Consider the following 57,671-nt stretch of genomic DNA (forward strand, 5'->3'; position numbering starts at 1 on the left):
TTTGTTTATTTATGTGCTGTGATTGATTGGCATAGCCGCAAGGTACTTGCGCATAGGGTATCGATTAGTATGGAGGTGGATTTTTGTATTTCGGCTTTAAATGAAGCGATTGAAAAATATGGTCGACCTGAAATATTTAATACAGACCAAGGCAGCCAGTTTACCAGTGATGCATTTATTGATGTATTGAAATCAAATGGCATTCAAATCAGTATGGATGGTAAAGGTCGATGGGTAGATAATGTGATGGTTGAACGATTATGGCGGAGCGTTAAATATGAAGAGGTGTATCTCAAAGCTTATAGCAGTGTCACAGATGCGAAAAAGCAATTGAGTGCATATTTTGAATTTTATAATTTGAAACGGCCTCATTCGAGTCTGGACAAAATGACCCCAGATGAGTTTTACTATGACCAGCTACCACAACAAAATAAGGTAGCTTAACTAGAGCAGAATATCACTTATAAATAAGCTTTTAGTTGTTCAAACATGTGGGACCACCTCTTAACTACATTCTTTTCACTTATAATATTATCTTCATCATTTTTGTTTTTCTCATTAAAGTCCTTTATATCAATTGCTGTTCTCGTAATTTTTTGAATTATTCCTATTAAATGTTGACCAGCTTTACTACTTTGAAGTACTGCAAGTCTATTTACTTGTAACTTTCTAAGTCTGTCTACATCATCTACTTCTACAACAACTGTCATAGTATCAACTGTTCTAACACGACCTAATGCCTCACTATCGTCGTACTCTAATATTGCCATTTTGTTATTCCCTCTTATTGAATTAATTTTAAAAAATTTTCAAGTTGCCAATAAGCCAATACATTTTTAATTTCGTTACCATTCGGATATTTATTTGAATAAATTTTTATACCTTGAGTAGCTTCTTCAATGGCAATGTATTTTCTACATTTACCACTTTTAAAGAATGCATGAGCTGTTGAACTGATTTCTTTCGTTATTAATATCAGGGGTACATCATCACGTTGACATCTTTCGATAAGGCGAGATTGCAAATGTCTATCATTAAATCCATAGCCGATACATAAAAACGCTGAAGCATTTTGAGTCGCAGCATCAGCATTATGCATTGCACTTCTGAAAGGCTCATCATGAGTAATTCTATATTTTTCAATACCTGGAGTTACTATTACTGGTAATAAGCCACTGGGAGGCTCAAGCATAGGAGGAAGTGATACCACCACTCCAGCGGGGTCACGAAACCATCCAAATGAACCATGCACTTTCCAAACATTAACTGTCCGATGTGGCCTACCATTTAATGTTATTTTTGGAGGGATAGTGACTGTTCTTTCTCCTAAATATCCAAAACTAAATCCGGTATAGGTTGCATAACCAGCTGCTTCAGCTGCATATTCTGCTAATCTGTCATAGTTTGGTGTAACAACATGAATTTCTCTGTTAACACTACCAAACATATATCTAAATAAACGACTTAAAGGTAAAAAACGCCTATCCCTAATTACTTGATGATAGATATTTAAATCTTCAGAATTCAAAAAAGCCCAAGTAGTTGAAACTATATGATCAGTAACTTCATCAGTTGCTGATATATTTGTTAATGCCGACTCAAGATCTTCAATTTTCAATCGTTCTAAAAATTCTTGCCAACATTCCTTATGTTTATCATCTTCACAACTTAGTGGAAGAATAGAATTTTGTAAATGTTCCCCTAACAACCCCATGCCAGGAATTCCATGTGGGACAGAAGCTCCACTTCCCAAAACAATAACAGGGTTTTTACTCATATACTCCTGCACTAGCCTACATAACTCGTCTTCCACGTTTACCCCAAATATTATTAAAAAAAATTTAATGGTTTGTTTGCTAATTAATTTGAACAATAATTTTCAAGTTAAAATACAATATCTATATGATTAATTTATATAAAACTAAAATTTATACAATACATAAAATTATAAAAATTGAACTTAAAGCAATATTACAGTTTTGTATTTGAGAAAAAATAGTAGTTACAATCATTGTTCTTATTTGACAACCATTTTATTAATTAGGAAAACAAGCCATATTGGAAAGGAACTGGAAGACCAAAAACGTGACCGTATGCTGAAAGAGGCAGGCTATCGGGTACAACGTTATACGCAAATTCCATCCATTAAACAGTTACAGATGGATATTCGCTGATTTAATGATGCGTAACATTACTGCTCTGTTTTTGCAGCTTGCTCGGCCTTTTTCTGCTCTTCGAATTTCTTGGCAATTTCAGCATGTTGCTGGTCATATTTTTTCTTTGTTTCCGCATCACTCTTTGCAGCAAGAAATGCCATACCTACAATAAAAATTGGAATTGCCAAACCCAAACCCATCAACAACCAAGGTATCGACTTTTTTTCAACAGTTTTTTGACTCATGGATTATTCCAACTTAAGTTGCAAGCTTCAAGGAGTGCAACAATATAACAAAAAAGAGCCTCTATAAAGAGACTCTTTTTTTATAGTTGATTGGCTTATTGAGCTGGCATATAAAGTTTAACAAAGTCCCTTAACTGCCCAGTTTGTGTTGCATAAAGAATTGCACCTGTATGAGAACCATTCACCACAGGAGCACTTGCACTTGGTGCAATTGGCACTGGAATCATACTGACATTTGTACCTGCTTTTGACATTTTATCGTACAGATCATACGTCACAGTATAAGGTACATTGGTATCATAAACCCCTTGAACGATCAGAATTGGTTTATTCAGTTTTTTCGTTGTTGGCTGGCTATAGTCGTTGAGGAACTTCTTCACAACCTCATCTGTTTCAAACTCTTCCCGATTAATTCCTGGATAGTCTATAACTTTCTTGTCTGGATTCGCTGCTATAAAGGCTTGAATATCTTTGCTGTATTCATCCTGGATTTCATCCAGACATTCAGTTTTTGCCAAATCGGCAATGGTCTTGGCTTTGGCACTACCAAACATATTCTGGTAATTGAATGTTGGCTCATAAGCTGTAATTCCAACCCCAGCCAATGCGGCATAAGACAACAATGTCGCATAGGTTTCAATCGCAACAGGCTGTGACAAGCCATTGATTGCAGCAGGTGCAACATTCAGGATAATTTCGCCTAAGCTTGATGCTGGTGCACCAGCAACCGCACCTTTATAGCTTACATCTGCATTGGCATATTCAGCAACACCCAATGAAGCCTGTCCGCCTTGTGACTGGCCTACAGACATCCACGCGCCATTCAGTTTGGTGCCATAATGCTCTTTGGCTGCTTTCACTGCATAGATTGCAGATTTAGCCTCGCTCGGCAGGTTCAGGTAAGGATGTTCACCTTCTCCTCCTAAGCCCTCATAGTCAGGCGCCACGATTACATAACCCTGACCCAATAGCTCCTTGGCAATATAGTCATTGAATCGATCACCCAATCCTGCATTGCTTGGTGCACATTTATCAGCTCCACCCAATGTGCCATGCGTCCATACGATCACCCGATAACCATCTTTAGGTGGAGCAATCGTTGGAAAATAGACAAGCGCTGAGGTTTCAACAGTCTTACCCAAAACGTTTGGCATTTTATATTTAATGACTTTAACCGAACTCGCTTCAGCCACATCTTTCAAAGTGTCTGCTTCATTTACATACGCTGTTTCTGAAACATAAGATGATGGTGTAGAGGGTTGTGAATTATTATCACTACCGCCGCCGCCATTATTACATGCAGTTAAAAATAATGAAGCTGTTAACGTAGAAATTGCTAAAGTAATATTAGACCGTTTCATAAAATATCCTTTTAGTCCTTGTCTTTTTTATACATGACGCTACACGCCATTCTATTAATACATAAAAAAAGTGCCCTGCATAGGACACTTTTCTATTCATTCATTATTTCAGCTTATGAATTCTAAAAAAATTCCGATAAAAATAATCATTCCAACCCAACGATTGTGACGGAATGCCCAAAAACAGATTTGAGGGTTCCGATCTTTTGTTTTGAACGCCTGATAAATAAAATCTGCCGCAACCACAAGCAATGCAATCAGCCCAAAAGGAATTAGAATATTTTCCAGATAAAATGCCGTCCCAATCAATCCAAGACTAATTGCCTGTAACAAAGCAATAATCTGGATATCGTAACGGCCAAACAGAATGGCCGTCGATTTCACCCCAATTTTCAGGTCATATTCACGATCAGTAATCGCATATTGAGTATCATAGGCCACTGTCCACGCCAAATTGCCAAAATATAAAAACCAGCAGGTTAAATCAGGTGTTTGCCCTACTGCGGTATAGGCCATGGGAATTGACCATGAGAATGCAGCACCCAAAAATACCTGAGGTAAATGGGTATAGCGCTTCATAAAAGGATACATAAACGCCAAAAACAATGCACCAAATGACCAATAAAAAGTCTCTAAAGGCAAGAACAACAACAGACAGGCACTAGCCACAACCAATCCCAAAAATACAAAAACTGCCTCACGGGCACGAATAATCCCTGTGGCTAAAGGACGGGTTTTGGTGCGTTCTACATGAGCATCGACTTTACGGTCGGCAAAGTCATTAATGGCACAGCCTGCTGCACGCATAAAAATCACGCCCAGCGTCATTACCAGCAGGATTTTTAAATCAGGAATACCTTTAGATGCAATCCATAACGCCCACATGGTGGGCCAAAATACCAGTTCCGTACCAATCGGCTTATCAAAACGGCAGAGATAATAATAGGCTTGCAGACGTTGTCGCCATGTGGTGTGTTGCACTGTTTCCATGCTGATTCCTTAGAGTCAATGCTGACGAATAAACTGTTCAAACGCTGGCAGAAATGTTTCCTGCACAATAAATTTGCAGCCATGCCAAGTATAGCAACTTTGTCGTGTCCAGCCCTCTTCCAGATGAATCACACGTCTTTCGCAAGCTGGATTGGTTCTTTGAAATAAAAACCAGCCAATCGGCTTATTACCAATATGTTGAAACAAACGGGCTTTTTTTTGCAGACTTAGAATTGGAAATATACTTTTAGCTTTTACCCATGCCTGTTCTTCACAACCATATAAATTGGTTTCTCGTACCCATGCAAGGTGATGGTATGGCATCTTCATCCATCGACTATCCGCAAGCGTTAAACGTTGGTACTGTTCTTTGATGCGTTCAACATGAAACTCACCACCTGCCAAATCTGTCAGTTGTTGAGTGAGTGAACCTGAGGCATACAACCATTTTTTTAATTCAGCAGGAAGCTGTTGTTCCCTTGTTCTGTTTGGTCGTAAATTTCGCATGCTTGGCTCACTAAAAACATCGGGATTAGTTTACCTGAATTTTTTATTAAAAATGTATGAAATTCAAATTGAAACAGAAACATAAAAAAAGTCCGCCGAAGCGGACTTTTCTGATTTTGGATGTATTACAGGCTGTAGTACATATCAAATTCAACTGGGTGAGTCGTCGTATTAAGACGACGTACATCTTCAGTTTTAAGTTCGATGTAAGCATCTAACATTTCTTTAGTGAACACACCGCCTTTTAATAAGAACTCATGATCCGCTTTAAGAGCATCAATCGCCATTTCAAGGTTGTGAGCAACTGTTGGGATTTTTGCTTCTTCTTCAGGAGGAAGATCATACAAGTTCTTGTCAGCAGCTTCACCTGGATGGATCTTGTTTTGGATACCATCAAGACCAGCCATCAACAATGCCGCAAAACCTAAGTATGGGTTCATTAATGGATCTGGGAAACGTGCTTCGATACGCTTGCCTTTAGGGCTAGAAACGTAAGGAATACGGATAGAAGCAGAACGGTTACGTGCTGAGTAAGCAAGCATAATCGGAGCTTCGTAATGTGGAACTAAACGCTTGTACGAGTTTGTACCAGGGTTGGTAATTGCATTCAATGCACGCGCGTGTTTGATGATACCACCAATGAAGAACAATGCCATTTCAGATAAACCAGCATATTCATCACCAGCAAACAGGTTCTTGCCATCTTTAGAGATAGACATATGAACGTGCATACCAGAACCGTTATCACCTACCATTGGCTTAGGCATGAATGTAGCAGTTTTACCATATTGATGAGCAACGTTCCAAACTGCATATTTGAACTGCTGAACTTCGTCCGCTTTACGAACCATGGTGTTGAAGCTCACACCAATTTCTAATTGGCAAGAAGCAACTTCGTGGTGATGTACTTCTACACGACCAGGGCCCATGATGTCTTCGATACGTGCACACATTTCAGCACGCATATCTTGATGAGAATCAACTGGAGGAACTGGGAAGTAACCGCCTTTCACACGTGGACGGTGACCAGAGTTACCAGCTTCATAATCTTTACCAGTCGACCATGCAGCTTCTTCAGCGATCAATGTGTGGCGAGCGCCAGACATGTCGATATCCCACTTCACTTCGTCAAAAACGAAGAATTCTGGTTCTGGACCAAAGAATGCAGTATCACCGATACCAGTAGATTTTAAATATTCTTCAGCACGACGAGCAATCGAACGTGGATCACGCTCGTAACCTTGGCCAGTAGATGGCTCGATTACGTCACAAGTCACAACAACAGTTGGCTCAGCAAAGAACGGGTCAAGGAAACCTGTTTCAGCATCTGGACGTAAGATCATGTCAGACGCTTCAATGCCTTTCCAACCAGCGATTGAAGAACCATCAAACATTTTACCGTCTTCAAAGGTATCTTCATCAATGGTGTCAGCTGGGTAAGTTACATGCTGCTCTTTACCCTTAGTATCAGTAAAGCGAAAATCGACCCATTTTGCGCCACTTTCTTTGATGAGTTGAAGGACCTTGTTCGCCATGCTCATTTGCTCCAATGAAATTTTTGTGCACCTGTTAAGTGCGTGTTAGTTGTTGATGTATAATTAGCAATTACCATACCAACAATTTTAAAGCATACCTAAAACATTGAAATTCTTTGCAGAAAAAATGCTTTAAGCTCCATGTCCCATGTCTACTATAATGTTTGCTTTCACAAATGCACCATATTTATACATTTCCACCTCAGCTCGTCTCCAAAACAGACACAATGAACCAAAACAGTGCAAAACATATAACAAAGAACCAATCTAGTGCCAATTACGCCATCTTTGGATGGTATAAATTGGCTTTTTATATCATTCTTTTCAGTTTGATTCCAATCAATTCAATTCGACTTTCAATTCAGGTGTGCCATTTTTTACTAAACCCTTAAATTAAAAAAGTTTATTCTGCATTTTTCTGTCTTTTATTTACACGTTTTTATCCTCATCCAAATCATCATTACTCGAAATATTCAGCATTGCCCATTTGTTTTTTGCTATGATTATTTTCCTCTATCATGAGTGAATATTTTTATTCGTTATAGCGATTAAAAATAAGACAAGCTGATAGATTTATTTAAGATCACAACACAATAAAGTGTACATTTTTCAAAAGGTTAAAGTCATGCTTCTGATGATCGACAACTACGATTCTTTTACCTACAACATCGTTCAGTACTTTGGCGAGTTGAATCAGGAAGTAAAAGTTGTTCGTAATGATCAAGTCACATTAGAGGATATCGAACGATGGCAGCCTAAATATCTGGTGATTGGTCCTGGCCCATGTTCCCCAACTGAAGCAGGAATTTCCATTCCAGCCATCAATCATTTTGCAGGAAAAATTCCCTTGCTGGGCGTTTGTCTAGGGCATCAGGCGATTGGTCAGGCTTTTGGTGGCAATATTATCCGTGCCAAAACCGTGATGCATGGTCGTTTATCAGATATGCACCATAGCAATAAGGGTATTTTTAGCAATTTACCCTCGCCTTTTGCTGCGACACGTTACCATTCATTAGTGATTGAACAGGAAACACTGCCAGATTGTCTTGAAGTGACCTGCTGGACCAATCAGCCAGATGGCACGATTGAAGAAATTATGGGTGTAAAGCATAAAACACTTCCTGTTGAGGGGGTTCAGTTTCATCCAGAGTCCATCCTGAGCCAGCATGGACACCAGATTTTTAAGAATTTTTTAGAGATTTATGCATAAATGAACATTCAACAAGCATTGAATCATATTACCAAAAACATTCATTTGACCCAGCCGCAAATGGAAGATGTCATGCGTAGCATTATGCAGGGTGAAGCCACCGACGCCCAGATTGGCGCATTGATGATGGGCCTACGCATGAAAGGCGAAAGTATTGATGAAATCACGGCTGCGGCACGGATTATGCGTGAGTTTGCCATCAAGATCGATGTCAGCGATATTCCCCATTTGGTCGATATTGTAGGAACAGGTGGTGATGGCCAAAACCTGTTTAATGTCTCCACTGCCTCAAGTTTCGTGATTGCTGCTGCGGGTGCGACTATCGCAAAGCATGGCAATCGAGGTGTGTCCAGTAAATCTGGTTCATCAGATGTATTGGAACAGATGGGTATTCAGCTTGATCTGGATATGCAACAGACTGAACGTTGCATTCGTGAAATGGGTGTGGGTTTCCTGTTTGCACCGAATCATCACAAGGCCATGCGTTATGCTGTGGCACCACGTCGTGAACTGGGTATTCGTAGTATCTTTAATTTATTGGGTCCTTTAACCAATCCTGCTGGTGTCAATCGTTTTGTCATTGGCGTGTTTTCTGATGAACTGTGTCTTCCAATTGCTGAGGTTTTAAAACAGCTGGGAGCAGTACATGTCATGGTGGTGCATTCCAGAGACGGTCTGGATGAAATCAGTCTAGCGGCACCCACCACAGTGGCCGAACTCAAGGATGGTGAAATCACTGAATGGACGATTACTCCAGATGAAGTTGGAATTCCATCACAGACACTGACGGGTTTGGTTGTGAACAGTTCACAAGAAAGCTTGCAGTTGATTAAGGATGCTTTGGGCCGTAACAAATCAGAAATCGGTGAAAAAGCAGCCAACATGATTGCACTGAATGCAGGTGCAGGTATTTATGTGGCAGGCATGACCAAGACCTATAAACAAGCCGTTGCGCTGGCGCAGGATATTCTCTATGGCGGACAGGCCCTGGAAAAAATGAGTATTCTGGGTGAATTTACCAAAACATTGAAACAATATCAGGCAGACTAAGGATTTCTCATGATCAATATTCAAAATACCATTCTCGGTAAAATTGTTGACCGTAAACATGAGGAACTTGCCGCACGTTTAAAACAGCGTAGCCTGCATGATGTTGAACAATGGGCGAAAGAGGCAACACCCGTGCGTGGTTTTGCCCATGCCCTGCAACATAAACGTCCAGCCGTGATTGCTGAGATTAAAAAAGCATCACCATCTAAAGGCGTCATTCGTGCAGACTTTAATCCTGCGGAAATTGCACAGCAGTATGAACAAGCTGGAGCAGCATGTTTATCTGTTTTAACTGATGTGGATTTCTTTCAGGGTGCAGATGAAAATATTGCAATTGCACGTAACCATTGTGCCCTGCCCGCTTTACGCAAGGATTTTTTGATTGATCCTTATAATGTGGTTGAGGCACGAGCCTTACATGCAGACTGTATTTTATTGATTGTGGCATGCTTGTCTGATCAGCAGCTAGAAGAAATGTCGAAAACAGCATTTGAACATCAACTGGATGTATTAGTTGAGGTGCATGACGAAGACGAACTGGAACGTGCCTTACAGTTACCTGAGCAATGTATTCTCGGTGTCAATAACCGTAATTTAAAAACCTTTGATGTGGATTTAAATACTTCATTGCGTTTAAAGAAATTGCTACCAGCCTCTCGTGTGTTGGTCACTGAAAGCGGCATTGCCACACCTGCTGATGTGGAAATGATGCAGGCCAATGATATTCACACTTTCCTTGTTGGTGAAAGTTTTATGAAACAGCCTCGTCCTGATTTAGCGTTTGGTGAATTGTTTGGGAAACCAGAACTGGTTTAAATTTATTATGAGCAAACATGATTCATCGCTTTCTAAAGATCAGTTTAACCTGCTAAAAGCCTTTAAAAAGCAAATTTCCAACCCTCAATCCAGCGCGGTTGCCAAACAGGCTGAGTCAAAAAAAACTCAGGTTGCTGTTGAAGAGCTGGAAGATACCGAGCTTTTTAAAAAAGCACTGGTCGGTGTAAAACCTATCGCCAATGATAATATTGCCAATACCAAAACCACCCGCAGCAAAAAGGTGGATGCGCAGACATTGGCAAAACGGGCCGCGGCTGAGGGTTCTGCCGAACAGGAACATACTGAGATTTCAGATACCCAGGCCATCCTGAATCCTGTTGCAAGCCAAGCTGCTTTAAGCTATCGCATCGCAACCTTGCAGCATAAAGTTTTTGAGGATTTAAAAGCAGGCAAAATGCGCTGGTTTGAGGCAGTGGATTTACATGGCTGTACCGTTGAGCAGGCACGGTCAGCCGTTTTGCAAATTATCCAGATTGCAAAAGATGAAAATCAGAATGTCATTAAAATTGTGCATGGCAAAGGTCCAGAAGCGATTTTAAAAACCTATGTCAATGGTTGGCTCAGACAACACCGTGATGTATTGGCTTTTGTCAGTGCACCTGAAAATCAGGGCGGTACAGGTGCAGTTTTGGTGCTGCTTAAACGTGCTGAAAAAAATCCAAAGTACAATCAGTAATCGGCAATTGGATCAAAACTCAATTTTTTAATCGTTTTCTGATACAATTGCCGTTTTGTTCAATCCACCTGAGTGAACATTGTTATGTCTATGCAGCAATCGTACGCAAATATCTTAACTGCCGTTGGTGAGGATTTAAATCGCCCAGGCCTAAAAGATACGCCAATGCGTGCGGCTAAAGCTTTTTCTTTTTTAACTTCTGGCTATAGCAAAACGCTTGAGGAAGTGACCAATAGTGCGGTTTTCCCATCCGATAACCATGAAATGGTATTGGTCAAAAATATCGAGTTCTATTCACTGTGTGAACACCATCTGCTGCCTTTCTATGGTCGTGTGCACATTGCTTATTTACCTGAAGGTCAGGTGCTCGGTTTATCCAAGTTTGCCCGTATTACGGAAATGTTTGCCCGTCGTTTACAGATTCAGGAAAACTTGACCCAGCAAATCGCAGAAGCTGTTGCTGAAGTGACTCAGGCACGTGGTGTTGCTGTAGTGATTGATTCAGCGCATATGTGCATGATGATGCGTGGTGTTGGCAAGCAGGAATCCACCACCCGTACTGTTTCGTTTATTGGTGATTTTAAGACGGACAAGGAAACTCGCCGTGAGTTTTTAAGTGCGGTTCCTGAAAGTTATTGATCTGAGTATTTACCATGTCATCCATTTATCTCGCTGGTCAGGGACAGCTTATTCAACATGAAGCTAGTGTTGATTACCCTCGCCCTGATCGATTGGTGAAAGGCAACCCACAACGCCTAACTTATAGCTTATATGAACATCCTCATATGAGTTGTGGAATTTGGCAATGTGAAGTGGGTGCATGGAATATTCAGTTTGCCGACAATAAACAGGAATTTTTTCAGGTGATTGAGGGCGCTGTGCGTATCCATGATGCACAAACCAATACGTTTATTGAAGTGGCTGCTGGAAATGCGGGTATTATTCCACCTGCATTTATTGGCACATTTGAAGTACTTGAAGCAGTTAAAAAGTATTATGTGATTGTAGATGTTTGATCTCATCATATTTAATACAATCGCCAAGTCCCATTTTGATCACGCTCACCCAGTATTTTTAAGACCAGAACCAAGCTTAACAATAACAGTAAATACCAGGAACCCAGTTTCCCCCAGCCAACCATATGCCATGCATCAACCTGACTGGGATAAAGCCAGATTTTATAGAAAGTACTGATATTTTCAGCAATCCAGATCAGGAATGCGAGTATCAGCAAAATCGGCAGCATCGGAACCTTGAAACGATGTTGGGCGAGTTGAAAATACAGTTTTGTTTTCCAGAAAATCACCACACTCCAGATAAATAATCCCATACGAATATCAGGAATAAAGAATTTGGTCATGAAATTTAAATAAGACAAAACTGCCAGGCACAACATATTGCCAAACTGGGGGAGATTTTCAAAAGACACCTGATACAGGCGGAGTGACCTTGCAAAAAAGCTGCCGACCGCAGAATACATAAAACCCGCAAATAATGGCACCGTAAGCAACTTAAAGATGGCAGGCTGAGGATATTGCCATGATGCAATTGCAGGATGCGTCAGAAAAATCTCCATCCCCATCGCCATAATATGGAATAAGGCAATGACCTTGGCTTCATCCCAGGATTCAAGTTTTAAATACAGCAGGCAAATCTGGATCATCAGCGCATAAAACAACAAATAGTCATAACGGTAAAAACCGTAATATTCCTGACTTCCCATCGGTGCAGTTACTGCAAAAGCAATTAAAAGCAGCAATCCAAATAAGGCAGCCGAAGCTGCCCTACTGATAAAATTTATTGGTAATACAATCAACTGCACAAAACTGATCCTAGCTGGTTTAGCCTTGAAATGCCTTATAAATATCAGCCTAGATATTTCGCGCTATATTCATGTACGGTATCCACAAAAATCTTGGGTTGGGCTGGATCGACCCATTGGGTAATACCATGCCCTAAATTAGCAATATAACCTGTTTTTTCACCATTGCTGTAGGCATCATCCAGCATGGCTTTGACCGATTTTTCAATGGATGCCGTCGAACCATAAAGCGTAGCTGGGTCAAGATTCCCCTGCAAGGCGGCTCGTTCTGCAACCACGTCTCTTGCAGTATAAAGTGGCGTTGTCCAGTCCAGTCCAAATGCATCTGCACCTGTTGTCAGCATGGCTTCCAGCCATTGTCCACCACCTTTGGTAAAGACAATAATCGGAATACGGTGGCCATCTTTTTCACGCTGAAGTCCAGCAATGATCTTGGTCATATAGTTCAATGAAAATTCAATATATTCCCGATGTGCCAGCGCGCCCCCCCAACTATCAAAAATCTGAATGGCCTGTGCGCCTGCATCAATCTGTGCATTGAGGTAATCAATCACTGAATCGGCTAAATGATCAAGTAAGGCATGTAACACTTCTGGCTGTGCATACATCATATTCTTGATAAAGCGGAATTCCTTGCTGGAACCGCCTTCCACCATATAAGTGGCTAAAGTCCATGGGCTTCCAGAAAAACCGATTAAAGGGACGTGTCCGCCTAAAGCAGATCGAATGGCTGAAACGGCATTCATAACATAGGCCAGGTCAGACTTGGCATTGATTTTCGGCAGGTTGGCGACATCCTGTTCCGTACGTACTGTTTTATGAAACTTTGGCCCTTCCCCCGCCTCAAAATACAATCCCAATCCCAGCGCATCAGGCACGGTTAAAATATCAGAAAATAGAATTGCGGCATCCAGTTCATAACGGCGTAAAGGCTGCAAAGTAACTTCACAGGCAAATTCTGTATTTTTACATAGAGATAGGAAATCCCCTGCCTGTGCGCGAGTTTCTCGATATTCTGGTAAATAACGCCCTGCCTGACGCATCATCCATACAGGTGTGGTGTCTACAGGTTCACGTAATAAAGCTCGTAAAAAACGATCATTTTTCAACGTTGTCATGACCAATCTCTAAATTCTTTCATGTGGAACGCATCATAACAAAGTTAGCCTGGAATTTATAATTTCAATTCCATACAAACATTACACCTTTAAACAAAAATTTCGCTTTGACACAAAACTGCTACTGCAAGCGTAATTATTTTCTGTAATACTTGTAATATGTTAGGGTCTGTCAACATTTCAGCCATGCCTTGCGTTATAGGCTAAAACGACATAAACAAGGCATGAAACGCAGGCAATGGTGACTCCCTTGTCAAGTTTCATAACGCAGTTTAGGGAATTTTTAGCCATAACCCTGCGGGACAGGGACATTTTTTGCCGCTACTGCGTTATGCCTTATTCATTTAGAATAGCTAAATTTCATAAGTCATGCCTTGTACCGTCTAAAAAATGTCTTCTGTCGCAAGTATGTGTGAAACGTTGACAGACCCTCAATCTCAATATGAATAATTCTTAAGGTTAAATTGCATGTTTGTTCGCTCATTACTCGCTGTGAGTTTAAGTTCTATTCTGATTAATGTTGCTTTAGCTGCACCAACAACTGAGCAACCTTTAAATCCCAAAAAAATTTCGACCTCAGTTGAAGATCCAATTGATCCTTTAGCAATTAATGTTGCGTCATCTTCAAGTGCGGTTGCGCAGGCAGCCTCAGAACCACAGGCGGCTTCTGAACCACAACCCAATAATGCCGCCTCAACCGTTTCCCAGAATCTGGAAAAAGCCCCAGATTCAGCAGCAACATCCAAGTCAGTGTCTACAAGCTGGAACCTAGACTCGCTTAATAATGCCGAGTGGTCTGAGAATATGCCAAAAGGCCAATCTCCTGCTTATGCACGTGCCCATGTCATGCTGAACAATGCACATGCGTCACCAGGTGCGATTGATGGTGCCAATGGTAAAAACACGCTGAAAGCGATTGCGTCATTCCAGCAAATGAATGGCATCACCCCAACAGGTGAACTCACCAAGGAAACATGGGATGCACTGGTTTCCAAGCAAACCAAACCAGCCTATGTTGAATACACCACAACCGATGCTGATTTTAAAGGTCCGTATGCAGACTCAATCCCATCAGATTATGCGCTGCAAGCTAAAATGAAAGGCCTTTACTACACACGCGTGACAGAAATGCTCGGTGAAAAGTTTCACATGGATGAAAAATTCCTGAGACAGTTAAACCCAAACGCAACATTCAAAAAACCAGGTGAAAAAATCGTTGTTGCCAATGTGCGTAACGACTTGCCTGAAGACATCCATTTAATCGTGGCACATAAAGGCGCAAAACAGCTTTATCTGTTTAATAGCCGTAACCAAATGATTGCTTCATTTCCTGCGACAATTGGCAGTGCTGACACGCCTTCTCCAACAGGTACCTATAAAGTGGTCGGTGTTGCGAAAAACCCATACTATAGCTACTCACCATCCAACTTTGTTCAGGGGAAAAACCTTAAGCCACTGACCTTGCCACCTGGTCCCAACGCACCTGTGGGCAATATCTGGATTGGTTTAAGTAAAAAATCATTTGGTATTCATGGTACGCCAAACCCATCATTAATTTCCAAGACCGCCTCACATGGTTGTATCCGTTTAACCAACTGGGATGCCAATGACTTGGGGAATAAAGTCCGTTCAGGTGTAACCGTAAAATTCCTTGAATAATTTCAGGGTTATTCCAAGTAAATTAAAACCGAATATTGTTTACTAATATTCGGTTTTTTTAATTGCCAAGTTTTATTCAACAATAGGCAATGGTTGATAGTAAATTTGATTTCGCCCTAATTTCTTTGCTCGATATAATGCTTTATCCGCAGTTTGAATCAGAACATCCTGACTGATTTTAGGATTACCATTAAAAACGGTAATGCCCAAACTAATGGTGACATAATTAGAGACCAGTGATTTCTCATGTACAATCATTAATCGGTCAATGGCGCGGTAAATATTGGTTGCAACCGCATACGCACCTTGAGCAGAAGTTTCAGGCAACAGCACCACAAATTCCTCTCCCCCATAACGTGCAATAAAATCCATATGGCGAATCGAACTTTTTATGGTTTTTGCGACTTCAGAAATCACCTGATCCCCCATCTGATGACCATAAAAATCGTTGTAGTTTTTAAAATAATCAATATCGATAAACAGCACAGATAACGACGTGCTTTCCTTACATGCCAGGTTATAGTAATGGGTAAACATTTCCTCAAAAGTACGACGATTCGACACATTGGTCAGTTCATCATGCTGACTTAGATGGAGCAGTTCGGAGGCCTGTAAGCGTAGAATTTTCTCATCAATCTCAGATATTTTTGATTTTATAAAAATCCGTTGCTCTTTAGAATTCAGCATTACACTGATGGAAAAACCCAGGAGCAGGCTTCCAATAAAGTTCCGACCTATCATCAAAAGGTCATAGGGAATATTTAAAAAATAAAGAAAAAACAGGGTAACAATTGCCGCAAAAGAACCGATCCACAACATATGCAAGGGTTTGATACCACTCAGGATAAAGCCCAGCATGTATAAGAAAGCAACCAGCACCATTGCCTGGTTCTGCAACACCACATTGGAGACCCCGATCATCAGCGATGAAGTCAGTACAATGGTAAAAAAAACAATCGTACAAGCGGCTGGATAAAAGAAAGCTCTTAGGTTTCTAAAACGGGAAAAAGCCCAGAATAAAAACAGTGCGGCCCCCACAACAATTAAACTTAAAATGCTGTAAATAAAATCGAGAACAAAATGTGGACTTTCACGAAGAACAAAATAATTGGAGGGCAAGATCAACAGTACAAAAATGGTATAGGTAATCACACCCTGACCAAAAAACTGAATGGCATTGACACGTGTTCGGTCAATATTGAATGCCCAAAACTCATCTTCCAACTTTTTAGGGAGCAAGGTCTGCCGGTTATTTGATTTAAAATGCTGAGCAACAAGCTGCTCTAGATCCTCTTTTGACCTCCGTAATTGATCAAGATCATACTGGTTATCCATCCTCAATACTCTTTTTATAATGCACTATTCTTATGCCGCATAAAAATAACACAAAATCGCATTTTGTCATGTGCTTTGGTTAACCACTTATCCATAATTGTAGTTACCATTTTCACACTATATGCATTATTATTTGTATTATTTTTAAGTTTGAAGTACGCCTTGAATACTCTTACACTTTTACAACCAGACGATTGGCACGCACATTTGCGTGATGGTTTAGCCCTAAAACGCACTGTACCTGATTTGGCAAAACAATTTGCACGCGCGATTTGTATGCCGAACCTTGTTCCACCAGTCAAAACTGTAGAAGAAGCTTTGGCATACCGCGATCGTATTCTTGCCCATGTGCCAGAGGGACTCCATTTCGATCCACGTATGGTGCTGTATTTTACTGATCATACCCCTCCAGACGAAGTTCGTAAAATTAAAGACTCTGAATTTGTGAATGCCATCAAGCTTTATCCTGCTGGTGCCACCACAAATTCGGATAATGGGGTTAGCGATATCCGCAAGGTATATGCGGTAATTGAACAGCTTGAAGAACATCAGGTGCCTTTATTGTTACATGGTGAAGTAACACACAACCATGTTGATATTTTTGACCGTGAAAAACGTTTCCTTGATGAAATACTCTCACCACTACTCAAACAGTTTCCAAAATTAAAGGTGGTATTGGAACACATCACCACCAGCGATGCAGCCAATTTTGTGCTTGAGCAGGATCGCAATGTTGCCGCGACCATCACTCCACAACATTTATTGTTTAACCGTAATGATATGTTGGTTGGTGGGGTCAAGCCACATTTTTACTGCCTGCCGATTTTAAAGCGTCAAACTCATCAAACCACATTACTGGAAGTTGCAACCAGCGGTAATCCAAAATTCTTCCTAGGGACAGACAGTGCACCTCATGCACAACATGCCAAGGAAAATGCCTGTGGTTGTGCAGGTTGCTATAGTGCACCGAATGCGATTGAATTGTATGCTCAGGCATTTGACCAAGTGGGTAAATTAGAGCGGCTAGAGGGTTTTGCTAGCATATTCGGTGCTGACTTCTATGGTTTGCCACGCAATACCTCTACCATCACGCTGGTCAAGGAAGAAAATACCGTAGCTGAATCATTTGACTATCTTGATGGTCAGAAAATTATTCCACTTCATGCAGGAAAAACACTGCAATGGAGAAAAGTGTGACACAAGCAGAAAGTAAAGCTCCTGTAATTGCCCAGCGTTTTCGTGGATTCCTACCTGTTGTTGTTGATGTGGAGACAGCAGGTTTTAATGCACAAACCGATGCACTTCTGGAAATCGCATGTATTCCAATTATCTATGATGAACAAGGGCAATTTATTCCTGGACCATCATTTCATGCCCATATCAATCCTTTTGAGGGAGCGAACCTTGACCGCCGTTCTTTAGATTTTATTGGGATTGATCCATTTAATCCAATGCGTGTGGCGATGGCGGAAGACGAACGTGGCGCATTGAAACGTATTTTCAAATCATTGAACGAGGTTCGTAAGGCACAGCATTGTACCCATGCGGTTTTGGTCGGACACAATGCCCATTTTGATTTAGGTTTCTTGCAGGCGGCAATTGCCCGTACTGGAACAAAGAACCAGAATCCTTTTCATAGCTTCTCTGTGTTTGATACCGTAACACTCAGTGCGGTCATGTTTGGCCAAACTGTGTTGGCGCGGGCGTGTATTCAGGCGGGAATTGAGTTTGATGGCAAGGAGGCACATTCCGCCCTATACGATACCCAGAAGACGGCTGAACTGTTTTGCTATATTTTGAACAAACTGTCTCCCCATCTTCTTGACACTTTGGTGACAGAACCCTAATATACCCCCACCTCAAGAAGTCCCTATCGTCTAGAGGCCTAGGACATCGCCCTTTCACGGCGGTAACCGGGGTTCGAATCCCCGTAGGGACGCCATATTCGAGATGGTTAATTTAATTAACTTCTCATAAAAAAGCCCAAGCATGATGACTTGGGCTTTTTTATTGCATGTTCCTTCATTCCTGTTTTTTAATGTTTGATCAAATTGTCTCGATTGCAATTGTATTTGTTTATAAATAATTCATTCAAAAATCTTATTCTTTTACATTTCTCTTCAACTCGTTATCCATTCAATTTCATTTACAACAATCGCACTATAAATCCGAACAAAAAATCAACACCGGTGGTATAAGCATGCCATTAAGGTAGAAAGCATAATATATCTGCAAGGATCAGATTATGTTCGTCAGTACAAAGTTAAGTTCGCCTGAATCATCTATTAAAAATCATAATCATCAATTCAATAACTTTAAAGATTGGGTCAACTTCTTTCAAGATCAACAGATTTCGACGACAGTAAAGACCGAACAGGCTGAGAACTATTTAAGAGATTTAATCCATCAAGTTGATGTGGCTGGATTGGAATGGCTGGATCAACCCAGACATGTAGAGCAACATTTTCTGGAACAGCACCACCAAACCTGCGCAATTTTCCAATCGTATGTAGAACGGCGTAAACAGCAGCAAGGACGTGAATACTTCCCGACTGTGTCACATGCATTTGAGTTCTTGGCCAAAGTCGCACCTGTAAAACTGGTAGACGGCTCATGGTTGTATTCAACTGTGCAAAACTGGAATCGTCCGGAAAACAAAGACCTGATTTATATCTATCTGGAAGAACTGGGCTTGGGTCATACCCGCGCCAATCATGTCACCATGTATCAGGACTTGCTGAATCATTATGAGTTGAACAGCTATGCTGAACAGTTAGATGCCAGTTATTATGAACAGGCAGCCGTTCAACTGGCACTAGCTTATGCACCGCCAGAATATTTACCGTTAGTCATTGGTTTTAATCTGGGTTATGAGCAGCTGCCCTTACACCTGTTAGTTACCAATTATGAGCTGTCTGAACTGGGTATTGATCCACATTACTTCAATGTACACATTACCATTGATAATGCTCACAATGGTCATGCACAAAAATCGCTGCAAGCGTATTTAGATCAATATGCACTCGCTGAAGATCCTGCTCAGTATCTTGATCTGATTAAAAAAGGTTATGTGCTGAATGACATTGGTAAAAGTTCTACCCAGATCATCAAGCAACTGGATACTGAAAAACTGGCTTTGAAAGTGTTCCAGAACAAAGCGCTGATTGGACAATATATCCATAACCAGAAATGCCAGTTTAGAGGCAAGACCATTAATGAATGGTTATCCGATCCGGCACAGATTGCGGACTTCCTGATAGTCATGATTGAAAAAGGCTGGATTGTAAGAGATGCACCTGTTGAACAAAGTCGTTTCTGGAAAATGATTGATGATCCAGATGGCAAAATGTTTGGTGTATTTAATGCCAGTGAAAAACAGATTATTAAAGACTGGATTCAAGGTGAGACTTTTGCTGCTCGTCTGTCATCACGCAGCAGATCTCAAGTACATAACCAGATGGAACTGGTGTTGAACCGTATCGACCAGCAACAGATCCATCAACTGAAAAGCCGTCTGAATCGCTGTGCTGCTGCCGAACAAAAAATTGATTTATTGATTCCTTATGTGGCACCGCATATGCATCATCAGGAAGTGGGCTTGTGGGCAACACGTCAGCTTTCCCAGCTACTCTTCCCTTTTCAGACTCAAGCCATGACTTATTCTTAAAAAGATAGTTCATTAAAAACAGGGCCTTTTATATGCCCTGTTTTTTGCTTCAATGCATTATGCAAATCAAGCCGATTTACGTGAATTGATCTGACCTTTAATCACAGCTTTCACATTGCCTTTTACATAATTTAAAAATACCTTTAAAGGTGACAGCTTTGGATTTGGTCGATTACCTTTAGCAATTTCTTTAAATTGCGCGGCATACCAAATAATTTCCATAATCGCCATTTTATCGATCATTGGAATACCGGTTTTAATTTTCTCCACTGCATAACGTACATCCTGTCCTGCAACCAGACGGTTACCCAGATCAGGCTCGACCGCAAATGGACGTGCAATACCGATGAAATCACATGCGCCACTATCCAGAGCTGCGTTCATACCTGCTGCGGTACGGAAGCCCCCCGTCACCATTAAATGACAATTAACTTCCTGACGGATCTTTTCGGCAAAGTCGAGGAAATAGGCTTCACGGGCAACCGTTGACGCTTTACGTTTCTCTGCTTTTACCCCCGCCATGGCTGGTGCCTCATAGGTTCCACCAGAAACTTCAATAATATCAATCCCGACTGCATCCATCGCCTTAAAGACATAAATCACGTCTTCTTCACTAATGCCACCGCGCTGAAAGTCTGCCGAGTTTAATTTCACTGAAATGATAAAATTCTCAGAAGTCGCAGCACGTACCGCCTTATAAATTTCTAATAAGAAGCGGCTGCGATTCTCAATTGAACCACCCCATTGATCAGTACGTTTATTGGTCAGTGGCGATAAAAACTGGCTGATCAGATAACCATGCGCACCGTGTAGTTGCACGCCCTCAAAACCTGCTTTTTCACAAATGGCTGCTGCTGTGGCAAAACGCTGGATAATATCCAGAATTTCTTCATGTTTTAGTTCACGAGGCGTACCAAACATGGTGGCCAGCATTGGGCTAAATGGCACAGCCGAGGGTGCAACCGTTTCCTTATTCAAACCTTTTGGACATTGACGACCTGGATGTGACAATTGAATCAATTGTACCATCCCGTATTTTTTACCCACTGCCGCCCACTGCTGTAATTTTGCCAAATCACGTTCAGTTTCAATTACAACCACACCAGGTTCATTCTTGGCAGCGATACTCACCATCACATTGCCTGTAATGGCACAACCTAAACCACCCTTTGCCCAAGCCTCATATAAACCGATATGCAAATCATTCGGTTGTCCATCATGGTTGGCAAGTGCTTCACTCATGGCACCTTTGATAATACGGTTTTTAAATGTGGTATTACGAATCTGGATACTGTCTGCAATCTGACTCATGGTCATCCTCTGCTACAATTAGAGTATTTACTCCAATTTAATCTGATTATTGTTGATGTCAAGCTATCTTCCGATAAATTGACAATATCATATGTCAGTTTAATTACAAGATGCTCCGTACTGGCTGGCTGTGATCAACTGTTGTGTATATTCTGTTTGAGGCTGGTTAAACAGAAGTGCTGTTGCTTGATATTCCACAACTTTGGCTTGGCGCATGACCATGATCTTTTGGCAGAGCGCTTGAATGACTTGTAAGTCATGACTGATAAAGATGTAACTGATCTGGTCTTGCTGCTGTAATCGGCGTAACAATTGAATCATGGCACGCTGTGTACTGCGATCCAGTGCTGAGGTGGGTTCATCCAATATAATAAGTTTGGGTTGTAACACCAAAGCCCTTGCCAATGCCACTCTTTGCCGTTGCCCACCAGACAGTTGATGTGGATATGAATGCTTAGACTCTATTGATAATTCAACTTTACTCAGTACTTCTTCAATTTTATTTGTAATCAATATTTTGGAAATTGATCTAAGCTTTAAGCCCTCCCCAATGATCTGTTCAACTGTCATACGTGGATTTAAGCTGCTCAAAGGGTCTTGAAATACGATCTGAAAATCACTTCGTAAAGGTCTAAGTTGTTTTTGATTCAATTGGTTTAAATTTTTGCCCTGAAAAATAATGTCTCCCTCACTGGCAATCAGACGTGCAATTGCCAAAGCTAAAGAAGATTTTCCCGAACCACTCTCCCCGACGATGCCTAATGCCTCACCCTGCATTAATTCCAGATTAATCGCTTCGGCTGCTACTTTATCGTACTTAATCTGGTTGAATAAGCCGTGTTTAATTGGATATTTTACCGTGACATATTCAAGCCTTAATAACGTTTCTGCTGATTCCAATACCAAAGCCTGTCCAAAATCGTGATTGAGTAAATTTCGGGTACATTCCGTTTTTGGCTGGTCAAAAATTTCAGCAATTGTACCTTGCTCTTCGACTTTGCCTTTATTCAAAACCAGCACATGATCAGCATAACGTTTGACCAGATTGAGGTCATGGCTAATCAAAATCATCGCCATGTTGCGTTGCTGTTGCAGCTTTTTAAGTAATTCCAAAATCTGTGCCTGCAACATCACATCTAAAGCGGTGGTGGGTTCATCGGCAATTAAAATATCAGGTTCTAAAGCCAGCGCCATTGCAATCATGATACGCTGTCGTTGCCCACCCGAAAGCTGATGTGGATAGGATTTTAGAATCTGCTGTGCATCCTCAATGCCCACATCATGTAGTAAATTGATCACTTTTTGCTGAGCTTCTGCTTTGGACAGACCTTGCAAAATCAGATTTTCACCAACGATCTTTTCCACCTTATGTAATGGATTGAGTGCGGTCATGGGTTCCTGAAAAATCATGGCAATACCTTTGCCACGAAGCTGCTGTAATTGTTGCTGGCTAAGCTTTAATAGATCATCATTTTTAAATTGCACCACACCTTGCACAATTAAAGTTTCAGGCAATAAACCCAATAATCCCAAAGCACTGATGGATTTACCTGAACCACTTTCGCCCACCATTGCCAACGTCTGAGCTGGATAGAGCTCGAAATTTAAATCATCCAGCAAGGCCTGCCCTGTTTCATTGACAATGCAAAGCTGCTGCACTTTTAACAACGGCTTAACGTCTTGGGTCAAATGCATCACGTGCCGCCTCCCCAATATAAATCAACAAGGACAACACAATCGCCAAAGTAAAAAAGCCAGATAACACCAGCCACGGTGCCTCCAGATTATTTTTGCCTTGTAACAAGAGTTCACCTAACGACGCGGCATCAGGCGGTAGACCATAACCCAAGAAGTCTAGCGCAGTTAAGGCAGTGATATTGGCGGTCAACATAAAAGGAATCTGCGACAGACTGGAACTCATGGCATTGGGTAAAATATGCTTGAAAATAATCTGACTATCACTCACGCCCAACGCTTGCGCAGCCCTCACATAATCAAAATTTCGGGCACGTAAAAATTCAGCACGCACCAATCCCACCAGTTCTGTCCAGCCAAACAGTAGCATAATCAGAAAAAGCCAATACACGCTAGGGCTAAACATACTCACCAGAATCATCACGATAAACAGCATGGGCAAACCACCCCACACTTCCAAAATGCGTTGTCCAATCAGATCAATCCAGCCTCCATAATAGCCTTGTATTGCGCCAACCATAATGCCAATCACAGCCGAACATACAGTCAAAGCCAATCCAAACAATAAGGAAAGGCGTAAACCATATAAGATTCGGGCAAATACATCTCGCCCCTGATCATCAGTTCCGAGCCAGTTTTGTAAGCTTGGTTTTGAGGGTACCGGCACGGCAAGGGATAAATTGGGTGATTGATAGGAAAATGCCACAGGTGGAGAAAGCATCCAGCCCTGTTGCTGAATTAACTGTTTGACCGCAGGGTCTTGATAATCGGTTGCGGTTTCAAATTGTCCACCAAACGTGGTTTCTGGATAATCTTTTAATATAGGAAAATAAAGTGACTGCTGATAACGAACCAATAAAGGACGATCATTGGCAATAAATTCCGCACATAAAGACAGGATAAAAATAATCAGAAATACGATTAAACAGCGAAAACCCAATTTATTTTGTCGAAAACGATGGAAACGCTGCTGCATTAAAGGCGACATTATTTACCACCTCTTGCTTCAAAATCAATCCGAGGATCAATCACTTGATAAAGCAAATCGCCAATTAAACGCAGGATCATGCCAAACAAGCTGAATAAAAATAAGGTGCCGAAAATCACTGGATAATCACGTTGAGTAATCGCCTCAAACCCTAATAAACCAATGCCATCAAGATTAAAAATAATCTCGATAAATAAATTACCGACAAAGAAAATCCCGACCAATGCTTCAGGTAAAGCTGCCACAATCACCAAGCTTGCATTACGAAAGACATGACCATAGAGCACCTGACGATCACTTAAACCTTTAGACCGTGCGGTCAGCACATAAGGTTTTTGCAATTCTTCCACAAATGAATATTTAGTCAGATAGGTCAAGGCTGCAAAACTGCCTAACACCATACTCAAAATCGGCAAGCACATATGCCAGAGATAATCTTTAATTTTTTCCAATAGACTGAGTTGGGCAAAATTTTCTGAAACCAGACCTTGTAATGGAAACCATTGCAAATAACTGCCACCTGCAAAAAATACAATCAACACAATGGCAAACACAAACGATGGAATGGCATAACTGACAGCCAATAACAAGGAAGTCGATTGATCAAACACCAGACCATTTTTTTTGGCTTTCTTCATCCCCAATGGAATCGCAATCAGGTAAATCAGGAAAGTGCTCCACAAGCCTAGAGACAAAGTGACAGGCAGTTTTTCATAAAGCAGTTGCGTAACAGGTTTATCCTTAAAAAAGCTTGTACCAAAATCGAATGTTAAATATCCCTTGATCATCAACCAGAAACGTTCATACGCAGGACGATCAAAACCATATTGTGCTTTAATTTTATCAACCATTTCAGGACTGAGACCACGCGCGCCCTGATATTGCGCCAAGTTACTTAGGCTAGATGAAGCGCTTGTTCCTGTACCTAAACCCTGTGCATTTTGTATTTGTTGAATGGCTTGTTCGACAGGTCCACCTGGCGCAATCTGCACAATCATAAAGTTAATCAACACAATGAAAAATAATGTGGGAATCATCAATAACATTCTTTTCAGAATATAGTGAGACATTTAAATATCCTTGATTATTTTCATTGATGTTTTTGGATAGCTTGGTCTAGCTTGCTGGCTTTATCTGCATCCACCCACCAATACTCCCAACCCACTGAAAGTTTTGGTTTAATTTTAGGCTGCTGATAGATATCCCAATAGGCAAACCAGCGTTCAGGCTTGCCATAAGTCAGGATTTGATAATAGCCTGCCCGCAACAAACGATCCAGCACACGGGTATACAGCACTACTTCATCACGGTGTTTGGCAGCCACAATCTTGTCAATCATCTGGTCAATCGCAGGATTCTTAATTCCTGAATAATTATAGTTATTCGACTCATCTGCGGCAGCACTGCTCCAAAACTGCGCCTGTTCCTTACCTGGGGTTAAAGTTTGTGGCATTTTCATCACCATCATATCAAAGTCCTGACGGCGAATCCGTTCCATATACTGCGGCACATCCACTTGCCTCAGCTTGACCTGAATCCCTAAACGATTCAAATTACGTACAAAGGGCATCAACTCACGTTGTGGATTTTCCAGTTGCATGAGCAGTTCAATTTGAATCAGTTTGCCCTGCCGATCATATAACTTGCCATTGCGAATCATATAGCCCGCATCTTTTAGAATTTTTTGGGCAATCAATAAATTCTGACGGTTAAAACCGCTGCCATCCGATACAGGATAATGCCAATCGGCCAACACACCTTGTCGCATGACAGGATCAAGCCGTTTCAGAAAAGGCTGAATGATGTTTAATTCTGCTGTACTAGGCTTGCCTGTTGCAGCCAAATCCGTATTATCAAAATAGCTTTGTAAACGTCGGTTTTGATTAAAAAATAATGCTTTATTTTGCCATTCAAAATCGTAGGCATAGGTTAAAGCTTTACGCAGATGAATATCATTTAAAGGTGAACGGCGAATATTAAATACCAGACTTTGAATATCTAAGGGCGTACCTAGACGGGCTTTATACTTTTTGATCCAGCCCGATTGCATCGCTGGAAAATGGTAAGCGGTTATCCAGTTACGGATATTTTTTTCTTCGTATAAATAAAATTGTCGGGATTTAAAACCCTCAAAACTGACCTCTAAATTACGGTAATAGACATATTTCAGCCGATCAAAATTATAACGCCCTTTATTGACAGGCAAGTCTCTGGCCCAATAATTTGGACTACGTTTATAGCTTATACTCCGCCCTGCATCAATACGCTCCAGCATATAAGGTCCAGATCCTACAATTGGCTGCAAAGTAATACGGGTAAAATCCTTATTGCTCCAGTCCTGCTTGGAATAGATGGGTAGGCTTGCCACAATCAGCGGCATTTCCACATTATTCCTGGATTTAAAAATAAATTTAACCTGATACCTGGAAATGACTTCTGTTTTTGCCAAATCGGACAAATACATTTGAAAACCCAGATTGGCTTTGGTCTGGTAGGTATCAAAAGTAAATTTAACATCGTCTGCGGTGACAGGCTGACCATTATTGAAACGGGCTTTAGGATTGAGGTGGAAAATTACAAATCGCAGGTCATCAGGATCATAACTGACTTTTTCGGCCAATAGGGGATACATCACCCGTGGCTCATCCAAAGAACGGTCCATCAGACTATCAAATAGATAATTCACGCCCTCTGTGGCACTGCCTTTACCATTCATGCTATTTAAATTGTCAAACGTTCCCAGACTGGATTGGCTAAGCACTCCACCTTTCGGTGCATTCGGATTGGCATAAGGCATGGCGTGTAATTGTGCGTATTTTGGGGTCACATGCATTGCCAAATAAGGCGTGGTATGTACGGCTGCAAATGAGAACTGAGCAAAAAGGCTTAGTCCATACAATAGACTAAGCCTCTTGCTAGCAAGCAACGCAATCATGCGCAATTACAGGTTCGGGACTTTAATCACATCACCAATACGCAATTGAGTTTTTGGGGTAAGATCATTCATCTCAGCCAGTGCATTAATTTCCATGCCATACTTACTCGCCAGACCAATCAAGGTATCACCACGTTTTACCTTATACTCTGTTACCGTTTTTGGAATGGAGATACTCTGACCACGTTGCAGGCTGGTAGTGGCTTTTAGATCATTCAACTCTGCCAGTTCACGTCCAGACATGCCTAAACGGCTGGCAATGCTGTTCAGTGACTCACCTGCTTTCACTGTATATTTTTCGGTGTTCTTGCTTGATACCGCCTTGGTGTTGGCACTATTTTTACTATTATCCGCTTTGGCAGATTCAGTTTTCGGTAAATCACCTGTCAGTTTAAGTTTTTGTCCAATACGAACATTACTGTCACGAGACAAGTTGTTTAAGGCAGCAACATCTTCAAGCTGTAAGGCATAGCGGTTCGCAATACTGGTTAAAGTATCTCCAGACTTCACTGTGTAAGTATCTGGCACACTGTCTTCTTTGGCTTTGGCACTGCTATTATTTGCCTTAGTTGGCGCATCACCCGTGAGTTTTAAACGCTGACCAACACGCACACCAGCCGTTCTCTCCAGTCCATTCAAGTCCGCAATATAGTTGACGGTCAGGTCATATTTGCTGGCAATTGCATTGAGGCTGTCGCCAGACTGAACCACATATTGCTCAGGAACAGTTGAACCTGCTGGAATCCTGATGGTCTGCCCTAGACGAACACTACTATTGGACTTCAGCTTATTTAACTCGGCCAATTCATTCAGGGTGATTTTTGATTTTGTCGCAATACTGGATAAGGTATCACCGCGTTGAACCGTGTAGTTCTCAGTCTTGTAGCTGGTTGATGCACTTACATTTTCATACTTAACCGTATTTTTAGGCTCGACATTATCCTCAGTTTGTGACACCTCGTGCAGGGGTACATTAATTTTTTGCCCCACCAACAAGTTACTACCCGATGTCAGTCCTGGCGTTAAATCAGCCAGCTCCTGATTCGACAAGGCATAGCGGTCCGCAATCAGTTTGAGATATTCACCACGTTTCACCGTATAGGACTTGGTCGCCACTTTTTGGGCTGTGGATGTCTTTGTCTCTGGCACACGTACTGTTTGTTGATTGTTACGCGTATTGGTTTTAGGCTCAACCAATGTGAGCTTTTGCCCTACAAACAAGCCGTCCGTTATAGAGAGATTATTATAGTCGGCCAATTGTTTAAGACTTAGATCAAAACGCGCCGCCAAATTGGTCAGGCTATCACCTGACTGCACCACATAACTTTCTGGCTTGCTTTCCACTGCTTTGGAGGTATCAGCTTGTGGTTTTGCATCATAGAGATACAGGCTTGCCCCGACAAACAGTGTTCCTGTTGGATCAATCTGGTTCCATTTGGCAATGTCACGCCAGTTCACCCCATTCTTTTGGGCAATTGAGGCCAGTGTATCACCTGGTTGAACGGTATAGGTACTGCGCTTGCCTTTTGGTGCGACCACCACAACATCGGTATCGGTCTTGATGTAAGGCTTACCCTGATTACGCTTGGCATCTTCACTATTGGCAATTTCTGGGCTTTCAGCCAAGGTTTTTGGATAAGCAAAGCCCTTGCTGACTTCCTGACCTTTCTGATCGGCAACCGATTGGCTGGTCTGAATCGCGGTCAGCTTAATCTTGCCATCAAATGGATCAACAATTTCTGTTCCCTGTGGGGCAATGGCCTTAATTTCAGCAACCACCTGATCTTTTTCAGCCTGTGTTGCCTGCGGCTCTAGCACTTGTGTTACGGTTTTTTTCACACCTTCCTGCTTCACAGCAGCAACAATCTGCTCGCGCTCCTGCATTGAAATTGGTGGTTCAATTCTGACAGGCTTAACATTTGGTGCTGGTGTAATCGCCACAGGAATACGCGGTGCACTCGGCACGTCCGCCGCCGCGGCAAAAGAGGCCAAGGCATTTGAACCCATAGGAGTAGCAATCTTGGTCGGCGTTTTTGTTGTTGTGGTAACGGGTACAGTATTGGTCTTCGTGGTTAATGGTGGCGGTGGTGTGGTGGATGGCTTAACGATTTGCCCCACATTGCCTATAGTTGAGGTGGTTGTGCGTACTGTGGTTGAGCTGGTTAATGGGTTCATTGCAGGTGGCGACGCACTACTTGCCCAGAATCCACCAGAACCTGCCTTGCCAGAACGTAATTTTCCATCAATCGATGGACTTAAGTCCGCAGGAATCAGGATGCGCATTGGACTCATCGGGTCAACCATCTCACCACGGTAGGCTGGGTTCAATGTATACAGTTCAGCACGGCTTAATCCCGTGATCGAGGCAATCTGGTTTAACTCAAGCGGCGCGGACAAGGCAACTTCACGAAAGTGAGGTCGGTTGGCAATTGGTGGTAATGCCACACCATAAGCGCCTGGGTTTTTAATAATTTGTGCAACCGCCAGAAAACGGGGAACATAGTTCATGGTTTCCTGTGGCAGTTTCAGGGACCAGTAGTCAGTTGGCAACCCAGCCGCCTTATTACGGTTAATTGCCTGCTGGATTCGACCTGGCCCTGCATTATAGGCAGCCAGTGCCAGTTCCCAAGAACCAAATTGATTATATAAGCTGCCTAAAAACTCATAAGCGGCACGTGTGGACTCAACCACATCACGGCGGCCATCATATAAACTGGTTTGCTGCAAACCGTAGATACGTCCCGTACTTGGAATAAACTGCCACAAACCCGCGGCTGCCGCACTACTGGTTGCCGCTGGGTCATAAGAGCTTTCAATTACGGGCAAAAGTGCCAATTCAGTCGGCATACCACGGCGTTCAGCCTCTTTTACAGTGTGGTATAAATAACGGCTGGCACGCGCACTTAAACGGTCCAGATAAGGTTGACGGGAAATAAACCAGCTACGCTGCGCCTCGATACGCGAGTCCCAACGGTTTAAGTCCATCTTGAAACCCACAGTCATCCGTTTCCAGACATCACCATGTTTCAAGACTAAAAGACGGTCGCCTTCCACCGCACGCATATCGGTTGCGGAAAGCAGGTCTTCCAGAGAATCCAGACTGTTTGCATCCAAAAGGCCTGAACCCACTTGTTTTGAAGATGAAACCTTGCTTGTCTGAGGGGTTGATGAACAACCTGTGGTCATTCCCAACGCGGCTAGAGCGGAAGTGAGTACAGTAATTTTGAATAATGATGTTGCAGATGTTTGCCACACCAATGTGCTCGATTTATACATAAAAACTTCCAGTCAACTCACGCTAGTTCTTTTTCAATTAGCCATTGTAGTAAAGCATGCCGCTTAGACAAGGCAATAATTTAGCGTGATTTGCATGGAAATGTTACAAGAAATTAAAAAATATGTGTTTTGTAACGTCTAGAGGAAGAATTTCACCTTACAATACAAGAAATAGGATGGAAATGCTAAAATCTTCCATCCATACGGGAAAACTACAGTGTTATTCCAATTGCTCAAGGTCACAGCAGAATATTTGTCTAACCGATTTAGATGGCAATGCTGGAAACTTTTTATTCCATTTATGATTTAGGTTCAGATATGTCACAAACAATCACACTCTATGTTGATGGCGCATGCAAGGGCAACCCAGGTTTAGGGGGTTGGGGTGCATACATCATTACCGAACAGGGTGAACACAAGCTGTGTGGTGGCGAACCAGAAACAACCAACAACCGCATGGAACTGACTGCTGCAATTGAGGGAATTGCATTTTGCCCAACTGATGCACACCTCATCATCTGGACAGACTCCAATTATGTCAAGCAAGGTATCACTGAATGGATTCATGGCTGGAAAAAGAAGAACTGGAAAGATGTCAAAAACCCAGACCTCTGGAAAAAACTTGATGCAACCTGTGCCAACCGTGAGATTGAGTGGAACTGGATAAAAGGTCATGCAGGTCATGCGGGCAATGAAATGGCAGATCAACTGGCCAATTTGGGTGCGGAACAGACTGCCAAACAACTAAAATCCACAACACAGGCTAACGCTGATACAAAAAAGCCTGAACCAGATTGGCTTCTGGACGACCCTTTTGGTTTAGATATGATGGCGGATCAGGACGAAATTGAGGAAGAGCTTGAAATAGAAATAAATGTTCAGGACAATATGGCTGAAACAGAGATATTGCCCGACACCTCAGCAACACCAGCAAGCAGCCTACATCCACAAATTGTTGTGACTGAAGCCAAGTTAAATCTTCAGGGCCCGCGCCAGCTGATTCTGGATACCGAAACCACAGGTTTTTATTATCAGGATGGCGACCGCATTATTGAGGTGGGCGCGATTGAAATGATCAACCGCAAACTGACGGGTAGCTCGATTCATATTTATATCAATCCTGAAAAACCTGTTGGTGACTCAGAGGCCATCCACGGCATCACCGACGATTTTCTACAAGACAAGCCCACGTATGCAGAAATTGCCGATACGCTATTTGCCTACTTAAAAGGTGCCGAGATCATTGCACACAATGCAACCTTCGATATGAACTTCCTCGACATGGAGTTCAAGCGTGCTGGCCTGCCCTTACTTTCCGAAGTGTGTGAAGTGACCGACACATTGGCACTGGCAAAAAATAAGCATCCTGGCCAAAAGAATTCTTTGGATGCTTTGGTGAGGCGTTACGAAATTCCTGCGCGGGACCGTACTTTCCACGGTGCGTTACTGGATGCCGAGATTCTGGCAGATGTCTACCTTGCCATGACGGGTGGACAGGTTTCCTTTGATATAGATGCCCTGTCACAAACGGAACAAGGTCAAAATAAAAACACCCGTCAACGTGTGCAGATTGAGCTTCCTGTCATTTATGCATCAGGTGATGAATTGGCCCAACATGAGACATGGGTCAAACAATTTGAACAGAAACATGGAAAGCCTTGCTTTTTTGCAAAATAAATTTACTGATCAATGTTATTTTTTGTATTTCAAGCTTTGAAAGTTACGCTATATTAGCCTATAGAACATTTAAACCTCCTGTTGCGGGAGGTTCATGGATATAACAACTCAGGAAAGGTGTAGGTCATATGTCTTACCAAACCTCGATTCATTTCGACCCAACGGCATTACTAATAATAAAAAATGAAATCGACAATTCGATTAAATTGGTGGAGACAGCAGTTAATACGCTTGCTGAAGAACAAGCCTTACCTTTTGGTATTGATGACGCACTCAATCAGTTTGAGCAATGCACACAGGTGCTTGCCCTGATTGATATGCCGCATTTGTCACAGATCACCGAGTATTCGGCTGAGTTGATGCGTAAAATCATGGCTCAACCGCAGCAAATCAAGACCAGTGATGTGGTTACCCTCAGTGAAGGCACCACCATGCTGAAGCGCTATATCGAGTTTATCAGCCTGCGTGAAGTCAAGGTTCCCCAGTTCCTGCTGGATACCCTGAACCGTTTGGAAAAAGCGCTGGGCAAACCAATCACCAAAGAAGGCCAGACCATTCAGCCTTTGCTGGACTGCATCACACCAAACTTTAATCTGCCACAGGCGCCAAGTCTGGAAAAATCCCAATATATTCACCAGCTTTACAAGCTATGCCTGAACAAGCTGATCAAGCAGGCAGAAACACCTCTGGACTTGCAGGGCATCAAACTTGTTGGTGTCTACCTTGCGGGCATGGCTTCAAATCTTCCCAGTCAGCAATACTGGCAACTGGTTAATGTGGGTTTAAGCCATATTGATGAACTACTGATTACCGAAGCACGTTTACGCACCCTGATTCAGGTTGAAACCAATATTGGCAAATTCCTGGCACAGCCGTCTGCCTACCAAAGCAACCTGAGCGATCTTGCAGATATTCTCAGCATCTGCATTAGTCAGGAAGATGATGTTTCCCAGCATATCCGTGAACAGCTCAACATTGGCGATGAACTGTTAAGCGATACCCAGTTGCAGGTGCTCAGCCGTCATTTATATGGCCCTGACTATGAAACCATTCATACCATCAGCCAGTTGATGACCAATGAAATGGCGCAGATTCGTAATGAAATTGAATATAATCATCAGAATATGTCAACTGAGAAAACTCAGGAGCTACAACTAAAGCTGAACCAGCTTGCAAATGTGTTCAAGGTGCTTAACCTGAATGAGGCGGCAAAAGAGCTGATCCAGCAGGCTGAAAAACTCAGTCAATCCAATACACTAACGGATGTAGCTTCAGTACAGCAGTTGATGAACAGTATTCTAGCATCGATGAACTCAATCGGCATTCTGGAGCGTAACTACACCTCTAGCCGTTTGCAGCTGCGTGTCAATAACATGCATATCTCACTAGACCGTTTAGATGAAGCACATAAGGCGTTGTTGACTGAGACAAAAACACTGATTGAGACACTGACCCAAACCCTAAGCCTATATGTTCAGGATCCAGCCTCACATAGTCTGCAGGCATTGCCAGAGTATCTTAAGGAGCTATCTGGTGCTGCCCTGTTCCTTGGCAGTTCTGCTCAACAGACAGCATTGTTGACTGCGGCGAACTTTGCCCAGAATCGCTTAAACCAGAATCTGGCTTTAGATGCAGAGCAGGTGAACTGCATTTTAAATGTGGTTGCAGGTCTGGATTTACTGGTGGATAACCTTAAGAATAAACAACCTGTATTGCAATCTATGTTTGATGTGGCATTATCAAGCAGTCAGCAATTACAAAACATCGCCGCATAATGACTCAGCTCTCACTTGCTTATATTTTTCAACACCAGAAACTGTTAGTTGATGAAAACCTGCAACTGCCAAAGGTTGAAAAGTTAGCAAGTGACCTCCCCATCCATCACAATGATCATGTCATTGCACGTGATCTGCTTGAACATGAATCTGTTCCCGATGGCTATCAACTGATTCCCATTCGGGAACTAATCCAGTTATGGTCCACAACAGAATTTCTACAGGCTAGCCGTGCGGTGCAACTGCTTGAGTGGCGGCGTAACCATAAATTCTGTAGCCACTGTGGACATGCCACGGAAATCCATTCCAAAGAATATGCTATGGTTTGCCCTGCCTGTGGCTATCATCAATACCCACGTGTACAGCCTTGTGTCATTACAATCATTACCAAAGGTGATGATGAACTCTTACTTGCGAAATCAGCGCATAATAAAAGTAATATGTACGGTCTAATCGCTGGATTTGTTGAGGTTGGTGAAACACTGGAAGAGGCAGTACAACGGGAAGCCTTTGAGGAAGTCGGTGTCAAGCTTAAAAATATCCGCTATATGTCAAGTCAGCCGTGGCCATTTCCAAGCAACCTGATGATTGCCTTTCATGCTGAATATGATTCAGGTGACATTCAGCTCCAGCTTGAAGAAATTGCTGATGCCAGATTTTTTAAGTTTGACCAACTGCCTGAAATTCCGTTTAAGGGCAGTATTGCCCACAGTATGATCATGCAGGTCATAGAAAGTAAAAAAGCATCTTAAACGATGCTTTTTTATTTAATCTTCTAAAGCTTCATCTAAGAAATGCAAAATCGTTCGCTTGGTTTTGAAGTAATGACTTACAAAACTGGCCAAAGTCGCCACAATGGTAATGTGTCCAGTCTTAGGAATAATCATCACATGGCTATGATTACCCTTTTCTCTTAATGCCTTATCAAGATCGAAACTATTATGATTACCAACCAACTGATCATTCTCAGCCATCAATAGATAATGTTTAATCTTATTCGGATTAATAAAATAATACGGCATCACTTGTTGGTACGATGTTTTTGGATCAAATGCATGTTCAGATAAAGGATCATCTTTATAGTCAAAATGATACGGGCCAGCCAAACCCACAATTGCCTTAATATTATCTGTATATTTAAATTGCTGAGGCTGAGCAGAATACACCATAGACATCACATTAAAGGCACCCGCAGAATGTCCCATCAGAATGATGTTTTTAGTTGAGATATTCAGCTTGTCTTGATTTTGGACCAAATAATGAATGGCCTGAGCAAGGTCATCAATAAAGGCTGGAAAGATATGTTCAGGCGCAAGATGATAGTTGATCACTGCAACATCATAGCCCTCACGTGCGAATGTCTCACCAATAAACAAATAATCACGTTTATTGCCATGCTGCCATGATCCACCATGTACAAAAACAATCAAAGGTTTTTGTTTCTTTGGATTCTTGGTTCGATAAAGATCCAGTCGATTTCTGGCTTTTAACCCATAAGCAAGATGTTCTTCTTTTTCAAAAGTATCCTTTGGCGTCAAATAATTGATTGAATAGCTGGCAAAATCATACAGGCGAAATTCCTGATATAAGTTTTTCGCCCGTATCACGTTTTCTTGTACTTGCTGAATAAGTTGCTTCATAAATTAAGGTGCGGTTGGTGTCGTCGTCACGGGTTCATCTTGATCAGGATCAATTGCAACTGGTGTTTCAACTAAAGGCTGTGTTGTCGCTGCACCGACCATCGGCGTGGCAGCAGATGAGTTCATCGTCCCTGAAGATTGATCAATGTTGTCAATCAGCGTGACAATTTTACTCACATTGCCCACTTTTTGTAAGACATCATCCAAATCTTTCACTTCAGCGGTATTAAGGCGCCCCATCACATACAGCACACCGTTTTCAGTATGTACCAGTACTTTGCTGTCAGAAACCACAGGAGCTTTCATCAGTAGACCACGGGTGTTCGCCGTTACCGTTGCATCCTGCATGATGGTGCTATAGCTTACTTTATCGCCTACAGTGATGTAGTTGTGAACCGCCTTAACATCGCTCATGGCGCGCAGGTTATCTTCCGCCAACTGTTTTAAGTAAGGATCTGGAACCTGGCCAGTCAACAAAACATTACTGTGGAAACTTTCAATATTGATACGTGACTGCTTAAAGCGATGGTCTAATTTGTATAGGTTGATATTTGCAGTACGCTTGATTGAAGAATCAATAAAAACCTGCCCTAAACTACGTTCACCACTGTTTGTACCAACAGGCGCCGATCCTGTTCCACCAGAAATAAAACTCGCACATCCCGATAAACTTGCAACGCAAACCAACGTCATCGTTAAACGTTTCAACACTTGGCAAGACTCCCTATCCACTAACTTGTTCAATCTACTGCACTTGCCTTGAAATGACTCAACCGTATCTCAATCCAAAGTAAACGCATGTTTAATCCATTGCTGATCATACTGCAATTTTGAAAAATCTGGTTGTACTGTTTTTGCAAGTTTCTGTGGAAAATCAAAACAGATCACATCAAAACGACAGTCAAAATTGTAATAATTGGGGTATCTTTGTAAAAAGAACTGCGCCGTCTTAATAATCTTACGTTGCTGTGAATACGAAATCACTTCACAGGCCTCTGCATAACTGCCTGCGGAACGGGCTTTCACCTCCACAAAAACCAGCTCATTGTCACGTTTGACAATCAGGTCAATTTCCCCAAAACGTGAATGGTAGTTTTTATTGACATATTGATACTGCTGGGACTGTAAAAATAGCAATGCCGTTTGTTCTGCCCACTGTCCCAAGAGATGTTTCTGCTGTTCGATTGTGCCCATATCTTATTTTAAAATTTCAATGCTATTTTTTTGCTGTCTATAACAATAAGGCTGCCTAGAGATTTTATGGTCTTTTAGCTCAATTGCACCTGTGCGTCCAACAAAAGAGAACTGCACCTGTCCAGCTTGCTCAAGTAAGTGTTGGCCCATGCTCCATGCATCACCCCCAAAAGCCAGCAAACGTTGAAATGCCATATTTTCAGGCTGTTCCTTGTAGGCTTCAATTAAGTCTGCCCATTGACCATTATATAACGCGGGTACATCACAGAAACTCAATCCCAAAGGTATGAACTGCCCCTGTTCAATACTCAGGGGAGTCGCATAAATATTCTTCTCAGGTAATGCTCCTAGTTGTTCCATCCATTGATGGTCACCCAATAGCAACACACCCTCTTTTCTGGAGAGTTTTTTCGGTAACTGATTGACCATTGCAATATCTGAACCAAACTCAGCCATCAATGCCACTAAAAAAAGTTCAGTGGCTGACTCAGTTCCTGTCTGGCGTAAAACAAATAGTTTTTTCACCCCATCTTTTTTCAGCAGTTGGTTGAGGGCAACCGCATCATCCTGCTTGGCCAGACTATATTGCCAGACATTGGCTGATTGTGTGTTGACATCATTAAGGGCCAGTACAGGAATTTTGGGACTAAGCTGTATAAGGTTTTCAACTTCAGGTCTTGCCAATGGCCCAACAATCAGTCTGGTCTTATTGGTGACTTCTTTCTTGAAAATTGAGTCGATGCTATTTTTTGCGGAATCTACAAAAATAATTTTTTCTTTGCTGCCAGATGCTGTATAAGCACTCAGGAAACCACGTTTGATGCTCTGACCTGCTCGCGCCATCGTGCCAGATTCAGGTAAAATCACCAGTACGTCCGCATAGGCTGGACTCATACATGCTGCCAAACACAGTAGTAGCCAATATTTTTTGTAAGACATGAGGGAGTTACCTTTTATGAGTGCTCAATTATTTGTTGTAGCAACCCCGATTGGGCACTTGGATGACATGACCTTTCGTGCAATTGATATTTTAAAGTCTGTATCGGTGGTTGCAGCAGAAGACACTCGTCAATCTGCTCAATTATTCAAGCACTATAATATCTCAACTCCGTTAACAGCGTGTCATGATCACAACGAAAGTAACAAAATTGATCAACTTATTCAAAGAATGTTAAATGGTGAACGTATTGCGCTTATTAGTGATGCGGGAACACCGTTAATTAGTGACCCTGGATTTAAGTTAGTACGCGCAGCACAAGAACGTGGCATTCGTGTAATCCCCGTCCCAGGTGCCTGTGCTGCAATTGCGGCATTAAGTGCAGTGGGCTTACCGAGTGACCGCTTTAGCTTTGAAGGCTTTCTACCATCCAAAGCATCGCAACGCATTAGCCAGCTTGAAAAATTAAAAGATGAAACCCAAACCCTGATTTTCTATGAAGCGCCACATCGTATTTTAGACAGTATTAAAAATATGGCTGAGGTATTTGGTGAAGATCGTCCTGTTGGTTTTGCCCGTGAAATTACCAAGACATTTGAAACAATTAAAAAAATGACTTTAAAAGATTTAGTTACTTTTATTGAAAATGATCACAACCAAGAGAAAGGTGAAATTGTGGTTGTGGTGGGTGGTGCATCTGCGGAAAAAGATGTGGAGCAGGATAAACTGGATGAGTTGTTAAAACGCTTATTGCAGGATTTATCGGTAAAAGCAGCGTCACAATTGGCCGCTGATTTAACGGGTATAAAAAAGAAAGTTGCTTATCAACGGGCTCTGGAACTCACCCAACAAGATCAATAAAACCTAAGGGGGGATTAAAAAATCTCCCCTTATCATCTCAGCCAATGAAATTGCATAGTTAGCAGCATCACCTGCAAAATCCAGCGCATCGACCCATAAAGATACAGAACGGGCATGTGAGCCACCAATAAAACCGTGATGCTTTTTTATGTCAATTCAGACTTAATCTTGATGCTCACCTGGCGGAACCTCAGTAATGCGTCCACCGCGTGCAAGAAATGCAGCTAATTCGTCTTCCAAAGCCTGACGCTGCTTCTGTTTCGCAGTCACAGTTAGCGTTTCAGCTTCAGCTAGATCAGCATCATCAATCGTTGCTTCTTCGGTATCTGCACCGCTTTCTGCGGCTTTCGCTTCTTCATCGTCTACCGCAGAATCTTCAGTATTTTCGTCGTAATCATTCATTTCCGTCATATTACTCTCCCCACAATGACTCAACTCTCATCATCGCTATTTGGCCATCAGAACTTGATGAAATTTAACAAGCTCTTCTTATTTATCAAAGCAAAATATTCATCAAATTGTGCTTTTTATAACCAAATTCACTCTGATTTATAAATGATTGTTTAAAAAATATCTACTATTTTTTAGCAAGCATAACGCGTGTGCTGTAAAGCCCCTAAGCCATTCGCTTGTCTCATAAAGCGATCTTTAAACCAATCCAATTGTTCAACTTGTTTTAGACCAAAGTTACGTGCCCAAACAAACGGAAATAATTCTGAACTTTCTAACCAACCAATCGCAGACATACTGTGCATCATGGCATCATTCTGGCCTTTACGTTGGTGTTCATAGCGCAATAAAGTTTGCTCATTGGCCCACACACCGCGTTTTAAATCATGCAATAAAACATCACATAAAACTGCTGCATCCAAGCAACCGATATTTACGCCCTGACCTGCCAAAGGATGGATGACATGTGCTGCATCGCCAATCAAGGCTAAACCAGATTTGATATAACGCTGAGCTGCTCTTGCTTTAAGTGGGAATTGTGCTCTGGAACGGACCTCAACCACTTCACCCAACATATGTAGGCTTTCTTGCGTCAATAGTTGCATAAAGTCCTGATCGCTGAGTGCTGAATATTCATCGGCGTAATCATCTGGTAAAGTCCAGACAATCGACTGCCAATAGCCGTTCTCTTGTGGATCAAGACTCGCCATCGGCAAATAAGCCAATGGGCCTGTCGGTAGGAAAATTTGTCGTGCCACATAATGATTCGGCTGGGTGGTTTTAATCGCGCAACTGATGGCAGCCTGTTTGTAATCCAAAACATCTAAATCTATATAAGCTTGTTCGCGGACAAAAGAATTTGCACCATCTGCACCAATAAGTAACTTGGTTTTTAGTGTTGTGCCATCCGCCAATTGAATTGACCAACCTTGTGGAATCTGCTCAATCCGAATCACTTTGACTTGAGTACGATAATCATTGAGCTGCTGCAACATTTTTTGTTGAATCGCAACATTCAAGACACTTGGTTCAACCATTGAACCTAAAGCTTGATCTGCACGAGGTTGCTGTTCGGAAGCATGTCCAAAATTTATTTCACCATAACCATTTTTATTCCGGACCTGCATACCTGAATAAGGCATTTGGCGTGCTAAATCATTCCAAACGTCAACTGTCTTTAGTAGATGAATCGTTGCTTGACTTAAAGCCAACACCCGTGGATTCATCACGGCTAAAGTTTTGTCTTGATCAAGCACTGGTGCAGCATCCAATACTGTTGCTTGCACCCCACCTTGAGCCAACAATAAAGCGGTTAATCCACCGACTAAACCACCGCCAACAATCACAACATCTAAGATTTCACTCATGCTTTTAGTCCCATCGCATAATTGGCAACCAAAGGCTTAACGCCTGGAATCACATCAAATGCAATCAGACCTGTATTGCGTAATAATTTGAGGATTGGATTTTGATTACTGAAACCACGCACCACTGAATCACAGAACTTAATCACACGCTGCTGATCTGTTAAGCGTGCTTGCTCATAAGCCAATAAATTATCAGGATGACCAATATCATCAGACTTCGCTAACTGCTCTAGTAAATAACGAACCAATACATCGGCATCTCGCAAACACAAGTTAAAGCCTTGCCCTGCAACAGGATGAATTGTGTGTGCTGCATTACCCATCAGAACTACACGACCAACTGCCTGCTTGTGAGCCAGAACTTGTGACAATGGATAACTAAAACGTTTACCCGTTTTTTCAAATTTACCCGCACGATCGCCATAAGTTTCTTGTAGGGCATCCAAGAAGTGTTGATCATTTTCTTCACCCAACCATTCAGCTTCAGTACCTTTTTTAACTGGCCAAACGACAGAACGACGATATTCACCAGGTAAAGGCAATAATGCCAATGGTCCTAATGCGCTAAACCGCTCAAAACCAACCTGTTGATGAGGTTTAGAGGTTTGAACCGTTGTAACAATCGCAACTTGGTCATAATCATGTTCATCCACGCCCACACCAATTGCTTGACGGCAGAAAGAATCACGACCATCTGCTGCGATCACCAACTTCGATTTCAAGGAATGGATATATTCACCATTACGCATGGCTTCAATGTGAACCTCATCTGCATCTTGTGTCAGTGATGTCACTTGTACCCCATCAATTAATTCAATCAGAGGCTGCTGACGAACCTGGGTGAGTAATACTCGACCTAACCACGCATTTTCAATGACTTGCCCAAAGCTTTCTACTTTTTCTTGTTCTGCGACTAATCGTGCTTTACCAAAGCTACCCTGCTCAGTGATATGTACTTGCAGAATTGGGGTGGCATGTTGCTGTAAGGCTTCCCACAAACCTAATTTTTGGTAAATCTGCACGCTACGGCGTGACAAAGCGGTGTTACGCGCATCAAAACTTGAGTGATAAGGAGCAACATTTTCATCATCATAATTTGGATATTTCACAGCTTCTAATAGCTTTACGGCAATATTAGATTTTGCCAACATTAAAGCAAGGCTGAGTCCAACCATACCTCCACCGACAATGATGACTTGTTGCTGCATAATATTATTCCTTATCAGTTTTTCATGACTTGATGTTAAGGGTCTGTTGATATTTCATCTATGGTTGCGTTATAGGCTAAAACAACTTAAACGAGGCATGAAACGTAGGCAATGGCAACTCCTTGTCAAGTTTCATAACAAAGTTTAAGGAAGTTTTAGCCATAACCCTGTGGGACAGGGATATTTTTTGTCGCTACTGCGTTATGGCTTATTTATTTAGAATGACTAAATTTCATAAGCCATGCCTTGTATCACCTAAAAACATCCACTATCGCAAGCATTTATGAATTATCTACAGACCCTAGCCTATCTTACTCTAACTTAAATCGACAATGGAATTTGTACTTTGTTTGGTCTGTGTTTTATTTTAATTCGACAAATAAAAAAGGCTTATCCCAGAATAAGCCTTTAGATCAATATTTCTGACTTAACCAGCCATTAATTGCTCAATTTCTTCAACAGTTTTCACTACATTCTTAGTCAAAACCAACGGCCCATTTTCAGTGACTAAAACATCATCTTCGATACGAATCCCAATACCACGCCATTTCGCATCAACCGTTTCATCATCGGGTGCGACGTATAAACCAGGCTCAACGGTGACTACCATACCTGCTTCATAAGCACGCCAGTCTTCGCCATGCTTATATGCACCGACATCATGCACATCCATACCAAGCCAATGCCCAGTTCCATGCATAAAGAATTGACGGAATGCTTCGCTCTCAACCAACTCATCTACATTACCGCTCAGTAAGCCAAGATCAACCAAACCTTGAGTTAAAATTTTTACAGCGACTTCATGTGGATATTTGTAGTGATTGCCAATACGGGTTGCATCAATCGCAGCTAGTTGTGCATCTAATACAATATTGTAAAGTGCTTTTTGCTCAGGACTGAACTTACCATTGACTGGGAAAGTACGAGTGATATCAGATGCGTAGAATTCATATTCACAAGCAGCATCTATTAAAACCAAATCACCGTCTTTTAATGGTTTATTGTTTTCCACGTAATGCAAAATGCACGCATTCTCTCCACCACCGACAATACTATTGTAGGCTGGCACACAACCATTTTTACCAAAAATATAATTGAGTTCTGCTTCAAGTGCATACTCCATCATTTCTGGTTTTACGCTTTGCATGGCACGGGTATGCGCCTCTGCACTGATATTAGATGCGATCTGCATCAATTCAATTTCTTTTGCTGATTTTTTCAAGCGCATTTCATCAATAATTCGGTCTAACTGAATCATTTCAGCGGGTGCAGCACCACCACGACGCTGCTGTGCATCTGCTTTTTGAATCCATTGGCTGACACGTGCATCAAATTCCGCATTTTGGCCAATACGATAGTAAAGACGCTGTTTATTTAATAATTTGTCGATAATTTCTTCATCAAGCAGATCAATTGCATACGCTTCATCTGCATCATAGATTTCAATCGCACCATCAATCCCAGCACGATAACCATTCCAGATTTCCATCTCGCGATTACGTTCACGGCAGAACAAGCTATAGCTATATTCCTCGCCCTCTGCAAAGGTTTCGATTACCGCAACGGCTTCGGGTTCTGCAAACCCAGTCAGATAATAAAAACTACTGTCTGCACGATATTTATAATCCGCATCGCGATTACGATACATTTCTGCTCGCGTCGCAATAATGGCAATGCTGTTGCTGCCTATGTGTTGAGCAAGAAGATTACGGCGTTGTTTAAAATCGGCTTGACTTAATTTCATATTGTCCTTCTGATGAAGATGAATGATTGTAAGTATCTTTATTTATAAGAGCTTAAGGCACCGCCCGAGTTAACTCGGACGATGTGGGGTAAACATTTCAACGACATTTTGTGCATCGCCAATATCCCCCTGATTCTTACTTTTTGCATGAAAGTTTTGTAATAATGAGCTTTCGGCTACAGCAATCTTTTTACGGCCAATCGACAGACTCACAGGAATCAGGCGTACAAATTCATACAGTTCCTGATAGCTTTCCTCACCCTCTTCATCATTGTCCGAATCCTCAAACTCAACAGCTGCAACATCTTGTAAATGTTCAATCAGCTCTTGTTCTTCTGCACGAATATGACCAGAAGCCAAACCAAAACCAAGGACCACACCTGCACACCAATCCGCCAATGCCTGAACACGGTCTACAAGCAAATGAGTGTCGTCTGGCAACATCGGCAAATAATCTAACTCATCGTCAGACAAGGCATGAGAAACATCTTCGCTTTCGTCAGTTAAGCTTTCTAACGCCTCTTCCGATAATGCAGGAACATTTAAAGTATTTAAAATTTGTGACCATTCGTCTTTGGTTGGTGCTTGTGTGACACAAACTATACCTGTGAGTAATCCATGTAACTCACTTGGACTTGAAATTTCTTCAATCCCATCAAAATGAGCATTCCATTCCGTCCAACCTGAAATATCGTCTTGCATTCGTTTATCCAATCTCTATACTGCTGTATATATTACCTTTGATTGCAACTCTGTGCGACCTCGTTATGTTAGAACAATTACAGCGTCTACAAGCGCATATTGGTGTTTTAAAAACACGTTTACATCATTTAGAGCGAGAAAACACTTCGCTCACTGAGGCTAAAGCTTTAGCTGAAACTGATCATCATGCACAAGTTGTGCAGAAAAATAGCATCATCACGCAAAAGCAGGAAGAAGTTGATAACTTAACTGAACAACTGACTCAGTTACAAGATCAATTTAAACAACTGAATACTGATGCAACAACTTTGGCTGAACGTTATGGACGTTTAGAGAAAAGTACCACTGATCTTAAAAATCGCTTTCAGGAAATTCTGGCGGAACGTAATGATCTACGTGTCATCAAGGAAAAACTACAGGCACAGCAACGTCATAGCCAACAGGAAATTCAGGACTTGCAACAGGACCGTGATCGTTTGTTGCAGAAAAATGAGTTAGCAAAGTCTAAAGTTGAGGCGATTATCCAGCGCCTAGCCGTTCTTGGTACAGCCGAGGATCAACATGCACAAGAGATTCAGCAACTCGCCCATCCAAATGCTGAACTACAAGAGGAAAACTGATCATGAGTGAACAAGTGACAGTAGAACTTCGTTTAATTGAACAGACTTTCCGTTTAAACACGACTGAAGATAAACGTGAAGAATTAGAGCGTGCAGCTGAACTACTGAACCAAAAGTTTCATGACATGCGCCGTAATGCTCCTCGTGTAGAACATAACAAACTTGTGATTATGGTTGCACTGCAAATGGCTCAGGAAGTGTTTAGCCTGAATAAGTCTTTACAGGAATATGCCCATTGTGAACACCTGCTCCAGACCATTTTGGAAGATGTGGAACAGACTGTGTAGAAAAATACCTAAATGTTAAGATTATTTGCACAAAGCCCCATCAATTAATAATTATCTTTACAAGTAGCGATTGTCATCGTGTAAAGATCGGTTATACTAAAACTGTCTCTAGGGTGTTCGCCAGTACGTCCAGTCCCCTGCCGATACTTAAATTTATGGATGTGTTCTGTGTATTTTGAGTGTATGCCTGCCTCGAGTAGGAAACCCATTAAGTATACGTCACCTCCACCTTGAACTCATCGGGTTCAGGGTAACGACCATGCAGCGGCACCTCTGGAGCATTTTATTTTTAAAATCAATATAGGCAGAGTAAAACTTGAAGTGCGACATAAACCACCTAATTAATTTAAAGGGTTTATAGAGTATATAAAATTGTCATACTATCATCTTAGCTTTGAAGATCGTACTGCATTAATGCTTGAGTCAAGAAAAGAAAGCTTTTCAGCCAGAAAATTTGCTGAACTCATTAAAAGACATCCTGGTACGATCTAAAGATTCTATATTACAGGATATTAAAACTATTCATGAGCGCCCAACTGAAGTTCAAGAAAGAAAAATACCAGGTCATTGGGAAGCTAATTTAATTAAAGTTAAAGACAATAAAATTTCGATAGCAACACTTATTAAACGAAATACACGGCTCTGTATCTTGGCAACATTACCTGATGCAAAGGCAGAATCAGTGCGCAAGGCTTTAACTGAAGCTCTGAAATATTCACCTGCAGAACTGCGTAAAACGTTGACCTATGACCATAGAAAACATTACTCCAGAATTCAGTATATTTGATTGATATAAGTTCTCTATACCTAAAATAAAAAAGGCTTCATTATTGAAGCTCTTTTTATAGGAAATTAGCGCGCCAAGTTCTTAAACATATGTTTGAGAATTTCCATGGTTTTCTCAATCTGTAATGGTGTCAGACCATCAAAGGATTGCTCTAGAATAACGGAAGTGAGGTCATTGACCTTGGTGATCATTTCCTGACCTTTTTCGGTTAAATAAACGCGGGTAATTCGACCATCTTCTTTACAGGAATAAGTCTCAATAAATCCCTCATCCTTTAAGCGGTAAACAATTTTTGTTGTCGTCGACATTTTAGAAATGACCATATCTGAAAGCTCAGACACACTGGCATGAGGTTTTACATGTAATGCAATGAGAATGCGGCGGCGAGAGTTATCTAAACCATACTTTTTAAGTACGTTGTCAATGTTTTGAACATACTGGGCATTTACTTGAGAAATCCAGTAAAAAGGGGAGTCTTCCAAGTTAAATGAATCGGCTGTAGGTAAAAAACGCGCATATTTTTTAGGCATTACTTATTTCCTATGCTTTCTACATTGAGTTATATCGAATAACTCTAAGATTCCATGAAATGTCTATAATTTACCTGTTAGAAAAACCATGAAATCTGATTTTTCTATCATTCCATTTATAACAAATCTTCTTAAAGAAAGCTTTATACTCTCTTTATTATGAATAAGTAAACATCATATAAATCGTATTAAACTGTTATGAATGATGACCTTATAGCTAAATTCTAAAAATATTAGTACATGGAAACATCTGTAAAACCTGATTTCCTATGGTTTTAGATGTAATGATAAATTACGTATTCAGCTATAGTTACTCATTTTCTCCACTTGTGTTTTACAACTTCGCTATTTAGCTGATTTGTAGAACTGTTATATTGTAGAAAATAAATACAAATTATAACGTGACGTTTTTGCAAAAAATTCTGTCTAAAATGTCATAAATATACGAAATCAATATACTTATAAATAAATAACACTTGAAAATTTTCTTTATTCAATCATTTGAATTGAACATTTGGTTAAAATATGGCATTTAAAAAAACTCTATAAAAGTTGAATAAATACATTCTTTATCACATTCTTCGGGTAATTTTTGAGCTTTCATTTTTGAAAAAATAGGTAAGCGTCCGCTGAAGACACCCTAACTCAGCAAGCGATGCCTGCTTATGTGATTGATAATCAGACTAAAATTAAACAATAGCCATGGGGTTCAGCGGACGCTTACAGAAGAAATTATTTAGACCAATGATCAAAAACTTCATTGATGACTTTATTCTCGATAAAAATCATCTTCTACCACAGAGAGTCTATAAATAACAGTGCGTAAGTCCTATTTATTATCAATATTTAATTGTATTGGCAAAAAAACCTGCATTCTTAAAACCAACTCACACACATAGACCAAACGTAAAAGCATCGCTGAATTTAGTTGAGAAGTATCCAAAATTAAGCTGATTTGTCTAACTAAAAGGCTCATTCCCGCATCCTGTGCCAACTGTCGTTGCTGCTGTAGTATTTCAACCTGCGAAGCACTCAGCAACATACGCCCTGAACAACCAAGACCAAGCAATACCTCCAAAATCGGTTCACACACTTTCTGGCTCAAGCTGATTTGAGTTGAAGCAAATTTAGCTTGCTGCTGTTTTTTCTTCGCCAACAGTTGCTCAATACGTCCAACGATACTTTCTTTTAAAGTTTTTTTTGGTTCAGCCAATTGGTCAAAATCAAGGTTAAACAGTCGAGTCTTGCCATTTTGAGTGATTAATAAACTCATCGGTAATAAAACCAGTTGATGCCCTTTAATTTGGCAGTACGCAAAAATAGAGTGGACCTGTACCATTTGGGTACATAAGCGTTCAAGCTGACGAATTTTCTCTAAGTCTTGTGTTTTCCAGTCCAAACGCATATGCAATGTTGATCGGTTTTGGTCATAAACCGTCCACCATAAGCATTGTTCAATCTCATCTACTTTTGGGCTGTCATAAGCAGAGATATTAAGAAGTATCGTTTGATTAATTCCGTCTATAGTCTGTAACTGTTGCTGCCAATGCTGCTGTAATGTCTGCCAATCATTGAATCCGATCTGTTGGTAAAGACTAAAATCATCAATTTTACTTAGGCTATTTAAAGGCAAGGCACGACTTGTCCCTGCGGCAGATAACCGTCCATCTTCACCAAACCGAGGCTGTTGTAAACGTACTTTTTTCTGCATCAGTTGTTGAGCAGTTAACATCCAGATACTTTGCTGTGACCATGCATTATGACGGGTAAAGTTGGGATCATTATTTTCAGCACGCGCCAAAGTGACTTCAAAAGTTTTAGGATTTTCCAATTCTGAAAAATACAGGCTCATCCCACGTGCTCCCCCAAGCGTCCGCCACCAACGTGCGCCTAAAGGTAAAAGCTGCAAATCAGCTTGTTCTTCATCGAGCTGATAATGCTGTCGCAGCTTCCCTCTCAATTTTAATAGCTGTTCACCTTGTGCATGTTCCAACCGATAGAGATAAGCACTCATCTGTGCCAAATACAGTAGCGTATCATGTTCTGAACTGTGCTCATCACGATTTAACAGTCGGCCCACCTGCCCGCTGAGTTGTCTTAACATTGCAGCTAGACGTGGTAATGATTCACTTCGTGCGGACATATTGAGTAAATGCAGTTGACGTGCAGTCATCTCATTGACATGGGATAGACCAAATTCGAGTAACTGTGCCAGATCATCTTTTAATTCAACAATAAACTGGCGTTCACTCTCAGTTAAAATTGCAGGGTTCTCTGCTTCACGCAATTCCAGTTCAGCCCACAATTTTCCTTGCAGACGCTGAACTTCACTTAAAGCGGCTAGATAATAGGCTGATTGATCTTTTTCCAGATTAGACAGCATGCCTGTAAAACCAGCTCCTGCAACATAGATGATGTCCTCAGCCAAACTCCTAATTCGAATCTTTAAGCGATATTCTTCATCCAATAGATCGGTTTGCTGTTCTTGCTGCCAAAGACGAGCCAATTTAATCGCTTTTTGGGTTTGAGCTTTGCCTATTTTTTTGGCAAGTTGATTTAAATCAAATACAAGAATCTCTTCAATAAGATTGGGTTTATTTAAACTTACTTGAGGCTGTTCACTAAATGAAACAACCGAAATCTCAACCAATTCAGGTGTATCTTGTGTCTGATTTTCGATCTGTTGTTGAGCTGGGTTTTGTAAATGTTGTTGTAAATACAGCACTGCGGCAACGATATGCTTACATGCACCTGTTGCAGGACAAGTACATGATGCGTTGACTAAACCTGTAGCCGATAAACAAACTTGTTGACCATCACTTTCAATCGTGATCCGTTCAGCTTGTTCATTCTGTAAAATCACCTTTTCCGCTTCAATATCCTTTAAGGCACGGCGTACCAGCCCCGCATTGGCATAGGTTGCAAGGCTATCTTGATCATAAGCCAAATATTGTTGTTGCCAGCTCATTGCATCACCTCTGCCATCCATTCAGCAAAATGTTCAGGGGTTAAAGCTGCCACAGACATGCCGCGTTCATTCAGTTTTTGTGCCATCTGAATGTCATACACTGGATTTGCCTGTTCATCCAAAGCGGCCAAGCCCAGTAATTTTACCTGCTGGCTTTGCAAGCGACTGATCGCATTAAGCAAATGCGCCACTGAACCGCCCTCTTCAAAATCACTAATCAAAGTAAAAATGGTCCGATTGGGTTGAGTCACAAAACGTTCACAATAATTCACTGCTTTGGCAATGTCTGTTCCACCGCCCAACTGCACCGTTAGCAATACCTCAACAGGGTCATGCGCCATATGCGACAAGTCCACAATATTGGTATCAAATAATACGAGATAAACTTTAACAGCAGGTAAGCTCGCCAAAATACTGGCACAAATCGCGCTATACATCACCGAGTTCATCATCGAACCACTTTGATCGACACATAACACCACCGTCCAGGGTAAATGACGCTGTACCCGTGCATTGAAGAATGGCTGTTGAATAATCAGCTTATTTAGATCATGGTTATAATGTTTTAGATTTTCCCGAATGGTACGCCGCCAGTCGAAGTTCTGACTATTGGCAACCAATGAACGACGAAAACGGTTACGACGACCATGAATCGCATTGATAAAATTCGGTTTTAAGCGTGCAACAATCTGCTCCACCACCGTTTTAATGATCTCTCGAACAGCATCTCGGGTTTGTGCATTCATTCGCCCACGCATGGTCAATAATGCTTTTGCCAACTGTGGTGTCGGTTCCAGACTTTTTAAACTTTGTGGGTCTTTAAGCAAGGCATCTAACTGATACCGCTCAACTGCCTGGGTCTGTACACGCTCAAAGGTACTTTGTGGAAATAGTTTGCGTGCCTGATTGAGCCAGTTAATTGCAGTAAGTTGTGAATCATCAAGTGAACCATGACGTGATTCTCCTGCTACATGTCCGCGCTGTTCATACTCTCGGTTGTATAAATAATCAAGGGTTCGTTCCAAGCGAAGTTGTTCTGCATCGAGTTGTACCTGATTTAATGCTCGATCGCTATAACGACCTAAAATTAAACGCCAACGGGCTGCAAGGTCTTTAGAATTTGAATCACCCATTACGCTAACCAACCTTGTAAATTTTGATCGACTAAAAACTGCTGTAGCTGTTGATTCAACTGCACACCTTGCAACATTTCAGCCTGTGATACCTCACTCATATATTGAGAAATATCCAGACTTGAAACATCATTCAACTGTGCAATTTGTTCCGCAAAAGCTGCGGTTTCTTTTGGTTTAAAATAGGTAAATGCTTGGCGTAGATCAGGCAGAATCGCGACAAAAGTAGCTTCATCCCACTGCAATAAAAGCTGATTAAGTAACTTTGCCATAGCAGGATAACGCAATAATAATTCAGGGGCGCTTTGCATCATGCCAGATAGATAGGCCACTGCATGTTCAGGGCTTGCACCGATGCCAAAATGCTGCTGAATCGATTGTTGTAGGTTTTGTTCGGTCAAATCACCATCAATAAAACGTAAGGCATCCACTGCACCTGCCAATATATCTAGCTTTTGCCAATCGGTATGTAAACGCGCCAGGGTTTCATAGAACTGTGTCAACCAATCCGCTTCACCCTCCACTACGCGCTGAATCTGTTTAGACAAATTGCGTAACTGCAACACTTGATTGAGAATCTGCTGCTGTTGATCTGCGGGCGGCGTTGCCAATTGTGAAAGCAAAAACAAGGCACTTGGAATCACCTGTTCTAACAACCCTTTTAGTTCAGGCTGCTGTTGGAAAGCCAAAAAATCCTTACCTATCCATAAATTTAATAGTTTTTGCCCGCATTGAATGACCGAGTCCAGATCAGGATCATTGGGTAAATATTGTTGAATTTCGGCAAAAAGAATTGGAATTTGTTTATGTAATCCCATCAATGCTGCACGAATTAAAAGCTGTACTGCAAGATGAGAAGATCGCCCTTGTCCAGACTGAGAAAAAGTCTCTTTGAGTTGCAGTAACTTCTGTACTGCGATGGTATTGAGATCACTTCCTAATTCTGACAATCCAATCAATTGCGCTTCAACATGCGGAGTCCATGCATAGTCCCATTCTTCAAACAGCAAATGTAAACGTCCACCGCCCAAGAAATCAGGGCCACTAACTGATTTGGCAAAACCGACTTGTAAAAATTCCAGCAAATGCAAAAATCGACTGCGCAATCGATGTTTTTGATTACGGAATACATCCAGTTTCGTGCGTTTGCTGCTGGTTTCGTCTAGTTTAAAACGATGGATTTTGGCCAACTCATAAACTTGTGCCAAGAGTGGCGGCGTTTGAGTAGATTGAACCACCTGCCCTAAACGAGCCCCACTTAAAATCTGGCGCAGTAAATGCTGAAAGGCTTGCTGTCCCTCGTCTAAACTGCCTTTGACAAAACTACTCTGGCAAGCATCTATCAAGTCAAAACGGCTAATGAGATGATGCTCTCTTAAACTGGCTAACCTCATCGCCTGTTCAGTGGCATTTTTAATGGTAATAAAACTACTGTCCAGAATCTGCTGCTCACGCAATTGTCTTGAAAAGTCAGAAAGCAACTCAACAGTTAAGGCTTGCCGTTGTTCAACATCATTTGCAGAGTCATCCATCATTTGCTGCCAACAACGCTGATAAAAAGCGGGCGATGGCATACCTGAAGCATAACCATTTAAGGCATCAAGGCGATCAAAACTATAACGAATCAGCCAAGCTTGATCATTCTGATCAGCTGACTTTATTTTTTTGATCTTTTTTGGTTTTTCAGATAACAGTTGTTTAGCTAATTCCTCAATTAAAGCTAAAGTGTGGAAACCACCTGTAATAACACAGATTGTGCCCTTATTATTCTCATAGCACTCTAAAATGCTCTGCAACATACATTGTTCACGAACCAGAGAGGCATCAGCTTCCAAGACACTGTCTTCATAGTCCAGACGAGACATGGCACACCAGACCAGAACCTCATGAAAAAAGTTTTGCCAGTCATTCATCTCTTTTTTGGACTTTAGCTCAAATAGATGATCCCAAAGTTCATCATGGTTACGGCAATGCAACTTATGCACTAAAGCTTGTAAATACTGGCTATGCCCTAAATAGCGTTCTTGTTGTAAGCTTCGGCTTTGCCAAGTTTGTTTAGCAAAGGTTTGTAATTCATGCTCAACCTGACTGCTCCATGCCAAATCAATAAACTCAACCTGGGCATTAATTTCTGGCGCATAACGCAGCGCTGCCCATTCAGGTGAATAATCACAAAATGGATAATAGGCCGTACGGGTTTGTTTCTGCTCAACGGTTTCCCCATTTACAGCATCAACATTCTGTTCAATGATTTCGGTTTGACACAACACAGCCAATGGTGGCTGACTTTCTGGATGCTGTAAATCTGCAATTAAACGATTAAACGAACGTGGTGCCTCAATCAACACATGCCTAGCCTGCAACTGCTGTAAGGCTTGTAAAGTAGCGTAGGCACACGCTGGACTATGATGGCGAATTGGTAAAAAATGAATCCCCCTTTCAGCCAAATCCTTTTGCCATGCGAGGGCGTGTTGTAAGCGTTGAGGTATCGTCATTGCCAAAACGTCTTTCCAGCATCAAAAAAAGCTTTCCAAGTAGCATCCAGTTTCGCCCGTTCACGTGCCACATTATCCATATAAAAACGCATCCGTTTGGCATCATCTGCATTATCTTTGAGCACCACGCCAATCAACTGCCTCGCAATCGCAGCCCCACTCAAGGATTGATCACCCAGATAATAGCCCTCTAAAGCAGCAGCATAGGCAATATTCACCGCTTCCGCTGTCGACATCACCGCGTCAGGCGTTTTAATCGACGTACCATCTTTGGTTGTGCCTTGGCGTAACTCCTGGAAAACGGTGACCAGTAGATCGACCACAGATTCAGACATTTGAATCTGATCAGATAAATCGCCTAACTCACGTTTTAACTGAGTCAATACTAATTCACGCTCAAACACAGGATCGGCAATCGGGCGAACGGTTTCAAAATTAAAACGACGTTTCAATGCCGAGGACATCTCATGCACCCCCCGATCCCGCAAGTTGGCAGTGGCAATAATATTAAATCCTGCTTTGGCATAAACACGACCTTGCTCACCTAACTCAGGAATCATCATGGTCTTTTCAGACATCAATGAAACCAACACATCCTGAATTTCAGGTGGACAACGGGTGATTTCCTCAAAACGAATAATCTTGCCTTGTTGCATGGCTTGATACACAGGCGATGGCACCAAAGATTTTTCATTTGGACCCTCTGCAAGTAATAAGGCATAGTTCCATGAGTATTTTAAATGGTCTTCGGTTGTTCCCGCTGTCCCCTGAATGGTCAGTCCAGAATCACCGCTAATCGCAGCTGCTAACAACTCAGAAAGCATAGATTTTGCTGTACCAGGCTCGCCCACTAACATCAAACCTTGTTTTCCCAATAAAGTGACAATAGCTCGATCTACCAAGGCATCATCACCATAAAATTTACGGCTGATGGCAAGTTTTTCATCACCAAGAATAAATTGGCGTACTGCACGTGGTGAACGTAACCAACCTTGTGGCTTGGGTGCATGGTCATGCTCAGTTAATGTTGCCAGTTCTTCTGCAAAACGTTGTTCGGCACTGAGTTTAATAATGTCTTGTTGATTCATATTTTTACCATTTTCTACCACGGCGTTTTCTTCTGCCATTCAGGATCAAAACCAGAACATGCCTCAGCAACCTTTAAATAATCTGCATAGGTCTCAGCCAACAACACAGGGGGAACATCTGCCAGATTCATCCCACTGTCACGCCACGAACGCACATTTTTTTTCTCAAAACTCAGGTCATATAAAACGGCTGCAAGATTTTCTTCAGGCACATAGCTACCACTAAAACGAATCACCGCAGATAAACCGATTTGACTAAATGGCTTAAAGTAACTATCAAAGGAGCCGCCATCTTCAATCGAAGCACGTTGATAGCCCAGCTTAGTGATCACACCACGCAAGGTAAAGGTATCGGTTAACCAACCTTTACGATCTTCAATGATTTCAGCCTGTGCTTCAAAAACAGGAAGCTGGTGTGTCATTTGTTCAAACAGAAACTTCACTTTATAGTCTTTAAAATGTGCTTGCCATGCCTCAGCATCCTCAGCACTAATCAAAACCACATGCGCAATTTTAATCTGGCTATCTGCCGACAATTCAATTTCATCATCTTCCAGATTTAACAGACTGCCATCATCACTCGGACGGAAACTGTGTAGAATCTCACCCTCTGTAGAAATTTCCAACCAAACCAAACGTTGAATCAAACGCTTCATAATCGGATGTGCAAACAGGTATTCTTGCCAGTCTGCACTGCTCCATACACGTTCACTACACATCGCCTCATATAGACGCTGTGTCTGTAAATCAATGACCTGTTTAAATTCTTTCTTACTGCTGCTGAACAATGATTTCGCTTCCTTGATTAGGCTTTCATCATCGCCTTGTCGTGCAGCAGGTAGGCTTTTGATGATCTTGCCATCTTCATTTTTCAGTACAAATTTATCTTTTTCATCCACATAAGCAGTTAGAATCCGTGAACCATATTCTAAACTCAGTACACCCGCATCATCCAAACCTGCGGTCGGGATGGTACGATCTGCCAACTCATCACTGCTCCATTGATTACGCTCAGCAATTTGCTCAACCAGTTGTTTTGCCAGAGTTTGAACTGATGCAGTACGATAACGACGTGAAAGACTGAGCAGCAATTGAATCATGAGTGGATCATCACTGACTGAAAAACCACTCAACATTGCTTCAATTTGCGCACGACGTTGATAGTGTTGCTTCATATAATCCTGCAACAATTTCACCGCAACACTGCCTTGTGTTTTAAAGGTGAGTGCCAGCATGCCCTTACTTTTGATGGCAGAGCCTAAATAAATTGCCAGACGTTCACGTTTAATTTCCTCAACCACTTCTTCTAACGTGATGTGCTCATAACGTCCATAATATTCAGGGTACTTTTGTCCCCAACGCTTAAATGAGTCCTGATAGGATGCCAACCGACTTGGCGCTTCTTTAGTGGCAACCTCCATCGCCTCTTCTAAAGTTGGATTACGTGTATCCTGATAAATAAAGCTTTGTAGTAAATGTAGCGAAAATATCTGTTGACTCTTTTCATTCAACAGCCCCATATAACGCTGTAACAAGGCATTTGGAATCGGATCTTTTAATTTATCCGCTAAAATTACCCACCACTGAATAATTTTGGGATCAACTGTCGTTCCATCCTGCCATTGGACTTGAGGTAAATGCAGTAAATCAAACCAGATAAAGCTACTGGCAATTTTACCTTTTAGTCCTTTTTCAGCATCTTTCAGCAAACTTTCAGGTGAAAGATAACGACTGATATCTTCACCTAATTGCTCCAAAGCTGTCAGAATTGCAGCAATAACAACTTCTTTTTTCTCTTTTTCCAACAACGCATATAAGGCAGGCACAGCGGCTTGATGCTGTAAACGGGCCAACCATTCAATCGCGGTAATACGAATTTCCTGTTTACCATTTTCCAGCGCTTCAATCGCACGTAAATGGATATCAGGGAGTTTTCTCAATACTTCCTGAGCATCAAAACGTAAACGTTTTCCATCCCCCAGAGCAAACTCAAGTAAACGAGGAATAAACTGTTTTGGCAATTGTGGGAAACGTTGCAATACACCAATTGCATGTAAAGGCTCAAAACCATGGTAGCGTGATTCACTTTTATCAGGTGATAAACCCAATGCTTCAGCAATCAGATCAATATGCTCCACAAAAAATGGAACAACCTTGTCATCATCTGCAATATAACTACTCAAGTTTTCATAGTAATAGTTCTCTAAATAACTCTCGGCAATCATACGCGCAGGCTTTTCAAAACCCAACTGTTTCATCAACTGTTCAAGCTGACGCAACTCAAGATTTTCATAATGATGTGGTTTTAGCAAACTATTGAAAAGTTCATTCCAGTTAATCCAGTTTCGTCCGTGATAACTTAAACGTAGCGCATGTTCCAGACCATACTCAGGCAGATTTTGCAGCTTATTCTGGTGGGTCAGGATATTATAATGATCACCGTGTATCTGGGTTCTTTTCTTGCCATTAATTGTGGAAAACAACTGCTGGCTCATCTGCTCTATTTTGAGTTTTTGCAGGTCTTTGTAATTACTTTGCGCCCAAGTGCTTTTATAAGAGGCTGTTTTATTATCTTCGATTTCTTGCTCAGCACGTAGTCTGGCTTTTTCCAGTAATGCTTGATAGTTTTCCACAATGATTGGGATAAAACTTTCTGGAATATCCTGCGTTTCAATCGCCTTAATTTCAGGTAAGGTATAATCAACCTCAACCACCTGCTGCAAGCTCTCAAGCCGTTGTAAAGCAGCAATAATCAGCACTTGTACTGATTTTAATTTTTCACTGTCTGCGGCTTGTTGCAAAATGTCTCGGTTTTGCTCACCCAGACGCGCCAGTAAATCCGCCGCAAAACTGCGCTGTTTGCTCTCACCATTCAACAGAAAATGTTGCAAATATTGCTGACTTTCTGTCTGATTAAGCTGCGACAACAATACGGTTGCCTGTTCACGAACAGTTTTACTTGAACTAAGCGCAAGCATAATCATCAGCTCAGTTTGTTGTTGCAATAAGTCTGAATGTTGAGCAATAAATTCTAAAAAAATCCCCTGTGCTGCGGCAGACAGCTTCGGTAAAATCTCCCGAACCTGTTGGGCATGTTCATTGAAAAATACGACACTATCGGAAAGTTTAAATAAAACGTTAAGCTGATCATGGTGATAATTATTAACCCCATCTCGCTCAAATAAGGTTGCAATAAAACCCTCAATATTATTTTCAGGCTCAGATAAATACAGTTGTTTGAGTACTGCCAGTGTCCAAAGATCACGATGTGACTTTTTCTGGCGATCATCAAAACTTTGATGGTTAAAACTGGTTAATAAACCATCGACCAAAACGTAACCGAACCATACAGGGGTTTGTTTAGACAATTGAGAGTAATTTCGTTGTTGAGTGGCTGCTTCCAAAAACTTGCCATAACGGATAATCTGTTCGCTGCTGAGTTTTGAAAAAATATTGATATACAGCTTATAACGTGCGTTTTGGGAAGCTTTGCATAATTTCTCCTGAGCTTTAGTCAATTCTGAAGAGGGCCAAAACCAGCCATAAGTGCCAGGACTACCCAACAATGCACAGGCTTTATCTGTCGCTTGTTGTTGTAAGGTCATTAAAACTTCAGGGTTTTGTCCATTTACAATATAGTTTAAAACCTGATTCGGCAATGCTGCATCCACCTGTGCCAAAGGTTCAACAATTGTGTTGATTAAAGCCAAGGTTTCTGAATCCAATGAATTTTGCCCTTGTGGGTTGATCAACTGATTCACTTTATTCTTAATACTTTCAAACATTGAATGGCCTCTTATTTTCCCCAATTATTTACTTAATCTTTAATTTTAAA

Annotated in this window: 48 protein-coding genes, 1 tRNA gene, 1 other RNA gene and 3 pseudogenes; 21 read left to right on the forward strand and 32 right to left on the reverse strand. The window is 41.5% G+C overall.

The features are described from left to right. Positions 1 to 444 (forward strand): IS3 family transposase (locus F988_RS04040; protein WP_004678275.1); only part of this gene is annotated, 444 nt, incomplete at its 5' end. Between the two features lie 17 nt (positions 445 to 461). Here F988_RS04040 and F988_RS04045 read toward each other — a convergent pair. Together F988_RS04045 and F988_RS04050 are read right to left on the reverse strand one after the other, a co-directional pair. Beyond that, positions 462 to 770, reverse strand: a complete 309-nt coding sequence (locus tag F988_RS04045) for a hypothetical protein (RefSeq protein ID WP_004681228.1) — start codon at positions 768 to 770, stop codon at positions 462 to 464. A 14-nt stretch (positions 771 to 784) separates the two neighbouring features. Next, positions 785 to 1,777, reverse strand: coding sequence for an SIR2 family protein (locus tag F988_RS04050; RefSeq protein ID WP_004681230.1), 993 nt, complete (start codon positions 1,775 to 1,777; stop codon positions 785 to 787). Between the two features lie 271 nt (positions 1,778 to 2,048). Here F988_RS04050 and F988_RS15185 point away from each other — a divergent pair. Beyond that, positions 2,049 to 2,174 (forward strand): annotated as a pseudogene (locus F988_RS15185) (DUF2726 domain-containing protein); the annotation flags it as partial. A 17-nt stretch (positions 2,175 to 2,191) separates the two neighbouring features. On the opposite strand, the gene F988_RS04055 reads toward F988_RS15185, so the two are convergent. The 5 genes from F988_RS04055 to glnA all read right to left on the reverse strand — a co-directional run bounded on the left by F988_RS04055 (position 2,192) and on the right by glnA (position 6,800). Then, the gene (locus F988_RS04055; RefSeq protein WP_004678037.1) at positions 2,192 to 2,401 is read right to left on the reverse strand and encodes a hypothetical protein; all 210 of its coding nucleotides are present in this window, start codon (positions 2,399 to 2,401) and stop codon (positions 2,192 to 2,194) included. 95 nt (positions 2,402 to 2,496) lie between these two features. Beyond that, the gene (locus F988_RS04060; RefSeq protein WP_004681231.1) at positions 2,497 to 3,762 is read right to left on the reverse strand and encodes an alpha/beta hydrolase family protein; all 1,266 of its coding nucleotides are present in this window, start codon (positions 3,760 to 3,762) and stop codon (positions 2,497 to 2,499) included. A 108-nt stretch (positions 3,763 to 3,870) separates the two neighbouring features. Further along, the gene (ubiA, locus tag F988_RS04065; RefSeq protein WP_004678041.1) at positions 3,871 to 4,752 is read right to left on the reverse strand and encodes a 4-hydroxybenzoate octaprenyltransferase; all 882 of its coding nucleotides are present in this window, start codon (positions 4,750 to 4,752) and stop codon (positions 3,871 to 3,873) included. A gap of 15 nt (positions 4,753 to 4,767) precedes the next feature. Beyond that, on the reverse strand, positions 4,768 to 5,259 hold the full coding sequence (locus F988_RS04070; RefSeq protein ID WP_004678044.1) for a chorismate--pyruvate lyase family protein: 492 nt from the start codon (positions 5,257 to 5,259) through the stop codon (positions 4,768 to 4,770). 125 nt (positions 5,260 to 5,384) lie between these two features. Beyond that, complete coding sequence (gene glnA / locus F988_RS04075; protein WP_171055689.1) at positions 5,385 to 6,800, reverse strand: type I glutamate--ammonia ligase; 1,416 nt, start codon at positions 6,798 to 6,800, stop codon at positions 5,385 to 5,387. A 619-nt stretch (positions 6,801 to 7,419) separates the two neighbouring features. Here glnA and F988_RS04080 point away from each other — a divergent pair. The 6 genes from F988_RS04080 (at position 7,420) to F988_RS04105 (ending at position 11,583) form a co-directional block, all read left to right on the forward strand. Continuing rightward, on the forward strand, positions 7,420 to 8,004 hold the full coding sequence (locus F988_RS04080; protein WP_004681233.1) for an anthranilate synthase component II: 585 nt from the start codon (positions 7,420 to 7,422) through the stop codon (positions 8,002 to 8,004). Beyond that, entirely contained in the window at positions 8,005 to 9,054 is a 1,050-nt protein-coding gene (gene trpD / locus F988_RS04085; protein WP_004681234.1) for an anthranilate phosphoribosyltransferase, read from the forward strand. It begins immediately after the preceding gene. 9 nt (positions 9,055 to 9,063) lie between these two features. Beyond that, positions 9,064 to 9,870 carry an indole-3-glycerol phosphate synthase TrpC gene (gene trpC, locus F988_RS04090; RefSeq protein ID WP_004681237.1) on the forward strand — a complete coding sequence of 269 codons (807 nt, stop codon included), beginning with the start codon at positions 9,064 to 9,066 and terminating at the stop codon, positions 9,868 to 9,870. Between the two features lie 7 nt (positions 9,871 to 9,877). After that, positions 9,878 to 10,567, forward strand: a complete 690-nt coding sequence (locus F988_RS04095) for a Smr/MutS family protein (protein WP_004681238.1) — start codon at positions 9,878 to 9,880, stop codon at positions 10,565 to 10,567. A gap of 90 nt (positions 10,568 to 10,657) precedes the next feature. Next, complete coding sequence (gene folE / locus F988_RS04100; protein WP_171055691.1) at positions 10,658 to 11,206, forward strand: GTP cyclohydrolase I FolE; 549 nt, start codon at positions 10,658 to 10,660, stop codon at positions 11,204 to 11,206. A gap of 14 nt (positions 11,207 to 11,220) precedes the next feature. After that, positions 11,221 to 11,583, forward strand: a complete 363-nt coding sequence (locus F988_RS04105; protein WP_004681243.1) for a cupin domain-containing protein — start codon at positions 11,221 to 11,223, stop codon at positions 11,581 to 11,583. A gap of 11 nt (positions 11,584 to 11,594) precedes the next feature. On the opposite strand, the gene F988_RS04110 is transcribed toward F988_RS04105, so the two are convergent. Both F988_RS04110 and hemE read right to left on the reverse strand, forming a co-directional pair. Further along, a complete protein-coding gene (locus F988_RS04110) occupies positions 11,595 to 12,389 on the reverse strand; it encodes a DUF817 domain-containing protein (RefSeq protein ID WP_004681245.1) in 795 nt (264 codons plus the stop codon). Between the two features lie 44 nt (positions 12,390 to 12,433). Beyond that, on the reverse strand, positions 12,434 to 13,507 hold the full coding sequence (hemE, locus tag F988_RS04115) for a uroporphyrinogen decarboxylase (protein WP_004681247.1): 1,074 nt from the start codon (positions 13,505 to 13,507) through the stop codon (positions 12,434 to 12,436). A gap of 468 nt (positions 13,508 to 13,975) precedes the next feature. Between hemE and F988_RS04120 the strand changes: the two genes are divergently transcribed. Then, positions 13,976 to 15,166: a L,D-transpeptidase family protein gene (locus F988_RS04120; protein ID WP_004681248.1), complete on the forward strand. Its 1,191-nt coding sequence runs from the start codon at positions 13,976 to 13,978 to the stop codon at positions 15,164 to 15,166. A 72-nt stretch (positions 15,167 to 15,238) separates the two neighbouring features. On the opposite strand, the gene F988_RS04125 is transcribed toward F988_RS04120, so the two are convergent. Next, positions 15,239 to 16,501, reverse strand: coding sequence for a diguanylate cyclase (locus tag F988_RS04125; protein ID WP_004681250.1), 1,263 nt, complete (start codon positions 16,499 to 16,501; stop codon positions 15,239 to 15,241). Positions 16,502 to 16,663: 162 nt separating this feature from the next. Between F988_RS04125 and pyrC the strand changes: the two genes are divergently transcribed. The 4 genes from pyrC to F988_RS04145 all read left to right on the forward strand — a co-directional run bounded on the left by pyrC (position 16,664) and on the right by F988_RS04145 (position 20,168). Further along, complete coding sequence (pyrC, locus tag F988_RS04130) at positions 16,664 to 17,698, forward strand: dihydroorotase (RefSeq protein WP_010589244.1); 1,035 nt, start codon at positions 16,664 to 16,666, stop codon at positions 17,696 to 17,698. Then, complete coding sequence (gene rnt, locus F988_RS04135) at positions 17,683 to 18,348, forward strand: ribonuclease T (RefSeq protein ID WP_004681252.1); 666 nt, start codon at positions 17,683 to 17,685, stop codon at positions 18,346 to 18,348. Before pyrC ends, rnt begins: the two co-directional genes overlap by 16 nt. A gap of 19 nt (positions 18,349 to 18,367) precedes the next feature. Further along, a tRNA-Glu gene (locus tag F988_RS04140) sits at positions 18,368 to 18,443 on the forward strand. A gap of 303 nt (positions 18,444 to 18,746) precedes the next feature. Further along, positions 18,747 to 20,168, forward strand: coding sequence for an iron-containing redox enzyme family protein (locus tag F988_RS04145; protein WP_004681254.1), 1,422 nt, complete (start codon positions 18,747 to 18,749; stop codon positions 20,166 to 20,168). Positions 20,169 to 20,234: 66 nt separating this feature from the next. Here the strand turns inward: F988_RS04145 and F988_RS04150 are convergent, their stop codons facing one another. The 6 genes from F988_RS04150 to F988_RS04175 form a co-directional block, all read right to left on the reverse strand. Then, on the reverse strand, positions 20,235 to 21,479 hold the full coding sequence (locus F988_RS04150) for an NADH:flavin oxidoreductase/NADH oxidase family protein (RefSeq protein ID WP_004681255.1): 1,245 nt from the start codon (positions 21,477 to 21,479) through the stop codon (positions 20,235 to 20,237). 99 nt (positions 21,480 to 21,578) lie between these two features. Then, positions 21,579 to 23,174 (reverse strand): dipeptide ABC transporter ATP-binding protein, encoded by a 1,596-nt coding sequence (locus tag F988_RS04155; protein WP_004681257.1) that lies wholly within the window; start codon positions 23,172 to 23,174, stop codon positions 21,579 to 21,581. Continuing rightward, on the reverse strand, positions 23,152 to 24,162 hold the full coding sequence (locus F988_RS04160) for an ABC transporter permease (RefSeq protein ID WP_004681259.1): 1,011 nt from the start codon (positions 24,160 to 24,162) through the stop codon (positions 23,152 to 23,154). Before F988_RS04160 ends, F988_RS04155 begins: the two co-directional genes overlap by 23 nt. Continuing rightward, positions 24,162 to 25,232 carry a microcin C ABC transporter permease YejB gene (gene yejB / locus F988_RS04165; RefSeq protein ID WP_004681260.1) on the reverse strand — a complete coding sequence of 357 codons (1,071 nt, stop codon included), beginning with the start codon at positions 25,230 to 25,232 and terminating at the stop codon, positions 24,162 to 24,164. The genes F988_RS04160 and yejB overlap by 1 nt, the downstream gene beginning before the upstream one ends. A 20-nt stretch (positions 25,233 to 25,252) precedes the next feature. Next, a complete protein-coding gene (locus F988_RS04170; RefSeq protein ID WP_004681261.1) occupies positions 25,253 to 27,097 on the reverse strand; it encodes an extracellular solute-binding protein in 1,845 nt (614 codons plus the stop codon). A 6-nt stretch (positions 27,098 to 27,103) separates the two neighbouring features. Continuing rightward, positions 27,104 to 30,373: a LysM peptidoglycan-binding domain-containing protein gene (locus tag F988_RS04175; protein ID WP_004681264.1), complete on the reverse strand. Its 3,270-nt coding sequence runs from the start codon at positions 30,371 to 30,373 to the stop codon at positions 27,104 to 27,106. 318 nt (positions 30,374 to 30,691) lie between these two features. On the opposite strand from F988_RS04175, the gene dnaQ reads away from it, so the two are divergent. The 3 genes from dnaQ (at position 30,692) to nudC (ending at position 34,577) form a co-directional block, all read left to right on the forward strand. Continuing rightward, on the forward strand, positions 30,692 to 32,050 hold the full coding sequence (gene dnaQ, locus F988_RS04180) for a DNA polymerase III subunit epsilon (RefSeq protein WP_010589246.1): 1,359 nt from the start codon (positions 30,692 to 30,694) through the stop codon (positions 32,048 to 32,050). A 128-nt stretch (positions 32,051 to 32,178) separates the two neighbouring features. Then, entirely contained in the window at positions 32,179 to 33,825 is a 1,647-nt protein-coding gene (locus F988_RS04185) for a hypothetical protein (protein WP_004681266.1), read from the forward strand. Continuing rightward, a complete protein-coding gene (nudC, locus tag F988_RS04190; protein WP_004681267.1) occupies positions 33,825 to 34,577 on the forward strand; it encodes an NAD(+) diphosphatase in 753 nt (250 codons plus the stop codon). The genes F988_RS04185 and nudC overlap by 1 nt, the downstream gene beginning before the upstream one ends. A gap of 15 nt (positions 34,578 to 34,592) precedes the next feature. Here the strand turns inward: nudC and F988_RS04195 are convergent, their stop codons facing one another. The 4 genes from F988_RS04195 to F988_RS04210 form a co-directional block, all read right to left on the reverse strand. Next, a complete protein-coding gene (locus F988_RS04195) occupies positions 34,593 to 35,465 on the reverse strand; it encodes an alpha/beta hydrolase (protein WP_004681268.1) in 873 nt (290 codons plus the stop codon). A gap of 3 nt (positions 35,466 to 35,468) precedes the next feature. Beyond that, positions 35,469 to 36,158, reverse strand: coding sequence for a BON domain-containing protein (locus tag F988_RS04200; RefSeq protein ID WP_378251357.1), 690 nt, complete (start codon positions 36,156 to 36,158; stop codon positions 35,469 to 35,471). An 87-nt stretch (positions 36,159 to 36,245) separates the two neighbouring features. Next, positions 36,246 to 36,659 (reverse strand): YraN family protein, encoded by a 414-nt coding sequence (locus F988_RS04205; protein WP_004681272.1) that lies wholly within the window; start codon positions 36,657 to 36,659, stop codon positions 36,246 to 36,248. Between the two features lie 3 nt (positions 36,660 to 36,662). After that, positions 36,663 to 37,598 (reverse strand): penicillin-binding protein activator, encoded by a 936-nt coding sequence (locus tag F988_RS04210; RefSeq protein ID WP_004681273.1) that lies wholly within the window; start codon positions 37,596 to 37,598, stop codon positions 36,663 to 36,665. Positions 37,599 to 37,614: 16 nt separating this feature from the next. Here F988_RS04210 and rsmI point away from each other — a divergent pair, with 16 nt between their 5' ends. Further along, the gene (gene rsmI / locus F988_RS04215; RefSeq protein WP_004681274.1) at positions 37,615 to 38,457 is read left to right on the forward strand and encodes a 16S rRNA (cytidine(1402)-2'-O)-methyltransferase; all 843 of its coding nucleotides are present in this window, start codon (positions 37,615 to 37,617) and stop codon (positions 38,455 to 38,457) included. 42 nt (positions 38,458 to 38,499) lie between these two features. Here rsmI and F988_RS15015 read toward each other — a convergent pair. The 6 genes and pseudogenes from F988_RS15015 to F988_RS04240 all read right to left on the reverse strand — a co-directional run. Further along, positions 38,500 to 38,586: pseudogene (locus tag F988_RS15015) on the reverse strand (cation transporter); the annotation flags it as partial. Between the two features lie 33 nt (positions 38,587 to 38,619). Continuing rightward, on the reverse strand, positions 38,620 to 38,868 hold the full coding sequence (locus F988_RS04220) for a hypothetical protein (RefSeq protein WP_004678094.1): 249 nt from the start codon (positions 38,866 to 38,868) through the stop codon (positions 38,620 to 38,622). A gap of 173 nt (positions 38,869 to 39,041) precedes the next feature. Beyond that, positions 39,042 to 40,274 (reverse strand): FAD-dependent monooxygenase, encoded by a 1,233-nt coding sequence (locus tag F988_RS04225; protein WP_004681275.1) that lies wholly within the window; start codon positions 40,272 to 40,274, stop codon positions 39,042 to 39,044. Beyond that, complete coding sequence (gene ubiH / locus F988_RS04230; protein ID WP_004681277.1) at positions 40,271 to 41,482, reverse strand: 2-octaprenyl-6-methoxyphenyl hydroxylase; 1,212 nt, start codon at positions 41,480 to 41,482, stop codon at positions 40,271 to 40,273. Before ubiH ends, F988_RS04225 begins: the two co-directional genes overlap by 4 nt. 427 nt (positions 41,483 to 41,909) lie before the next feature. Continuing rightward, positions 41,910 to 43,226, reverse strand: coding sequence for a Xaa-Pro aminopeptidase (gene pepP / locus F988_RS04235; RefSeq protein WP_004681279.1), 1,317 nt, complete (start codon positions 43,224 to 43,226; stop codon positions 41,910 to 41,912). A gap of 69 nt (positions 43,227 to 43,295) precedes the next feature. Further along, positions 43,296 to 43,928 carry a UPF0149 family protein gene (locus tag F988_RS04240; RefSeq protein ID WP_004681281.1) on the reverse strand — a complete coding sequence of 211 codons (633 nt, stop codon included), beginning with the start codon at positions 43,926 to 43,928 and terminating at the stop codon, positions 43,296 to 43,298. A 65-nt stretch (positions 43,929 to 43,993) separates the two neighbouring features. Here F988_RS04240 and F988_RS04245 point away from each other — a divergent pair, with 65 nt between their 5' ends. The 4 genes and pseudogenes from F988_RS04245 to F988_RS04255 all read left to right on the forward strand — a co-directional run. Continuing rightward, positions 43,994 to 44,548 (forward strand): hypothetical protein, encoded by a 555-nt coding sequence (locus F988_RS04245; RefSeq protein WP_004678101.1) that lies wholly within the window; start codon positions 43,994 to 43,996, stop codon positions 44,546 to 44,548. Between the two features lie 2 nt (positions 44,549 to 44,550). Next, the gene (locus tag F988_RS04250) at positions 44,551 to 44,835 is read left to right on the forward strand and encodes a cell division protein ZapA (protein ID WP_004678103.1); all 285 of its coding nucleotides are present in this window, start codon (positions 44,551 to 44,553) and stop codon (positions 44,833 to 44,835) included. 102 nt (positions 44,836 to 44,937) lie between these two features. Then, a non-coding RNA gene (gene ssrS, locus F988_RS14380) (6S RNA) lies at positions 44,938 to 45,119 on the forward strand. 73 nt (positions 45,120 to 45,192) lie between these two features. Continuing rightward, positions 45,193 to 45,604, forward strand: a pseudogene (locus F988_RS04255) (IS30 family transposase); the annotation flags it as partial. 83 nt (positions 45,605 to 45,687) lie between these two features. Here F988_RS04255 and F988_RS04260 read toward each other — a convergent pair. The 6 genes from F988_RS04260 to F988_RS04285 all read right to left on the reverse strand — a co-directional run bounded on the left by F988_RS04260 (position 45,688) and on the right by F988_RS04285 (position 57,621). Then, positions 45,688 to 46,152: a MarR family winged helix-turn-helix transcriptional regulator gene (locus F988_RS04260; protein ID WP_004681284.1), complete on the reverse strand. Its 465-nt coding sequence runs from the start codon at positions 46,150 to 46,152 to the stop codon at positions 45,688 to 45,690. An 829-nt stretch (positions 46,153 to 46,981) separates the two neighbouring features. Then, positions 46,982 to 49,120 (reverse strand): SWIM zinc finger family protein, encoded by a 2,139-nt coding sequence (locus F988_RS04265; RefSeq protein WP_004681286.1) that lies wholly within the window; start codon positions 49,118 to 49,120, stop codon positions 46,982 to 46,984. Beyond that, a complete protein-coding gene (locus tag F988_RS04270) occupies positions 49,117 to 50,253 on the reverse strand; it encodes a VWA domain-containing protein (RefSeq protein WP_004681287.1) in 1,137 nt (378 codons plus the stop codon). Before F988_RS04270 ends, F988_RS04265 begins: the two co-directional genes overlap by 4 nt. After that, positions 50,253 to 52,748, reverse strand: coding sequence for a DUF5682 family protein (locus F988_RS04275; protein ID WP_004681288.1), 2,496 nt, complete (start codon positions 52,746 to 52,748; stop codon positions 50,253 to 50,255). The genes F988_RS04270 and F988_RS04275 overlap by 1 nt, the downstream gene beginning before the upstream one ends. Continuing rightward, on the reverse strand, positions 52,745 to 53,836 hold the full coding sequence (locus F988_RS04280; protein WP_033198088.1) for an ATP-binding protein: 1,092 nt from the start codon (positions 53,834 to 53,836) through the stop codon (positions 52,745 to 52,747). Before F988_RS04280 ends, F988_RS04275 begins: the two co-directional genes overlap by 4 nt. 14 nt (positions 53,837 to 53,850) lie before the next feature. Beyond that, positions 53,851 to 57,621 (reverse strand): DUF4132 domain-containing protein, encoded by a 3,771-nt coding sequence (locus F988_RS04285; protein WP_004681291.1) that lies wholly within the window; start codon positions 57,619 to 57,621, stop codon positions 53,851 to 53,853. Positions 57,622 to 57,671 lie beyond the last annotated feature (50 nt).

Origin of the sequence: Acinetobacter parvus DSM 16617 = CIP 108168, assembly GCF_000368025.1 — a bacterium.
GTDB lineage: Bacteria > Pseudomonadota > Gammaproteobacteria > Pseudomonadales > Moraxellaceae > Acinetobacter > Acinetobacter parvus.

What these genes read in the sequence shown, in the direction of transcription:
- F988_RS04045 (WP_004681228.1), bottom strand. Translation starts at nt 770, where the DNA reads ATGGCAATATTAGAGTACGACGATAGTGAGGCATTAGGTCGTGTTAGA.
- F988_RS04050 (WP_004681230.1), bottom strand. Translation starts at nt 1,777, where the DNA reads ATGAGTAAAAACCCTGTTATTGTTTTGGGAAGTGGAGCTTCTGTCCCA.
- F988_RS04055 (WP_004678037.1), bottom strand. Translation starts at nt 2,401, where the DNA reads ATGAGTCAAAAAACTGTTGAAAAAAAGTCGATACCTTGGTTGTTGATG.
- F988_RS04060 (WP_004681231.1), bottom strand. Translation starts at nt 3,762, where the DNA reads ATGAAACGGTCTAATATTACTTTAGCAATTTCTACGTTAACAGCTTCA.
- ubiA (WP_004678041.1), bottom strand. Translation starts at nt 4,752, where the DNA reads ATGGAAACAGTGCAACACACCACATGGCGACAACGTCTGCAAGCCTAT.
- F988_RS04070 (WP_004678044.1), bottom strand. Translation starts at nt 5,259, where the DNA reads ATGCGAAATTTACGACCAAACAGAACAAGGGAACAACAGCTTCCTGCT.
- glnA (WP_171055689.1), bottom strand. Translation starts at nt 6,800, where the DNA reads ATGAGCATGGCGAACAAGGTCCTTCAACTCATCAAAGAAAGTGGCGCA.
- F988_RS04080 (WP_004681233.1), top strand. Translation starts at nt 7,420, where the DNA reads ATGCTTCTGATGATCGACAACTACGATTCTTTTACCTACAACATCGTT.
- trpD (WP_004681234.1), top strand. Translation starts at nt 8,005, where the DNA reads ATGAACATTCAACAAGCATTGAATCATATTACCAAAAACATTCATTTG.
- trpC (WP_004681237.1), top strand. Translation starts at nt 9,064, where the DNA reads ATGATCAATATTCAAAATACCATTCTCGGTAAAATTGTTGACCGTAAA.
- F988_RS04095 (WP_004681238.1), top strand. Translation starts at nt 9,878, where the DNA reads ATGAGCAAACATGATTCATCGCTTTCTAAAGATCAGTTTAACCTGCTA.
- folE (WP_171055691.1), top strand. Translation starts at nt 10,658, where the DNA reads ATGCAGCAATCGTACGCAAATATCTTAACTGCCGTTGGTGAGGATTTA.
- F988_RS04105 (WP_004681243.1), top strand. Translation starts at nt 11,221, where the DNA reads ATGTCATCCATTTATCTCGCTGGTCAGGGACAGCTTATTCAACATGAA.
- hemE (WP_004681247.1), bottom strand. Translation starts at nt 13,507, where the DNA reads ATGACAACGTTGAAAAATGATCGTTTTTTACGAGCTTTATTACGTGAA.
- F988_RS04120 (WP_004681248.1), top strand. Translation starts at nt 13,976, where the DNA reads ATGTTTGTTCGCTCATTACTCGCTGTGAGTTTAAGTTCTATTCTGATT.
- F988_RS04125 (WP_004681250.1), bottom strand. Translation starts at nt 16,501, where the DNA reads ATGGATAACCAGTATGATCTTGATCAATTACGGAGGTCAAAAGAGGAT.
- rnt (WP_004681252.1), top strand. Translation starts at nt 17,683, where the DNA reads ATGGAGAAAAGTGTGACACAAGCAGAAAGTAAAGCTCCTGTAATTGCC.
- F988_RS04145 (WP_004681254.1), top strand. Translation starts at nt 18,747, where the DNA reads ATGTTCGTCAGTACAAAGTTAAGTTCGCCTGAATCATCTATTAAAAAT.
- F988_RS04150 (WP_004681255.1), bottom strand. Translation starts at nt 21,479, where the DNA reads ATGAGTCAGATTGCAGACAGTATCCAGATTCGTAATACCACATTTAAA.
- F988_RS04155 (WP_004681257.1), bottom strand. Translation starts at nt 23,174, where the DNA reads ATGCATTTGACCCAAGACGTTAAGCCGTTGTTAAAAGTGCAGCAGCTT.
- F988_RS04160 (WP_004681259.1), bottom strand. Translation starts at nt 24,162, where the DNA reads ATGTCGCCTTTAATGCAGCAGCGTTTCCATCGTTTTCGACAAAATAAA.
- yejB (WP_004681260.1), bottom strand. Translation starts at nt 25,232, where the DNA reads ATGTCTCACTATATTCTGAAAAGAATGTTATTGATGATTCCCACATTA.
- F988_RS04170 (WP_004681261.1), bottom strand. Translation starts at nt 27,097, where the DNA reads ATGATTGCGTTGCTTGCTAGCAAGAGGCTTAGTCTATTGTATGGACTA.
- F988_RS04175 (WP_004681264.1), bottom strand. Translation starts at nt 30,373, where the DNA reads ATGTATAAATCGAGCACATTGGTGTGGCAAACATCTGCAACATCATTA.
- dnaQ (WP_010589246.1), top strand. Translation starts at nt 30,692, where the DNA reads ATGTCACAAACAATCACACTCTATGTTGATGGCGCATGCAAGGGCAAC.
- F988_RS04185 (WP_004681266.1), top strand. Translation starts at nt 32,179, where the DNA reads ATGTCTTACCAAACCTCGATTCATTTCGACCCAACGGCATTACTAATA.
- nudC (WP_004681267.1), top strand. Translation starts at nt 33,825, where the DNA reads ATGACTCAGCTCTCACTTGCTTATATTTTTCAACACCAGAAACTGTTA.
- F988_RS04195 (WP_004681268.1), bottom strand. Translation starts at nt 35,465, where the DNA reads ATGAAGCAACTTATTCAGCAAGTACAAGAAAACGTGATACGGGCGAAA.
- F988_RS04200 (WP_378251357.1), bottom strand. Translation starts at nt 36,158, where the DNA reads ATGACGTTGGTTTGCGTTGCAAGTTTATCGGGATGTGCGAGTTTTATT.
- F988_RS04205 (WP_004681272.1), bottom strand. Translation starts at nt 36,659, where the DNA reads ATGGGCACAATCGAACAGCAGAAACATCTCTTGGGACAGTGGGCAGAA.
- F988_RS04210 (WP_004681273.1), bottom strand. Translation starts at nt 37,598, where the DNA reads ATGTCTTACAAAAAATATTGGCTACTACTGTGTTTGGCAGCATGTATG.
- rsmI (WP_004681274.1), top strand. Translation starts at nt 37,615, where the DNA reads ATGAGTGCTCAATTATTTGTTGTAGCAACCCCGATTGGGCACTTGGAT.
- F988_RS04220 (WP_004678094.1), bottom strand. Translation starts at nt 38,868, where the DNA reads ATGACGGAAATGAATGATTACGACGAAAATACTGAAGATTCTGCGGTA.
- F988_RS04225 (WP_004681275.1), bottom strand. Translation starts at nt 40,274, where the DNA reads ATGAGTGAAATCTTAGATGTTGTGATTGTTGGCGGTGGTTTAGTCGGT.
- ubiH (WP_004681277.1), bottom strand. Translation starts at nt 41,482, where the DNA reads ATGCAGCAACAAGTCATCATTGTCGGTGGAGGTATGGTTGGACTCAGC.
- pepP (WP_004681279.1), bottom strand. Translation starts at nt 43,226, where the DNA reads ATGAAATTAAGTCAAGCCGATTTTAAACAACGCCGTAATCTTCTTGCT.
- F988_RS04240 (WP_004681281.1), bottom strand. Translation starts at nt 43,928, where the DNA reads ATGCAAGACGATATTTCAGGTTGGACGGAATGGAATGCTCATTTTGAT.
- F988_RS04245 (WP_004678101.1), top strand. Translation starts at nt 43,994, where the DNA reads ATGTTAGAACAATTACAGCGTCTACAAGCGCATATTGGTGTTTTAAAA.
- F988_RS04250 (WP_004678103.1), top strand. Translation starts at nt 44,551, where the DNA reads ATGAGTGAACAAGTGACAGTAGAACTTCGTTTAATTGAACAGACTTTC.
- F988_RS04260 (WP_004681284.1), bottom strand. Translation starts at nt 46,152, where the DNA reads ATGCCTAAAAAATATGCGCGTTTTTTACCTACAGCCGATTCATTTAAC.
- F988_RS04265 (WP_004681286.1), bottom strand. Translation starts at nt 49,120, where the DNA reads ATGAGCTGGCAACAACAATATTTGGCTTATGATCAAGATAGCCTTGCA.
- F988_RS04270 (WP_004681287.1), bottom strand. Translation starts at nt 50,253, where the DNA reads ATGGGTGATTCAAATTCTAAAGACCTTGCAGCCCGTTGGCGTTTAATT.
- F988_RS04275 (WP_004681288.1), bottom strand. Translation starts at nt 52,748, where the DNA reads ATGACGATACCTCAACGCTTACAACACGCCCTCGCATGGCAAAAGGAT.
- F988_RS04280 (WP_033198088.1), bottom strand. Translation starts at nt 53,836, where the DNA reads ATGAATCAACAAGACATTATTAAACTCAGTGCCGAACAACGTTTTGCA.
- F988_RS04285 (WP_004681291.1), bottom strand. Translation starts at nt 57,621, where the DNA reads ATGTTTGAAAGTATTAAGAATAAAGTGAATCAGTTGATCAACCCACAA.